The sequence below is a fragment of the Pseudomonas syringae group sp. 243L2 genome, assembly GCF_032587875.1.
In the GTDB taxonomy this organism is placed as follows: Bacteria; Pseudomonadota; Gammaproteobacteria; order Pseudomonadales; family Pseudomonadaceae; genus Aquipseudomonas; species Aquipseudomonas amygdali.
On sequence record NZ_JAWHPL010000021.1, the window covers coordinates 634387 to 692057 of the forward strand.

At 58.4% G+C, this 57671-nt stretch carries 53 protein-coding genes and 1 tRNA gene (2 of these 54 only partly in view); 28 read left to right on the plus strand and 26 right to left on the minus strand.

The genetic code is table 11. From position 1 onward, the window contains the following. From RYB66_RS15785 to RYB66_RS15815, 7 genes are all read right to left on the minus strand, one after another. Positions 1-579, minus strand: the 5' portion of a protein-coding gene (locus RYB66_RS15785) for a prepilin-type N-terminal cleavage/methylation domain-containing protein (RefSeq protein ID WP_002553960.1). It extends 54 nt beyond the left edge of the window; only the first 579 of its 633 coding nucleotides appear in the window; the start codon lies at positions 577-579; its stop codon lies beyond the left edge, outside the window. After that, positions 576-947: a type II secretion system protein gene (locus RYB66_RS15790; RefSeq protein ID WP_005745670.1), complete on the minus strand. Its 372-nt coding sequence runs from the start codon at positions 945-947 to the stop codon at positions 576-578. The genes RYB66_RS15785 and RYB66_RS15790 overlap by 4 nt, the downstream gene beginning before the upstream one ends. Beyond that, complete coding sequence (locus RYB66_RS15795) at positions 947-1381, minus strand: prepilin-type N-terminal cleavage/methylation domain-containing protein (RefSeq protein ID WP_002553962.1); 435 nt, start codon at positions 1379-1381, stop codon at positions 947-949. Before RYB66_RS15795 ends, RYB66_RS15790 begins: the two co-directional genes overlap by 1 nt. A gap of 8 nt (positions 1382-1389) precedes the next feature. Further along, the gene (gene gspG, locus RYB66_RS15800) at positions 1390-1821 is read right to left on the minus strand and encodes a type II secretion system major pseudopilin GspG (RefSeq protein ID WP_002553963.1); all 432 of its coding nucleotides are present in this window, start codon (positions 1819-1821) and stop codon (positions 1390-1392) included. 25 nt (positions 1822-1846) lie between these two features. Beyond that, positions 1847-3049: a type II secretion system inner membrane protein GspF gene (gspF, locus tag RYB66_RS15805; protein WP_002553964.1), complete on the minus strand. Its 1203-nt coding sequence runs from the start codon at positions 3047-3049 to the stop codon at positions 1847-1849. Beyond that, complete coding sequence (gspE, locus tag RYB66_RS15810; protein ID WP_004665672.1) at positions 3046-4770, minus strand: type II secretion system ATPase GspE; 1725 nt, start codon at positions 4768-4770, stop codon at positions 3046-3048. The genes gspF and gspE overlap by 4 nt, the downstream gene beginning before the upstream one ends. 83 nt (positions 4771-4853) lie before the next feature. After that, positions 4854-5081, minus strand: coding sequence for a hypothetical protein (locus RYB66_RS15815; RefSeq protein WP_005745674.1), 228 nt, complete (start codon positions 5079-5081; stop codon positions 4854-4856). 497 nt (positions 5082-5578) lie between these two features. Here RYB66_RS15815 and RYB66_RS15820 point away from each other — a divergent pair, with 497 nt between their 5' ends. Then, on the plus strand, positions 5579-8320 hold the full coding sequence (locus RYB66_RS15820; protein WP_117139416.1) for a beta-glucosidase: 2742 nt from the start codon (positions 5579-5581) through the stop codon (positions 8318-8320). Positions 8321-8358: 38 nt separating this feature from the next. Here the strand turns inward: RYB66_RS15820 and RYB66_RS15825 are convergent, their stop codons facing one another. The 3 genes from RYB66_RS15825 to RYB66_RS15835 all read right to left on the minus strand — a co-directional run bounded on the left by RYB66_RS15825 (position 8359) and on the right by RYB66_RS15835 (position 10793). After that, a complete protein-coding gene (locus RYB66_RS15825; protein WP_002553968.1) occupies positions 8359-9003 on the minus strand; it encodes a TetR/AcrR family transcriptional regulator in 645 nt (214 codons plus the stop codon). Between the two features lie 84 nt (positions 9004-9087). Continuing rightward, positions 9088-10248 (minus strand): MFS transporter, encoded by a 1161-nt coding sequence (locus RYB66_RS15830; RefSeq protein WP_117139417.1) that lies wholly within the window; start codon positions 10246-10248, stop codon positions 9088-9090. Positions 10249-10253: 5 nt separating this feature from the next. Next, positions 10254-10793: a GNAT family N-acetyltransferase gene (locus RYB66_RS15835; RefSeq protein ID WP_117139418.1), complete on the minus strand. Its 540-nt coding sequence runs from the start codon at positions 10791-10793 to the stop codon at positions 10254-10256. 103 nt (positions 10794-10896) lie between these two features. Here RYB66_RS15835 and RYB66_RS15840 point away from each other — a divergent pair, with 103 nt between their 5' ends. The 3 genes from RYB66_RS15840 (at position 10897) to solA (ending at position 15258) form a co-directional block, all read left to right on the plus strand. Beyond that, positions 10897-11793, plus strand: a complete 897-nt coding sequence (locus RYB66_RS15840) for a LysR family transcriptional regulator (RefSeq protein ID WP_117139425.1) — start codon at positions 10897-10899, stop codon at positions 11791-11793. A 273-nt stretch (positions 11794-12066) separates the two neighbouring features. After that, positions 12067-13650, plus strand: coding sequence for an aldehyde dehydrogenase (NADP(+)) (locus RYB66_RS15845; protein WP_316885434.1), 1584 nt, complete (start codon positions 12067-12069; stop codon positions 13648-13650). A gap of 432 nt (positions 13651-14082) precedes the next feature. Further along, entirely contained in the window at positions 14083-15258 is a 1176-nt protein-coding gene (gene solA / locus RYB66_RS15850) for an N-methyl-L-tryptophan oxidase (RefSeq protein WP_316885432.1), read from the plus strand. Positions 15259-15268: 10 nt separating this feature from the next. Here solA and RYB66_RS15855 read toward each other — a convergent pair whose 3' ends face one another. The 6 genes from RYB66_RS15855 to RYB66_RS15880 form a co-directional block, all read right to left on the minus strand. Beyond that, on the minus strand, positions 15269-16618 hold the full coding sequence (locus RYB66_RS15855; protein ID WP_005745684.1) for a TolC family outer membrane protein: 1350 nt from the start codon (positions 16616-16618) through the stop codon (positions 15269-15271). A gap of 1 nt (position 16619) precedes the next feature. After that, on the minus strand, positions 16620-17957 hold the full coding sequence (locus RYB66_RS15860) for an HlyD family type I secretion periplasmic adaptor subunit (protein WP_005745685.1): 1338 nt from the start codon (positions 17955-17957) through the stop codon (positions 16620-16622). Next, complete coding sequence (locus RYB66_RS15865; RefSeq protein ID WP_316885428.1) at positions 17954-19744, minus strand: type I secretion system permease/ATPase; 1791 nt, start codon at positions 19742-19744, stop codon at positions 17954-17956. Before RYB66_RS15865 ends, RYB66_RS15860 begins: the two co-directional genes overlap by 4 nt. Before the next feature lie 80 nt (positions 19745-19824). Further along, positions 19825-20208, minus strand: a complete 384-nt coding sequence (locus tag RYB66_RS15870; RefSeq protein ID WP_316885427.1) for a protease inhibitor Inh/omp19 family protein — start codon at positions 20206-20208, stop codon at positions 19825-19827. 58 nt (positions 20209-20266) lie between these two features. After that, positions 20267-21697, minus strand: coding sequence for a serralysin family metalloprotease (locus RYB66_RS15875; RefSeq protein ID WP_316894845.1), 1431 nt, complete (start codon positions 21695-21697; stop codon positions 20267-20269). Positions 21698-22183: 486 nt separating this feature from the next. Beyond that, positions 22184-22855 (minus strand): Bax inhibitor-1/YccA family protein, encoded by a 672-nt coding sequence (locus RYB66_RS15880; protein ID WP_002553978.1) that lies wholly within the window; start codon positions 22853-22855, stop codon positions 22184-22186. Between the two features lie 122 nt (positions 22856-22977). Here RYB66_RS15880 and RYB66_RS15885 point away from each other — a divergent pair. The 5 genes from RYB66_RS15885 to RYB66_RS15905 all read left to right on the plus strand — a co-directional run bounded on the left by RYB66_RS15885 (position 22978) and on the right by RYB66_RS15905 (position 30248). Beyond that, positions 22978-23065, plus strand: a tRNA-Ser gene (locus RYB66_RS15885). 151 nt (positions 23066-23216) lie between these two features. Beyond that, on the plus strand, positions 23217-25760 hold the full coding sequence (locus tag RYB66_RS15890; protein WP_117139420.1) for a TerB N-terminal domain-containing protein: 2544 nt from the start codon (positions 23217-23219) through the stop codon (positions 25758-25760). Further along, positions 25757-27052 (plus strand): ATP-binding protein, encoded by a 1296-nt coding sequence (locus tag RYB66_RS15895; RefSeq protein WP_316885415.1) that lies wholly within the window; start codon positions 25757-25759, stop codon positions 27050-27052. The genes RYB66_RS15890 and RYB66_RS15895 overlap by 4 nt, the downstream gene beginning before the upstream one ends. A 43-nt stretch (positions 27053-27095) precedes the next feature. Further along, positions 27096-29276, plus strand: coding sequence for a DEAD/DEAH box helicase (locus RYB66_RS15900; protein ID WP_117143879.1), 2181 nt, complete (start codon positions 27096-27098; stop codon positions 29274-29276). A 63-nt stretch (positions 29277-29339) separates the two neighbouring features. After that, on the plus strand, positions 29340-30248 hold the full coding sequence (locus RYB66_RS15905; RefSeq protein ID WP_004665681.1) for a LysR family transcriptional regulator: 909 nt from the start codon (positions 29340-29342) through the stop codon (positions 30246-30248). On the opposite strand, the gene RYB66_RS15910 is transcribed toward RYB66_RS15905, so the two are convergent. Both RYB66_RS15910 and RYB66_RS15915 read right to left on the minus strand, forming a co-directional pair. Then, positions 30234-31013 (minus strand): substrate-binding domain-containing protein, encoded by a 780-nt coding sequence (locus tag RYB66_RS15910; RefSeq protein ID WP_117140777.1) that lies wholly within the window; start codon positions 31011-31013, stop codon positions 30234-30236. The genes RYB66_RS15905 and RYB66_RS15910 overlap by 15 nt on opposite strands. A 14-nt stretch (positions 31014-31027) precedes the next feature. Continuing rightward, positions 31028-32329, minus strand: coding sequence for an MFS transporter (locus tag RYB66_RS15915; RefSeq protein WP_044345597.1), 1302 nt, complete (start codon positions 32327-32329; stop codon positions 31028-31030). 234 nt (positions 32330-32563) lie between these two features. On the opposite strand from RYB66_RS15915, the gene tusD reads away from it, so the two are divergent. The 6 genes from tusD (at position 32564) to RYB66_RS15945 (ending at position 36056) form a co-directional block, all read left to right on the plus strand. Continuing rightward, positions 32564-32956, plus strand: coding sequence for a sulfurtransferase complex subunit TusD (tusD, locus tag RYB66_RS15920; protein ID WP_002553985.1), 393 nt, complete (start codon positions 32564-32566; stop codon positions 32954-32956). Position 32957: 1 nt separating this feature from the next. After that, on the plus strand, positions 32958-33320 hold the full coding sequence (gene tusC, locus RYB66_RS15925) for a sulfurtransferase complex subunit TusC (RefSeq protein ID WP_117140779.1): 363 nt from the start codon (positions 32958-32960) through the stop codon (positions 33318-33320). Beyond that, positions 33320-33619 (plus strand): sulfurtransferase complex subunit TusB, encoded by a 300-nt coding sequence (gene tusB, locus RYB66_RS15930; protein WP_005745694.1) that lies wholly within the window; start codon positions 33320-33322, stop codon positions 33617-33619. The genes tusC and tusB overlap by 1 nt, the downstream gene beginning before the upstream one ends. Next, positions 33616-33951 (plus strand): TusE/DsrC/DsvC family sulfur relay protein, encoded by a 336-nt coding sequence (locus RYB66_RS15935; protein ID WP_016982226.1) that lies wholly within the window; start codon positions 33616-33618, stop codon positions 33949-33951. The genes tusB and RYB66_RS15935 overlap by 4 nt, the downstream gene beginning before the upstream one ends. Further along, on the plus strand, positions 33948-34949 hold the full coding sequence (locus RYB66_RS15940; protein WP_005755650.1) for a glycosyl transferase family protein: 1002 nt from the start codon (positions 33948-33950) through the stop codon (positions 34947-34949). The genes RYB66_RS15935 and RYB66_RS15940 overlap by 4 nt, the downstream gene beginning before the upstream one ends. A 108-nt stretch (positions 34950-35057) precedes the next feature. Beyond that, a complete protein-coding gene (locus RYB66_RS15945; RefSeq protein ID WP_016982229.1) occupies positions 35058-36056 on the plus strand; it encodes a glutathione S-transferase family protein in 999 nt (332 codons plus the stop codon). A 51-nt stretch (positions 36057-36107) separates the two neighbouring features. Here RYB66_RS15945 and cysG read toward each other — a convergent pair whose 3' ends face one another. The 6 genes from cysG to ftsK all read right to left on the minus strand — a co-directional run bounded on the left by cysG (position 36108) and on the right by ftsK (position 43620). Continuing rightward, entirely contained in the window at positions 36108-37502 is a 1395-nt protein-coding gene (cysG, locus tag RYB66_RS15950) for a siroheme synthase CysG (RefSeq protein ID WP_016982230.1), read from the minus strand. After that, positions 37503-38783: a serine--tRNA ligase gene (serS, locus tag RYB66_RS15955; RefSeq protein WP_002553992.1), complete on the minus strand. Its 1281-nt coding sequence runs from the start codon at positions 38781-38783 to the stop codon at positions 37503-37505. A gap of 16 nt (positions 38784-38799) precedes the next feature. Further along, on the minus strand, positions 38800-39174 hold the full coding sequence (crcB, locus tag RYB66_RS15960; RefSeq protein ID WP_002553993.1) for a fluoride efflux transporter CrcB: 375 nt from the start codon (positions 39172-39174) through the stop codon (positions 38800-38802). Next, positions 39174-40496, minus strand: coding sequence for a replication-associated recombination protein A (locus tag RYB66_RS15965; RefSeq protein ID WP_002553994.1), 1323 nt, complete (start codon positions 40494-40496; stop codon positions 39174-39176). Before RYB66_RS15965 ends, crcB begins: the two co-directional genes overlap by 1 nt. 18 nt (positions 40497-40514) lie before the next feature. Then, positions 40515-41138, minus strand: coding sequence for an outer membrane lipoprotein chaperone LolA (gene lolA / locus RYB66_RS15970; RefSeq protein ID WP_002553995.1), 624 nt, complete (start codon positions 41136-41138; stop codon positions 40515-40517). A 76-nt stretch (positions 41139-41214) separates the two neighbouring features. Further along, the gene (gene ftsK / locus RYB66_RS15975; RefSeq protein ID WP_117140781.1) at positions 41215-43620 is read right to left on the minus strand and encodes a DNA translocase FtsK; all 2406 of its coding nucleotides are present in this window, start codon (positions 43618-43620) and stop codon (positions 41215-41217) included. Between the two features lie 236 nt (positions 43621-43856). Between ftsK and RYB66_RS15980 the strand changes: the two genes are divergently transcribed. From RYB66_RS15980 to infA, 4 genes are all read left to right on the plus strand, one after another. Further along, on the plus strand, positions 43857-44048 hold the full coding sequence (locus tag RYB66_RS15980) for a hypothetical protein (RefSeq protein WP_005745701.1): 192 nt from the start codon (positions 43857-43859) through the stop codon (positions 44046-44048). A 40-nt stretch (positions 44049-44088) separates the two neighbouring features. After that, positions 44089-44778, plus strand: a complete 690-nt coding sequence (gene aat / locus RYB66_RS15985) for a leucyl/phenylalanyl-tRNA--protein transferase (RefSeq protein ID WP_005731880.1) — start codon at positions 44089-44091, stop codon at positions 44776-44778. A 48-nt stretch (positions 44779-44826) separates the two neighbouring features. Further along, complete coding sequence (locus tag RYB66_RS15990) at positions 44827-45534, plus strand: arginyltransferase (RefSeq protein ID WP_004659516.1); 708 nt, start codon at positions 44827-44829, stop codon at positions 45532-45534. 101 nt (positions 45535-45635) lie between these two features. Beyond that, positions 45636-45854 carry a translation initiation factor IF-1 gene (gene infA / locus RYB66_RS15995; RefSeq protein WP_002553999.1) on the plus strand — a complete coding sequence of 73 codons (219 nt, stop codon included), beginning with the start codon at positions 45636-45638 and terminating at the stop codon, positions 45852-45854. A gap of 116 nt (positions 45855-45970) precedes the next feature. On the opposite strand, the gene clpA is transcribed toward infA, so the two are convergent. Both clpA and clpS read right to left on the minus strand, forming a co-directional pair. After that, positions 45971-48244, minus strand: a complete 2274-nt coding sequence (gene clpA / locus RYB66_RS16000; protein ID WP_316885401.1) for an ATP-dependent Clp protease ATP-binding subunit ClpA — start codon at positions 48242-48244, stop codon at positions 45971-45973. A 30-nt stretch (positions 48245-48274) separates the two neighbouring features. Beyond that, positions 48275-48637: an ATP-dependent Clp protease adapter ClpS gene (gene clpS / locus RYB66_RS16005; protein WP_002554001.1), complete on the minus strand. Its 363-nt coding sequence runs from the start codon at positions 48635-48637 to the stop codon at positions 48275-48277. A 213-nt stretch (positions 48638-48850) separates the two neighbouring features. Between clpS and cspD the strand changes: the two genes are divergently transcribed. The 9 genes from cspD to RYB66_RS16050 all read left to right on the plus strand — a co-directional run. Continuing rightward, positions 48851-49135, plus strand: a complete 285-nt coding sequence (cspD, locus tag RYB66_RS16010; RefSeq protein ID WP_005731877.1) for a cold shock domain-containing protein CspD — start codon at positions 48851-48853, stop codon at positions 49133-49135. Positions 49136-49700: 565 nt separating this feature from the next. Next, complete coding sequence (locus RYB66_RS16015; RefSeq protein ID WP_005745703.1) at positions 49701-51932, plus strand: NADP-dependent isocitrate dehydrogenase; 2232 nt, start codon at positions 49701-49703, stop codon at positions 51930-51932. A 142-nt stretch (positions 51933-52074) separates the two neighbouring features. Next, the gene (locus RYB66_RS16020; RefSeq protein WP_005780025.1) at positions 52075-52521 is read left to right on the plus strand and encodes an NUDIX hydrolase; all 447 of its coding nucleotides are present in this window, start codon (positions 52075-52077) and stop codon (positions 52519-52521) included. Between the two features lie 60 nt (positions 52522-52581). Continuing rightward, positions 52582-53712, plus strand: a complete 1131-nt coding sequence (mnmA, locus tag RYB66_RS16025; RefSeq protein ID WP_016982233.1) for a tRNA 2-thiouridine(34) synthase MnmA — start codon at positions 52582-52584, stop codon at positions 53710-53712. Then, positions 53712-54332, plus strand: a complete 621-nt coding sequence (gene hflD, locus RYB66_RS16030; protein ID WP_002554006.1) for a high frequency lysogenization protein HflD — start codon at positions 53712-53714, stop codon at positions 54330-54332. Before mnmA ends, hflD begins: the two co-directional genes overlap by 1 nt. A 131-nt stretch (positions 54333-54463) precedes the next feature. Then, a complete protein-coding gene (gene purB / locus RYB66_RS16035) occupies positions 54464-55834 on the plus strand; it encodes an adenylosuccinate lyase (RefSeq protein WP_004659494.1) in 1371 nt (456 codons plus the stop codon). Between the two features lie 60 nt (positions 55835-55894). Then, complete coding sequence (locus tag RYB66_RS16040) at positions 55895-57061, plus strand: cupin domain-containing protein (RefSeq protein ID WP_002554007.1); 1167 nt, start codon at positions 55895-55897, stop codon at positions 57059-57061. Continuing rightward, complete coding sequence (locus tag RYB66_RS16045; protein ID WP_002554008.1) at positions 57054-57485, plus strand: GNAT family N-acetyltransferase; 432 nt, start codon at positions 57054-57056, stop codon at positions 57483-57485. The genes RYB66_RS16040 and RYB66_RS16045 overlap by 8 nt, the downstream gene beginning before the upstream one ends. A gap of 177 nt (positions 57486-57662) precedes the next feature. Further along, positions 57663-57671 carry the beginning of a secretin N-terminal domain-containing protein gene (locus RYB66_RS16050; protein ID WP_005745710.1) on the plus strand. 735 nt of this gene lie beyond the right edge of the window, so 9 of the gene's 744 nt are visible here — the first part of the coding sequence; the start codon lies at positions 57663-57665; the stop codon falls past the right edge of the window.

Here is a 57671-nt window from a genome sequence, read left to right on the forward strand (position 1 = left end):
AACCCACTTCACCGCCCCGCTGGTCTTCAGGTCGATCCTTACAGCACCGGGCAAACGATTCGGCCAGGGCCATTCGGCCATCCAGCCTGTCGGCTTGCCCTTGGGAGTCAGCCCGCGATAACTGAACGTCAGTGACTCGACGTTTTGCAACAACACCTGAGGCTCACCCCACGGTTTCAGGGCAATGCCGTTTGCACCAGACTGGACCTGAGCAAAAGACACTTGCAAAGACCGATGGCCTTGCGGCCCTCCAAGTTCCAGGCTGTGCACCTGTATGCCACCGCCCAGCTCACCGGGCAACGTGGCGACAAAGCGCAACTGCTGCGCCGAGCCTTCAAAAAAACCGCTGTTGACGTCGTCTTCGGCAGACGTATCCAGCGGCAGGGCCTGACCAATCGAGCTACGCAGAAACGCCTGCGCGGCGCGGACTTCGTCCAGGTTCACGGTGTAACGTTCGGCCTTGAGCACCGCACGGTTGGCACCCAGCAGCGCCCCCGCAACCAACACCAGCAGCACGCCCAACAGACTGATCACCAACAGTACTTCCAGCAGCGTGAAACCACGTTGGGTACGGGTCATGATCCGGCCCCGCTGACAGCGCCGCGCAGTTTAAGCGTACTGAACTGCGCTTTGCGCTGGTGCTCGCTGAGCATCAGGTCGAGGCGAAACATCCGTGCCTCACCATTGGCACCCGACAGTTGACGGATATCCAGGGTCCAGTCGATGCCTGCGAGTGTTCCCTGACGCGTACCGTTTTCCAGTAGGCCAGCGCTTTCCTGATCCATAATCGTGCGTGCTGCATGGCTGATCCGGTCACTGCGCGACACCTGTTGCAGGGAGCGGGCGCTCTGCCCGAATGCAACCAGTAGAACGCCGCTGCACACTGCCATGACGGTCAATGCAGCAAGCATCTCCAGCAGGGTGAACCCCGACTGCGATGTTTTCATTAAAGCGACCGTACCTGAACGCTACCGGTCAGCCAGCCAATATCAATACGCCAGCGCCGGTCGCCGTCGGCGACAACCACGTTGCCGCCACTGGAACCGCCATCCGGGTAGAACTCCACGGACGAGCCGAGATCCGACGCGGTCTGCATGGTCACATGCAGATTTTCAGGCCAGTGCACCTCACGCTTGCCGGGCGCCTTGAAAGTCGCCTTGCGCAGATTGAACTCGGTGCGCGCAGGCTGACCGGTAACAATCGCGCGCACTCTGGTTGCCCTTAGCGCCTCGACCATGTCGCCGACCGCGCGTCGCTCACTGGCGGTACTCAAACCCTGTTGCAGACCGAAACCCACCAGACCGACGGCAATGCTCATCAACACCAGCACTACCAGCATTTCCATGAGGGTAAAACCCCGGCTTGCGACAGGCGTTCTCATGCTGAACGTTACTCCCAGTTGCCCAGGTCGGCGCTGTACCCTTCGCCGCCCGGCTGACCGTCCTGGCCGTAGAAAATCAGGTCGAAACTGCCGTGCTGGCCCGGGAAGCGGTAGCCGAACGCGTGGCCGAACGGGTCTTTAAGGTCCGAAGGCTTGGCGTAAGGGCCATTCCAGTTCGAGGCGTTGCCCGGTCTCTCGGTCAATTGCTGCAAAGTCTTGGGTGGCGAACCGACGTCCAGCGCATAGCTTTCGATCTTCATGCCCAGGCTGGCCAACTGAGCCTTGCCTGCGCCGTATTTGCCCTTGTCGACGTTGCCGCCCACCTGACGCACGACGATGGTCGCAACGATGCCCAGCAATACAATAACGGCGAGCATTTCCAGCAAAGTGAAACCGCCCTGTCGGCGTGCGGGTTTGAAGCGTGTGCGGCTAAAAGTCATCGGAGTGGTTTCCTCTTTCATGGATTCAGATATTGCTGGTCAGGCTCATCAGCGGCAGCATGATCGCCAGCATGATCACCGCGACCATGCCCGCCATCACCACCGTCAGCGCCGGTACGAGCGCGGCCAGCATGCGGTCGATACCGCGCTTGGCCTCGACGTCGAACACATCGGCGACCTTCATCAGCATGGTGTCCAGTTCGCCCGCCTGTTCGCCGACCTCGATCATTTGCAGCGCCAGATCCGGCAGCAGCGGTTGCGCGCCGAACGCACTGGCCAGCGTGCCGCCGCCCTTCACCGACTCGGCAGCCTGCTCCACCTGCGCCTGCAAGGCGCGGTTGGTGCAGACCTGGCGAGCGATCACCAGCGCCTGCAACAACGCCACTCCATTGGTCAACAGCGTGCCAAGCGTTCGAGTCAGACGCGCTGCTTCGATGCGTTGCAGCAAGGGACCGATTACCCGAATGCCGAGTATGCGGCGGTCGCGGCGTTCACGGCGCTGTGGGTCGCGCATGCGAATGGCCATGCCCCAGATCAGCGCGATCAGGCTCGCCAGAACAGCCAGGCCGTAGTTGCTCAAAAATTGTCCGAGGTTGAGAATGACCTCGGTGATCAACGGAATCGGCACGCCGAGATCCTTGAAGATCGGTACGAACTGCGGCACTACATAGGCCAGCAACAGGGCCAGCGAGCCCAGTACGCCGACCACTAGAAAGGCCGGATAGATCAGCGCGTTGATGACCTCGCCACGCAGCAGTTGGCTACGTTCAAGGTAATCACTCAATTGACGCAGCGTGCTTTCCAGCGCGCCCCCGGCTTCACCGGCGCGGACCATGCTTATATAAAGTGGCGAAAACTGTGTGCCCTCTTCTTCCAGCGCAACGGACAATGGCTTGCCGGCCTTGACCTGTTCGCGGATGCGCTCGATCAATGCCTTGGTCTGCGGTTGTCCAGGCTGTTTGAGCAGAATTCCAAGAGATCGTTCCAACGGCTGTCCGGCACCGAGCAACGTTGCGAGCTGCTGCGTGAAACTGACCAGCGCTGCCCCATTGAGCAAGCCGCTGCCCAGTGCGCGGCGCAACCCGCCCATACCGGCCGCGTCAATCTGCAAGACCATCAGGCCACGTTTTTGCAGCGCGGCGATTGCAGCATCCTGGTCGCGGGCTTCCAGCGTGCCGTTCTGCGGCGCACCTTGAGCATCCAGTGCGCGGTACTTGAACAGGCTCATGTGCCTTCACCTCGGGTGACGCGCAGCACTTCCTCCAGCGAGGTCACCCCGGCCACGGCCTGGCGCAGGCCCTCTTCATGCAGCGTGCGCAAGCCGCCACGTCGGGCAGCCTCTTCCAGCGTCGAAGCGTCGGCGTGGCGCATCAACAGACTGCGCAGCTCTTCGTTCATAACCAGCAACTCGGTGATTGCACTGCGCCCCCGGTAACCGCCGCCAGGTGCATCGGCACGCGGGCGATACAGGCGAATCGGGCGTTCGTCAGTGAAGCGCTCCAGCCCGTGCTCGGCAATCAACTCCGGCGGCGCATCGAAGGCTTCACGCGTTGCCGGATCAAGACGGCGGACCAGACGCTGGGCCAGAATGCCGTTGACCGTCGAGGCGATCAGGTAGCTTTCGACGCCCATGTCCAGCAGACGGGTAATACTCGCCGCCGCACTATTGGTGTGCAGGGTCGAGAGCACCAGGTGACCGGTCAACGAGGACTGAATGGCGATGCGGCAGGTTTCCAGGTCGCGCATCTCACCGATCATGATGACATCCGGGTCCTGACGCACGATGGAGCGCAGTGCCCCGGCGAAGTCCAGGCCGATGGAAGGCTTGACCTGAATCTGATTGATGCCCTCGAGCTGATACTCGACCGGGTCTTCGACGGTGATGATCTTGCGCTCGGCGGTATTGAGCCGTGAGAGCGCAGTATAAAGAGTGGTGGTCTTGCCGGAGCCGGTCGGCCCGGTGACCAGCAGAATGCCGTGCGGACGCTCCAGCACGTCGAGAAATTCATCCAGCCGCTCGCCGTCGAAACCCAGGCTGGGGAAATCGAAATTGATGGTCTGCCGGTCCAGCAAACGCATGACCACCGATTCGCCGAAGCTGGTGGGCACCGTAGACACCCGCAGGTCCAGCTCCTTGCCCTGGATGCGCAGCATGATCCGGCCATCCTGCGGCAAACGACGCTCGGCGATGTCCAGCCGCGCCATGATCTTCACCCGGGAAATAACCGCCGCCGAAGAACTGGACGGTGGCGCTTCGGCCTCATGCAACACGCCGTCGATGCGATAGCGCACTTTTAACTGGCTCTCGAACGGCTCGATATGAATGTCTGACGCACGCTGTTCGACCGCGCGTTGCAGAATCAGGTTGACCAGACGAATGACCGGCGCTTCGGAGGCCAGATCCTTAAGGTGCTCGATGTCTTCCAGCGAGCCGCCCTCCTCATCCAGGTTCTCGATCAGGGTGCCCATTGCCGAGCGACCCTGTCCGTAATAACGCTCAATAAGGGTTTCGACTTCATTGCGCGGCCCGATGGACAGCCGCACCGGCACTTCGCAGGCATAAGCGATGGCCTGGAACGGGTACAGCGTACCGGGGTTGGCGCTGAGCACTTGCAGCCCTTGATCGCTCCAGCCTACGGGCACGACTTGATAGTGGCGCATGAAGCGCTCGGTCAAAGGCGGCAAGGGGTCGAGCAGCGGCGGCACAGCGTCAGCAAGTAGCAGCGGTGCCTGCAACAGGGCTGCCCATGCGCGGGCCAGTTCAAATTCGGAAACCAGACCCAGACGAGTCAACAGCCCGAGCAGCTCGGTGCCTTCAGACTCTTGCTGCAAACGTTGCGCCCGCTCCAGATCGGCCATTTTCAGACCCGCGTGCTCGGTCAGCCAGGCGCAAACCTGCGCGGCATCCGGAATGAGGAGGCGGGAAACATCGACGGGAACTGGCGGCATGAATGAGGGCATTTTGCTACTTCGGAGGGACATGTTACAGCACTCTCCGACTGGAAAGTGCTGTGCTCAAAGGCTTCAAACGATCAATTTGACTGCTTTTGAGGGGTTGCGTTCTGCGGGCGACCACCTTTTGTCGTTTCGGTCTTCTGGTTTTGCGCCTTCTGCGCTGCCTTGGCGTCCTGGGTCTGAGTCATGACCGTCGAATCGCTTGCACCGGATGTTGCATCGTCATCGGTCGCTTCAGCGGCAACTACTGCACCACTAAGGGCCAGACCCAGAACAACGCCCGCACTGATTACAGAGAATTTCATCGTAGTTAACTCCACAGAAAAAAGAAGTGAATTCTGCAAAAGGCAGAAATCGGATAAAGACCGGGCAAGAAATAGCGTACAGCACGCATCGCAACTTGCGAGCTGTCTTTCTTCGTCCTGAAAAATCTTAAACCCATCGACCAGTAGGTTTAACAAGAGTTCCTAAATTGTAAAGAAAAAATACGAAATGAAAGAAAAATACGCTTTTATTTGACATTTATGCCTTGTTTTAGGGTTAATTGTAACGGTTTTGAGATTCAAAGTGCCACCATGTGATAGCGATTTGATGGCGCTTGAGAAGTAGAAAAGATAATAAATAAAACATCGAAACAGTAATTAAACAGCCATAAGTCGCTCCCCTGTTAAGAGGGGAAAAAACGCGACAGCGGGCAACTTTTGCCCGGAGAAAAGAGTAAGCCGCAAAGGCAAATGACGACGAGTTAGTCCTTCGCACGTGCGCAGGCAACCAGTTAATTGAAACGTAGTTGGAGAGCAATATGAACAAGCGAAAGATGATAGGCGCGCACTCGGCGCTGGCCTTGCTGGCATTGGCAGTATCCCAGGTGCACGCCGCTGACCCTACTGTGCAACAAGGTCGCGAGGACCGCGCTGAAAAAGCCGCGCAGAAGACCCTGGCGAAGATGACCATGGAAGAAAAGCTGGCCTACATCGGCGGCACCGGCGGCTGGGATGTCAAGCCGCTGACCAACTACGGCGTTCCGCAGATTCACGGTGCCGACGGCGGCGTGGGCGTGCGCTACACCAGCGAAGGCAACGATCAGGGCGTGGTCTATCCGTCCGGCCCTAACCTGGCAGCCACCTTCAACCCGCGTCGTGCCATCGACCTCGGCCGTGCGCTGGGCTATGACACTGCCGTCGGCGGCTACCAGTTCATCACTGGCCCCGGCGTCAACCTGTACCGCATGCCTTACGGCGGCCGCGCGTTCGAATACCTCTCCGGTGAAGACCCGTTCCTGGGTGCCAGCCTGGCACCGGGCGTCATCAACGGTATCCAGTCTCGTGGTGTATGGGCCAACGCCAAGCACTACGCGGCCAACGACCAGGAAAGCAACCGCTTCAACCTGGACCAGAAGATGCCAGAGCGCGTCCTGCGCGAAATGTCGCTGCCTGCATTCGAGTCGTCCTCGAAGAACGGCAACGTTGCGATGATGATGTGCGCCTTTCAGAAAGTGAACGGTGATTTCGCTTGCGAAAGCGAGCACCTGATCGCGCAGATCCTGAAAAAGGAATGGGGCTTCAAGGGCTTCGTACAGAGCGACTACAACGCTGTCGTGCACGGCTTCGAAGCCGCCCGCGCCGGGGCCGATCTGGACATGATGGGCTACCAGATGAACAGCTCCGTGCTGAAGCCTCATCTGGACGCCGGTGACCTGAGCGCTGCGACCATCGACGACAAGGTCCGCCGCATCCTCAAGCAGATCTACCTGTACAAGTTCGACAGCAAGACGCCGCTGACCACGCACAACATGAACAGCTCGACCAGCAACAAGGTTGCTCTGAATGCTGCGCGTGAAGGCATCGTGCTGCTGAAAAACCAGGGCGATCTGTTGCCGCTGGACAAGCAGAAGGTCAAGAAAATCGCCGTTGTCGGCACCCTGGCCAAGTACTCGCCACCGACCGGTTTCGGCAGCGCCAACGTCATGGCCAGCCATTACGTCAGCGAATTGAGCGGTCTGCAACAAATCGCGCCCAACGCCAAAGTCGACTTCATCGAAGGCCTGTCGCTGGACCCAAGCACCAGTGCCTGGACCACCACCGACGCAACTGGCAATGAAGTCCAGGGCATGAAAGTCGAGTACTTCAGCAACACCAACTGGTCTGGTGATGCAGCGGTCACCCGTACCGAGAAGCATGTTGACCTGGACTGGGCCAACGACAAGAACCTGCCGTTCGAAAGCAACACTTCGACGTCCGATCCGTACACCAGCAAAGGTTCGACCGCTGGCGAACTGAATGGCGATACATCGTCGACTTCGATTCGCTACACCGGCAAGGTCACCCCGACCCAGAGCGGCGAGCAGGTGTTCAAGGTTCGTGCCGACGGCGCCGTGCGTCTGTGGGTCAACGGCAAGAAAATCATCGACAACGGTGACGGCAAGCCATTGCCGGGCAACAGCATCCCGCCGACCATTCCAGAATTCGCCAAGATCAATCTGGAAGCTGGCCAGTCTTACGATGTGAAGCTCGAGTACTCGCGTCGCGCCGGTTACCTGTCGACCATGGGTGGCCTGGTAGGTGTGCAGCTGAGTTCGGCTTCGCTGAACGCTCCTCAGGACCTGTCCGGCTACGATGCGGTCGTGGTTGCAGTGGGTAACAGCAACGAATACGAAGGCGAAGGTTTCGACCACAGCTTCGATCTGCCTGAGTTCCAGAACGAGCTGATCCAGAACATCGCCAAGGTCAACCCGAACACCGTGGTGACCATGTATGGCGGTACGGGTCTGAAGATGAGCGACTGGATCGAACAGGTTCCGGTAGCGCTGCATGCCTTCTACCCGGGTCAGAACGGTGGTCAGGCCCTGGCCGAGATTCTGTTCGGCAAGGTCAACCCATCGGGCAAGCTGCCGATCAGTATCGAACGCAACATCGAAGATAACCCGGCTTACGCTTCCTTCCCGAAATTCGACAATCAGAACACTCTGACCGACATGGATTACAAGGATGACCTGATGCTGGGTTATCGCGGTTACGAGAAGAAAGGCATCAAGCCGCTCTACCCGTTCGGTTACGGCCTGTCGTACACCACGTTCGGTTACAGCAACATCAAAGTGACGCCGGGCGTTGCGGTGGGCAATACGCCGATCAAGGTGTCCTTCGATCTGACCAACACCGGCAAGGTTGGCGGTTCTGAAGTCGCTCAGCTGTACGTGGGCCAGCAGAACCCGAAAGTCGAGCGTCCGATCAAGGAACTCAAAGGCTACAAGAAAGTGTTTCTCAAGCCGGGCGAAAGCAAGCGCGTGACCATTGAGCTCAATGACCGCTCGCTGGCCTACTTCGACGTGAAAACCAATCAGTGGGTGGTCGATGCCGACACCTTCAACCTGTCGCTCGGTGGTTCGTCGCAGGACATCCGCCTGAACGCCAAGCTGGTCAACTCGTTCCGTCAGGAACTGTCGACCACCACCAGCAACCCGCTGCCACGCTCCGCTCTGAACTCGGTTCTGGTCGAGAAACCACCGGTCAAGACCGGCGGTGTATTCAAGCAGACCGTCGAGTAAGCGTTAGCTGACTGAAGGGTAAACGGACAAATAAAGGCTCAGGGACGAGCCCTTACCGCTGCATCGACCTGCGCAATGTAGGTATCGAAACACTCGACCAGGTCCACCTGATCGGGAAAGCGTAGCCACTGAATCTGCAAGCCATCCATCATCGCCAGAATCTGCCGGATGATCTTGTCCAGATCCACATCCGCACGCACCTCCCCGCGCTCCACCAAACCTGCAAACTGTCCCATCAAGTGCGCGTGAATACGCTCGTAGCGCGTCTGGAACCATTCAAAGGCTGGCTGGTTTTCCAGCAGACTTTCAGCATTGAGAATCGAAAAGGCACGCACCACGCCGGGCGCCGTGGCGTTTGAACGGTTGATTGCGCGCAGGCCGCCAAGCAGGCCGGTCAACGTGTTGTCTGTGCGCACCTCGGCAGCAATTCGGCTATTGACCTCATCGCGTCGGTCCAGCACGCCCATCAACAGCGAAATCTTGCTGGGAAAATGGTGCAGCAGCCCGGCGACGGAAATACCGACGATGGCCGCTACCTTAGCCACCGAAGCGCCGGTATAGCCCTCAAGGGAAAACACTTGCAAGGCCGCATCAAGCAGCTCTTTGCGGCGCTTTTCACCCTTTGGCGCGCGCCGCTGCCGGGTGACTGCCGTGCCCGTTTCCGTGGGGTCATGCAGAGTCATATCAGGCTCCTTCTTGAACAGCCGCGTACCCTAACCATTCAGGCGACTACTGGCAACGCTATTGAACCGGATTGTTGGACAATTTCATTTTGCGCGGCCATTTAGATTCAATGCAATTGCCACTGTAATCAACACCAGGCTGATCGCCAGCGACAACCACAGCAGGCCGCTGCCGCCCTGCGCTTCACGCACCCACGCAAAAAACCACGGAGCGCCAGCTGACAGCAGAAAGGCAGGAGCCAGCAATCGGCCCTGCAGGTGTACGTAATGCGAATGTGCAAACAGCTCAAAGGGTAGATTCGCCCTCAGCAATGTGGCCAGCCCGTTCATCGCGCCATAACCGAACAGGAACATGCAGGCCAGCAGGGTATGGCCCTGACTGAGCAGCCCCAGGGTAAAACACAGCACCATTCCGGCAGCGACCCAGACATTCAGGCGTAGTGCAGGCATCGACTGCGCCAACAAAGCCTGCGCCAGACGCGCGCAGGTCTGACCGATGCCCCACAGCGCTGCCAGCACGACCGGCACGCCCAAACCAGCCAGCAACGCGGGTAAATGGGCAGACAAGCCGGCTGACAGGAACGCGATCAGGGACATGCTCAGGGCGTAGCCGAACTGAGGTATCCAGGCCGTGGTGTCAGCGGGCGCAGGCGCGGCTGACCCGGCGTTCAAGACTGGCAACCGGGAGTCCGGCAGGCCGCTGACCAATAACCCGCTGAGCAATGCCAGGCAGCCGTAGACAGCAACCGCACTACGCCAGCCCAACGCATTCAACAAGCCGTGGCCCAGCGGCCAGAATACCGCCGAAGCCAGCCCGCCCAACAAGGTAATCTGCACCATCAGCGCCCGAGAGCGTGCACCGAACAGCGCTGCCAATGCAGCAAACAGCGCATCGTAAAGTGAAAGACGCATGCCGACGCCCAGCACTGCCCAGCCAAAAAACCACGACTGAGGTGTCTCGCACACAGCCAGCATGCAGCAGCCAAGCGCGTTGAGCCCGGCCCCGTATTGCAATACCTGCCGTGCACCGAGACGCTGGAGCAAACGCGCACTGAAGATCGAAACCAGGCCCATGATCAACAGTGCGACTGACAGCCCGGAAAAGACCTGCTGGCCGCTCCAGCCCAGATCATCGGCAATCGCATTGCCGAAAGCCCCCGGCAGATAAAACGTCACACCCCAACTGATCAGTTGCGCGAGCCCCAGTTTGACTACCGCCAGCCTGGACAGATCAGCGCGGTCCACGTCAGTCAGGCCCGCTCGGAAGGTGCACTGCCCGAGCCGTCGCCGAGCATGCGCTGCATCAGCACGGTGTCCACCCAGCGACCGTGCTTGAAGCCGACTGACTCGAATACCCCGACACGGCGAAAACCCAGGCGCTCGTGCAGACGCAGCGACGCGATATTCTCGCTATTGCCGATCACCGCGACCATCTGCCGCCAGCCGCCCTGATCGCAGCGCTGTACCAGCTCGCCAAGCAATGCCAGACCGATGCCCCGCCCGCCCATACCGTCCCGTATATAAACCGAGTCTTCTACGGTAAAGCGGTAGGCAGGACGCGGACGATAGGGTGTGGCGTAGCCATAGCCAACCACCTCTCCGGCGAGCTCGGCCACCAGATATGGCAGGCCGTTGACGAGCACCTGCGCACGGCGCTGCAGCAGCTCGGCGACACTCGGCGGATCGAGTTCGAAACTGGAAATGCCATGCAGCACATGATCGGCGTAGATCGCCTGTACGGCAGGCATGTCTTGATCACACGCATCACGCAGGATAAAGGTCGGGGTCATATCGGGCTCTGGGCAAATGTCGTTGAATGAGTGCAATCATGCCGCTCACCAAACCGTTAAAAAAGCTATGATTTATCATTCACAGCATAAGAAATACTTTGCCATGCGCCGACTCAACCTGAATCACTTGCACACCTTCTCGCTGGTCATAGCGCACGGCAGCTTCTCCGCAGCGGCCGAGCGACTGCACCTGACCCAGCCAGCGGTAAGCCTGCAAATTCGGCAGCTGGAGGACCAGTTGAACCTGAAATTGATCGAGCGCGTAGGCAAGCGGCTCAAGCCCACCTCGGCGGGCACTACGCTGCTGGAGCATATTGCGCGCATTGATGCGGTGGTCGAAGACGCCCTGCTGGAGTTGTCCAGTCACGCCAGCGGCGTTGCCGGAAAGGTTGCGATCGGTACCGGCGCGACCGCCTGCATTCATCTGCTGCCGCCCATGTTGCAGGCACTGCGCCGTCGCTTTGCACAACTGGATGTGCGGGTCAGCACCGGCAACACGGACGGCATTCTCAAGGCTGTGGAAGAAAACCGTCTGGATCTCGCACTGGTGACGCTGCCCGCCTCGGGTCGCAGTCTGCATATCACCCCGCTGCTTGAGGATGAGTTCGTGGCGATTTTCGCCAGCAGCCAGCAGCCGATTGCCGCTGAAATGACCCCGGAGCACCTCTGCGAACTACCGCTGGTGGTTTTCGAAGCAGGCAGCAGTACGCGGCTGCTGATCAATGAATGGTTCTTGCAGGCCGGGATCCGGATAAAACCGGTCATGGAACTGGGGAGCATCGAGGCCATCAAGGAAATGGTCGCTGCGGGCCTGGGCTACAGCATCGTGCCGCGCATGGCGGTTGCTGCAGTCCATCACCGCCGCGGTTTGCAGGTGCTGCATCTGGTGCCGGGGTTGAGCCGTACGCTGGGAATTGCATTGCGCCAGGACAAACCGGTCAGCAAGGCGTTGCGCCAGGTGCTGGATGCATTGCACAACCTCAACGCCACACCACCTTAAAAGGTCACAAAAGCGCGCCACGATAGAAGCCTGATCGCGCCCATGCGCTATAAAGAGCAGCGGCGCTTGACTTGGCAAATCAGGCCGACAGTTGCATCAGCAGCGAATCAGGTTGTACGATGACTGCCCACTGGTTTTAGAAAAAATGATCGCTGGCCTGCTTTTACACGCCACATCACTGACAATCTGTAAAGCAACTCGGCAACCCATAAGGAGCGCCGGTCCGGATACCTTCCATACCGACCTCCAACCTCAAAACAACAGGAGATACCGATGCCTAACATTCTCGGCCAGAATTTCATCGCTGGCGGCCGCAGCGCTCTTGGCCAAAGCCTGCAAAAAAGTCTGGATGCCACAACAGGCGAAGAACTGCCTTACAGCTTCCATCAGGCTACCGACGGCGAAATCGACGCTGCCGCCCTCGCCGCCAAGGCTGCCTTTCCAGAATTCCGTCAACTGAGCCCGGCCCGTCGCGCCGACTTCCTCGACGCCATTGCCGATGAACTGGATCAGTTGGGTGATGATTTCGTCGCCATCGTCTGCCAGGAAACCGCTCTGCCCCAGGCACGTATTCAGGGTGAGCGCGGTCGTACCAGCGGCCAGATGCGCCTGTTTGCCAAGGTTCTGCGTCGCGGTGATTTCGTCGGTGCACGCATTGACCTGGCCCTGCCGGATCGCAAACCGTTGCCACGCGTCGACCTGCGCCAGTACCGCATCGGTGTGGGCCCGGTTGCCGTGTTCGGCGCGAGCAACTTCCCGCTGGCGTTTTCCACTGCTGGCGGTGACACCGCTGCTGCACTGGCTGCCGGTTGCCCGGTGGTGTTCAAGGCGCACAGTGGCCACATGGCGACTGCCGATCTGGTGGCCAGCGCTATCATCCGCGCCGCAGAACGCACCCAAATGCCGAAAGGCGTATTCAACATGATCTTCGGTAACGGCGTGGGTGAAGGTCTGGTCAAACACCCGGCTATCCAGGCCGTCGGTTTCACCGGCTCGCTGAACGGCGGCAACGCTCTTTGCAAAATGGCCGCCGAGCGTCCACAGCCGATTCCGGTGTTTGCCGAGATGTCCAGCATCAACCCGGTAGTGTTGCTGCCAGGTGCCCTGCAGGCACGCGGCGAAACCGTGGCCAAAGAGCTCGCCGGTTCAGTGGTGATGGGTGCCGGTCAGTTCTGCACCAACCCTGGTGTGGTCATCGGCCTGCGCTCCCCGGCGTTTTCGACGTTCGTCGAACAACTGACCGAACAGATGGGCAGTCAGGCACCGCAGACCATGCTCAACGCAGGCGGTCTGCGCAGCTACAGCAAAGGCGTCGAGCATTTGCTGTCGCATCCGGGCGTGACGCACCTGGCTGGCAAGCCGCAGGAAGGCAAACAGGCGCAGGCTCAGTTGTTCAAGGCTGACGTCAGTCTGCTGTTGAACGGCGACCAGTTGTTGCAGGAAGAAGTCTTCGGACCGACCACGCTGATAATCGAGGTCGCTGACGATGCGCAGTTGAAAGACGCGCTGCTGGCCTTGCGTGGTCAGCTGACTGCGACCGTGATCGGCGAGCCTGCGGACCTGAGCCAGTACAGCTGGCTGCAACCGATACTCGAAGAGAAAGTCGGGCGCATTCTGTTCAACGGCTACCCGACCGGTGTCGAGGTCTGTGAAGCCATGGTTCACGGCGGTCCATATCCGGCAACCTCGGACGCACGCGGTACTTCGGTAGGCACTCTGGCCATCGACCGTTTCCTGCGTCCGGTCTGCTATCAGAACCTGGCCGACAGCCAGTTGCCGGCTGCATTGCAGAATGCCAACCCGCTGGGTCTGCGTCGTCTGGTCAACGGTGAATGGAGCGATCAGCCTCTCGTGTAACAACCATCGCTTGACTCGTAAAAAAAGCAGCGCGACCTGATGAGGGTCGCGCTTTTTTTTGAAAAATATTTCTTTTTTGTGCTTTAAATCGCTTATAGCGGACCTGTTTTCCAGCCTGGTGGCAGCACCATGGAAGTGCAAAACATGAGCTGTTCATAAAATAACCACACAGCTGTAAGCCACGTGTAACAAGGGTTTCAAAAAGTTACCCACAGACATACCCACGATTTCCGTGGACAACTTTTCATCAATTTCGGACCTTAAAAACCCTGAGCAGCGCAAGCGTAAATTTTTACAGGTTCCCCACACCCTCATGTGTGATGGCACTGGCAATGGCCCTTGGGGCTCCGTGACATAACCTTATGCACGTTTGGCGGTTGATTCGGCAGGCTGTCCGGCGTGAAATAAGAGATTTATCGAGGCATTCCGATTATGCAGCAGCGTTGTGAAGTGGCCGTGCTCGGTCTGGGTGCCATGGGTGCAGCCACTGTCTATCAACTGGCGAAGGCCGGAGTCGATGTAATTGGCGTCGATCGCTACGCCCCTCCGCACACACAAGGCTCCAGCCACGGCGATACCCGCATCACACGACTGTCGGTTGGCGAGGGCCCGCAATACCTGCCGCTGGTACGCAGTGCGCACAGCATCTGGCGCGAACTTGAGGCGCTGAGCGGCGAGTCGCTGTTCGAGCAGTGCGGAGTGCTGGTGATGACCTCCAGCCCTGCGTACGATCCTGAGGACAGTAACGACTTCACCCACCAGACCATCGCCCTGGCCCGCACCTATGGCGTGACGCACGAAGTGCTGTCGGCGGCGGCCATTCGCGAGCGCTTTCCCCAGTTCACCCCTGTTCTGGACACCGCCGTTGGCTACTTTGAGCCTGAAGGCGGATTTGTCCGGCCAGAGCGCTGCATCGAGGTACAGCTGCGGCTGGCGAGGCAACACGGCGCAAGGTTGCTGACCCATGAGACGGTTACGCACTTACAGGCACAGGGTGATCAGGTGCGCATTACCACTGACAAGGGCTCGATCATCGCTGACAAAGTCGTGGTCAGTGCGGGCATGTGGTCAGCCGAATTGCTCGGCGCACCGTTCAGCGACCTGCTGCGGGTGTGTCGGCAAAAGCTGTTCTGGTTCGAATTGCAGGAGAATGCCGCTTTTGCACCACGTTCGCCGAGCTTCATTCTGACTCACGGGCCCGGGGAGGATGATGTCAACTATGGCTTCCCGCCCCTGCCCGGTGAAAACAGTATGAAGGTCGCTACCGAGCAATACATTGAAGCATCCGCTGCCGACCAGCTGGATCGCACTGTTACGGCAAGCGAGGAGCAGGAAATGTTCCAGACCCAGGTGCAGGGCAAGATTGCGGGACTGACGCCGAACGTGGTCAAGTCTTCGGTCTGCGCCTACACCGTCACGCCGGACTGCCACTTCATCATCGATGAACACCCCCATCTGAAGAACGTGACAGTGGTTTCGGCCTGCTCCGGTCACGGCTTCAAACACTCAGCCGGGCTCGGGCTGGCCCTTGCGCAACGCTGTATTCACGGCACCAGCGATGTAGACCTTTCAGCCTTCTCGCTGGCGCGTTTCACTGCGCAGAACTGACCAACGACACTCAGCGCGCCACAACGAAGGCCTCGTCAATACGCGCCAGATCGGTGTCGCGCAACGTACCGGCGTAGTAATGCAGTTTGATCCAGGCCATCAAGTAATCGTAACGGGCTTTCGCCAGATCACGCCGGGTGCTGTAGAGCTGCTGTTCGGCGTTGAGTGCGTCCAGGCTGATGCGCTCGCCGCCGAGAATGCTCTGACGTGTCGACTCGACCAGTGCCTGCGCAGAGACCAGTGCTTTCTGATAAGCGCGCAACTTGCTCACCCCTGACGCACAGGCGTTGAACTGGCGACGCAGCTCGATCAGGGTTTCGCGGGTCTTGCCCTCCAGCTCGTATTCCGCCTGCTCGCGCTTGCTGTTGGCCTGACGCACCGAGGCGCTGGTGCCGCCTCCGGCGTACAGCGGCAGACTGAGCTCGATACCTATCGTGTTGGTGTCGTAACGCTGATTGTAAGTGTTGCCGCTGTCCGATTCGTTCTGACGGATACTCGCGTAAGCATTCACCGTCGGCAGATGCCCGGCGCGGTTGCGCTCCACCTCGTATCGCGCCACTTCCAGCGACTGGCGTTGCGAGGCCAGGATCGGGCTGTTGGCCATGGCCAGCGCATGCCACTCGGTAAAGCTGGACGGTGCCAGCACCAGCGCCTGAAAACTGTCTCTCAACGGCTCCAACTGCGCAACATCGATACTCGACTCGCCCAGCAACGCGGCCAGTTCGCGCAAGGCCGCGTCCTGCTCGTCGCTGGCTTCTATCTGCTCGGCAATCGCCAGCTCGTTGCGCGATTCCGCTTCAAGAATGTCGGTGCGGGTACCCTCGCCTTGCTGGAACATTTGCCGGTTCTGTGCAAACTGGCGTTCGAACGCCTGCTGTTTGGCGCGGGCTATATTGATCTGGTCCTGCGCGAACAGTGCCTGGGTATAAAGGGTCAGAACCCGCACCAGCAATTCCTGACTCTTGCTGCGAAAGGTCTCGTCGGCAAACAACGCCTGAGCCAGGCCTTTGCGATAATTGGCGTAGGCTTCGTAATCGATCAGCGGCTGCTGAATCGTCAGGCTTGAACCAAAGCTGTTGTAGTGGCGATGGTCAGTGGTGTCTTCACGGCCGCCTTTGAGGGTGGCCTTGGAGTCGTTGCGCCCTTTGTTGTAGCTGTATGAAACACGCGGCAGCAAGCCTGCACGACCAATCACCCGGTTTTCCAGGCCCGCATCGCGCTCCTTGAGCGCGCCCAGGTAAGTCGGGTCGTTGCGAAGCGCCAGCTCATAGACCTGAAACGGGCCCATCGCATGACTCAATGAAGCAGTGCCCAGCAGGATGGCCGTCAGCAAAGCGGCTTTCAGGGGATGACGAGACATCCTATTCCTCCGTCAACGCGGAGCCGGCACGGTCCAGCAAAGGTTTGAACAGATAATTGAGCAGCGAGCGTTCACCCGTGCGCACAAACATTTCAGCGGGCATGCCCGGCTTGATCACCAGCCCGTTGAGTTTTTCCAGTGCCGCATCGCCCACCGAAGTGCGCAGCACGTAATAGGGCTGGCCGGTTTTCTCATCCTGCATCTGATCGGCGGAAATCAGGTTTACCTCACCGGAAACCCGCGGCGTGCGACTTTGATTGAACGCAGTGAAGAGGATATCGACCGGCAAATGGCTGGCGACCTTGTCGATCAACTGCACCGGCAGACGCCCTTCGACTTCAAGACGTGTGCCCTGCGGTACGATTTCCAGCAGGGTTTCACCGGCACGCACCACTGCGCCTTCGGTGTGCACGCCCAGGTTGACGGCGATGCCATCAGCAGGGGCAAGAATTGCACTGTGCTGCAGACTGAAACCTGCCGAAGCCAGTTGTTGCTCAAGGGTAAGCGCCTTGACCTGGGCATCGGCCCACTGGCTGCGCACTTCTTTCTGATACTCCTCGCGCTGCTGCTGAAGACGCAACCGCGACTCGACGATCCCCTGCTCTATCCGCCCGGTTTCGCCTGCGTTCTGCGCCAGGCTCTGCTGCACTTGAGAAAGCTGGCGTTGAAACTCCAGCAGACGGTTGCCCGGAATGAAACCGTTCTGCGCCAAGGGTTCCAGGTTACTCAGTTGCTTGCGTAGCGAGTCAGCCTGAGCCAGCAGGTCCGATCGAGCGCGGCGCATACCGGCGAGTTGCAGCCCGGCACCTTCGATACTCGCCTGCAAACCTGATTGCTCTCGAGCCAGGGCCTGTCGCCGACTGCTGAACAGTTGCCGCTGGCCCTCAAGCACCAGCGCCAGACGCGGGTCGGGGTTCTGCCCCTGCCCGGCGGCAATCAGTTCTGCGGGAAAGTGCACCTCATCCAGGTTGTCGCGCTCGCTCTGCCAGCGGGCCAGGCTGGCCCAGGCCATTCGATACTGGGCACGCAGCGATTGCACGTCGGCCTCGACCTGAGTCTGATCAAGGCGAAACAGCGGCTCGCCCTCCTTTACCGACTGGCCTTCGCTGACGAGAATTTTGCTGACAACGCCGCCATCCAGCGACTGCACGGCCTTGCGCTTGCCCGACACCACGACGGTGCCTTGCACGGCAATGCCCTGATCCAGCGGGGCGAGACTGGCCCACAGAAAGAAGCTGCCCGCCCCTGCCAGCATGAGAATCCAGCCTGCGCGAACGAAGAACTGCACGCCGCGCTCCTTGCCCGGCACGGCGTAATGAGTGTCAATGGGGCTGTTCATACGTCGGACTGCCTGTTCTGCGTGCCGTACTGACGGCTCATGGAAAGCCCGGCGGGTGCCGAACGAAGTTGCGCTTGTGAGGGTGCAGCGGGTTGCCCCGACAGGGCTTGCAAGACCTGCGCGGTAGGGCCAAAAGCCTGCATGCGCCCCTCACTCAGTACCAGCAGCCGATCAGTCTGGGTCAGTGACGGGGTACGGTGAGTGACCAGTACGACGGTACATCCGCGAGCCTTGAGCTGACCGATTGCCTCAGTCAGGGCAGCTTCGCCTGCAGTGTCGAGGTTGGAGTTGGGCTCATCGAGGACCACCAGCTTCGGCTCGCCATACAGGGCGCGAGCAAGTGCTACCCGCTGTTTCTGACCGCCGGACAACCCGCCGCCGTCATCACTCAGAACCGTGTCGTAGCCCTGCGGCAGACGCAGGATCAGCTCATGAACCCCAGCGAGTTGCGCAGCCGCGACCACGGCACTCGCCTCGCCGCTGCCATCGCCATCACGAAAGCGCGCAATGTTTTGCGCAACGCTGCCGCCGAACAACTCAATGTCCTGCGGCAGATAACCGATGTGCGGCCCCAGTGCCTCGCGGTCCCAGCGATGCATGTCAGCACCGTCAAGCCGAACTGCCCCGCCCAGCACGGGCCAGACGCCGACCAGCACACGAGCGAGGGTCGACTTCCCGGAGCCGGATGCACCCAGCACACCGAGCACTTCCCCGGCCTGCAGTTGAAAGCTGACGTGTTGAACCGTAGGCGAGGTTTTGCCAGGAGGCGCGGCACTGACCTGCTCCACGCTGACCTGCCCGCGGGGCGTCGGCAACGCCATGCGCTGCGCGGGTTCAGCGTAGGTTTTGAGCAATTGATCAAGACGGCCGTACGCCAGACGCGCAGAACTCCATTGCTTCCAGACCGCGATCAACTGATCTATGGGGCTCAGCACCCGGCCCATCAGTATCGAACCGGCAATCATCATGCCCGTAGTCATTTCGCCGCGAATCACCAACAGAGCCCCCAGGCCCAAAACCAGCGATTGCAGGCACAGACGCAGGGCCTTGCTGATCGAACTGATTACCGCGCCTATGTCGCTGGCACGGTTTTGCAAGGCCAGAAAGCGCCCATGCACATCAAACCAGCGACGCCGCAGCGCTTCGAGCATGCCCATAGCCTGAATGGCCTCGGCTTGCTGCAAATGGCGGGAAGCAAGCTGCGATGACTGCTGAGAATAGCCACTGGCTTCGGCCAGCGGTTTGCGGGTCAGCCACTCGTTCAGACACGCCAGCGCCACCAACAAAACGGCGCCGATACTGGCTAGCAGGCCTAGCCAGGGGTCGAAGAGGAAAATCACCGCCAGGTAGATCGGAAACCAGGGCGCATCGAAAAATGCAAACAAGGCAGGCCCCGTCAGAAACTGGCGGATGAACGTCAAATCGCCCAAAGCCTGGCCAGCCTGACGCTGCCCGGCGTGCAGGTTGCTTTCGAACGCCGCCTGATACACCCGCAGGTTGAACCGTCGCTCCAGCTCGCTGCCGATGCGAATCACGACAAAGCTGCGAATCATCTCCAGCAAGCCGATGAAGGCGAAAAACCCGACCACCATCAGGGTTAACATGGCCAGCGTGGTCTGGTTCTGCGATGTTAGTACGCGGTCATAGACCTGCAACATGTAAATCGACGGGGCGAGCATCAACAGATTGATCAGGGCAGTGAAGCAACCCACGCCGATCAGAGCGCTCTTGTAATCCGCCAACGCCTTGTACAGCGGCGGTTGGTTGCCTTGGGGCGACGTACTCATGGTTCTTCCTTGAAAGCCGCGCTTGCGGCCGGGGGACATCCGGGGATGCATTTTTTCCGGGGAATATGATCGCGCAGCGTCTATGGGGCCACGCGTTCCAGCATCAGCACCTCACCATCCGGTAAACGCGCCTGATAATGCTGCTCTCCCATATGGTTGAAGTGGATCAGTCGATTGCCCTCTTTGCCGGTCAACGCCAGGCCATCAGGTGTAGGGAACCAGCCGACTGGCACTTCGTGCAGCCATTTTGCGGCGCAAGCGGGATCGCCCCCCAATTGCGGCATATCGGTATTGAGCTGCAGTTCGCAGGCTTGATCGGCCCGCGCCTTGATAAATAATCGCCACTTGCCGCTCAGTTCGGCGGGACTGGGAAGTTTCAGACTCATGGCCATGCTTGCTCCAGAAATACTCACCAGCAGCGCAAGAGCAGCTGGAGCGAATTGAAAAAAACGGTTGAGTTTCATAGGGACGAACGTTCTCGATCGTGGGCGGATCAACCGACCCGCCCACGAGTATTACCGATTAAACAATGATGTCAGCAGCGACTGCCTGACCGACAGTGCCGACCAGGAAATCGCTCACACCCTGACCTGTGAAGTCGATCGCCAGGCTACCCAGATTGCTGCTCTGGTTGTAGCTGAGGATCGCTTCGCCGACATGGCCGCTGAACGCGTTGACGAACTGCAGAGCGCTCAGCGTGGAAATGGCCGATACATCGATTTTGTCCTGACCGCTGACAAAGTCACGAATCGTATCCTGCGCTGCACGGTTGGAATCGGAACTGGCACCAAACACAAAAATGTCTGCACCAGCACCACCGGTCAGGCTGTCGGCACCGCCACCACCGTAGATGATGTCGTTGCCGGCACCACCTTTAAGGTCGTTGGCAGCGGCATTGCCGATCAACAGGTCGTTGCCCGAACCGCCCACCGCGTTTTCAACCACCACGCCTTTGGCAATTGAAACGTTACCCACCATGCCACCCACGTCCGAGAACGAGGCCGCATTGAGGTTTATCTTCTGGTTCTGGGTGAAACCCGAGAAGTCGAGGGTATCCTTGCCCCCGCCGTCCCACACCGAGAACACCACCTTGGAAGAGGCAGAAGTGGCGCTGTAGAAATCACGCCCGGCGGTGGAGTTGAAACCGTAGACCGTATCACCGGCACGGGTGCTCATGTTCGCGCCATAGAGCTGTTGAACAGCCGCAATATCGTCCAGCAACGGTGCCGAGGAGTACGCGGCAACGCCGCCCTTGACGAAGTTCTGGTCGGTGTTGGACTCACTCCAGTAACTCATGACGCTGTAGCCACGCGTATCTTCTGCGTAGCTGGCATCCTTGTAGGTCGGGTTGCCTTCGCCAGCGTTGTAGTCGCCAGGGTGAGACAGGCCCAGGGTGTGGCCAATTTCATGGGTCAGGGTCTGACGACCGTAATTGCCATTGTCCGGTGTCGTGTTGACCTTGTAGCTGTTATCGACAAGGTACCAGGACTGACCGTCAGTACGGCTGTTGCCGCTGGGCAGATAGGCAAAAGCCGCTCCGCCAGCGCTGCCGTTACTGTAGTTGCCAAAGGTCATGTGCCCGTCGCCGCCGGAAGCCGCCTGGGTAAAGCTGACTTTGGCAACGTCTGCCCAGGATTGCATCGACAATACGGCCTGTGCTTTCTGCTGTGCGTTGAACGCACTGAAAGTCCCCAGCGAATTGTCGAACCCGGCAGGTTTGGCGGTCAGGAAGGTGTATGTGAGGTTGATAGTGCCGTTGCCATCGCGATCAGTCCACGCAGCGTTGTCGCGAAGGATGTAATCGGCGGCCTGATCGACCGAGTACGAAGGCTTGCCATTGATCGTGAGGTTACCGCCACGGTCATACTGGTGAGCGAACGTATTGATCTGGTCGAAAGAGGTGCTGGTAGCAGCAGAGAGTTGAATTGCAGCATTTTCTTTGACTTTCGTCATGACACTTCCTTGTTTGCTGATTAACAGGTTAGGTACGGCGGGACTCCCCCTGTAGCGAGAGAGTCCAGTCACTCGCCTTGTGGTGCGTAATGCATTGAAGCGTAACAAAGCTGACACATTTAGAAATCTTGTGTCCAGCTCTGTTCCATGATGTCAATTAGCCCAAAACGAGGAAGTGCCCACAGGCCTTGGGGAATCGTCCGATATTATTTTTTGTGATGATCAAAAGCTGATAAGTGCTTGAGCAGACGAGGACAATCTTGATAAAGATGACTGATCGGTCAGGTGTCCTACGATGCGTAATTTGACTGGACGGACAGTCTCTGGCCAATCCGGCTTGCCCTTCCCAGGCTGCCGGAAAGGCATATCGCCATCATCTGAGATCCTGACACTTCTTAAATCCCGGAAACGCAAAAGCCCCGAAAGATCGGGGCTTTTGTTTAACGCGTTTGAAGCGCAACGGCCTGAGTACTCAGGCCGAAGTCATCAGTCGTCGCGGCTCATGATGCCGAAAATCTGCAGCAGGCTTATAAACAGGTTGTAGATCGATACATACAGGCTGACCGTCGCCATGATGTAATTGCGCTCACCACCCTGAATAATCGCGCTGGTCTGGAACAGAATGCAGACCGAAGAGAACAGCACGAAGCCTGCGCTGATCGCCAGTTGCAAACCGCTGATCTGGAAGAACATGCTGGCCACTACTGCGCCAAGCAGAACGAAGAAGCCTGCGGTGATGAAGCCACCCAGGAAGCTCATGTCCTTGCGGGTGATCAACACGTAAGCCGACAGACCGCCGAAAACCAGTGCGGTCATCGCGAAAGCGGAGCTGACGACTTCAGCGCCACCGGCCATGCCCAGATAACGATTGAGGATCGGGCCTAGCAGGAAACCCATGAAACCTGTCAGGGCGAAGGTCGAAACCAGGCCCCAGACCGAATCACGCAATTTATTGGTCAGGAAAAACAGACCATAGAAGCCGATCAGTACCACGAAAATGTTCGGATAGCCGACGCGCATCTGCTGAGCGACAAATGCCATGACACCGCTGAAAGCCAGCGTCAGAGCGAGAAGACCGTAAGTGTTGCGCAGGACACGACTAACCTCTAGCTGGTCGGCCTGCATGCCGGTTTTAAGGCTGTAATCCTGTTCGCGCATGGCGAAACTCCTTCCTGTTGAAATGTTGAGTTGCAAAGATCATAACAGAGGCGCTGCAACTGGCTAGTCACAGAGTTTGACAGCTTGTTTCATTCCGGTATTATGGCGCCCGCAACGATAGTGGAGGTATGGCCGAGTGGTTTAAGGCAGCAGTCTTGAAAACTGCCGACTGTAACAGGTCCTAGAGTTCGAATCTCTATGCCTCCGCCATATTTGGTAGCGCAAAGCCCTGATTATTCAGGGCTTTGTCGTTTCTGGGGTTTGGCTAATGCAATCGCAAGCTCATCCGCCCACGCTTGGCCCGCGCTGACAAAATGTGGATACTGCCAGTTTGCCAGCCGATGAACCATGGAAGATCCCAATGGCACCCAGCCGAACGCTTGTCCATCCTGTTGGAGGCACGCAACCCCACGCGGGCGAGATTCGGCATGCTGCCGAGTCTGACAGTCACGGCTCAGTGTCAGACACCTTTGAAATACGCCTTATCGATGAAGAGCTCGAACGCCTCGCGATCGGTCGATATGCCCGCTTCAGTCGAGCGTCAGGCAATCTCGCGGGCGGCACTCAGCCTTATCCCGACCGTATCCATACAACGGCTTCCGATGAGGACTTCTCCGACCTGGCCATAGGGCGCTATGCGCGCTTCAGCAGACCGTCTCCCAACCTTGTTGGCGGTACACAACCGCAGGCGGACATAGCGTCGGAACAGGCGCCCTCGGCCTTCGCTCCGCAAATGCGCCATCCAGAGCGCGAGTCTGAGTTCTTTACCATCCGGCAGGACTCTCCCGGCACCAACTCTTTCAGCATTCCCAAGGCACCTGATCGTCCGGCGAAGGCCAGATGGCTGCGTCCAGGGGAGCCGTTCAACGTGGCCGATATCACCTTGCCCGGCGGCATGATCTACACAGGAACGCAAAACCCGGAATTCAGGCTATCCGAACCTTCTTTCATAGACGCTGCCTTGCCGGTGGCCGGTTCCGATGCGCCTCCCGCTGCACGGTCGGCATACTATTGGTCGACCTATAAAGACCTCGAACCTGCGGCACGCCGGGGCTATCTGCAGTGGCTGGCAGGGGGACGTTGCGATCCTGAAGCAAGCAGCGGTTACCTGTTCATGTTTTTCCACGGCCTTGAACGGCGTTTACTGATCGACAGCCTTTCTGATCCCGACGCACGAAAAGAAATTCCCGCGTTAAGAGAGGAAATCGAGCGTTTGCGGACTGTTTATCATCGGGATTTTTCGTTTTGCAACCAGGCTTCGCGGCTTCTCGAATACCTGAGCATGCCTGTCATTTCAGGGCAGATGTATTTGCGCGAGCCACCAATGGAGTCGGCCGACTACTATGAAATGCCCATCGTGCTGCGAGTGGCGCTAGGTCAGATGGCCATCGACAAACACCCGCTGAATGCATCCTGGGCCTTGTCTTGGGCGCTGACGGATCCGAATATCTCGCGTGGCAAACCTGTTGGCAGATGCACAGATCTGTTTCAGCGGCTGTTCAGGGCCGAATATGAAGAACAGTTTCCCGATGGCCTGAAGCTGCTGAGAAACAAGACCAGACTATGGGTCGCCTATCGCCCATCGTCCGCCTACCTCGATGTACCGGAAATACCGGTGGGCGACCTGCCAGACGTCAGCATTACGTCCGCCACTCGCAAGAAAATTCAACTCCTCGTGCAGAGCTGTGCTTCAGTACTTGCTCCATTCAGTCGGTACATGGGCCGCAATGCCGATGATCTCGATAAGCATGAGTCATTGGAGGCGCTGCTATTGCTGCCCGTGTCGCTATGGCCCGAATACGCCAGACATGAACTGCGACAGCTTCAATCGGAGGTCAGGACTGCTACGAAGCTGACGACGCTTGATCAACTGGCCATACGTTTCAAGTCTGACGGTGCCCAGGCACGCAACCAGATCGTCGCGCTGACAAAAGTGCTTGAAGGTATGCACATAGGTATGGAGCCGGATGTGCTGGCAGGCAATCGTGCGCCCAAACCTGAGGACAGCATCGTTCTGTTTGTGACCGAGCCAGATCCAGGCATGTCGAGGGTGACAGTGGATTACAATGCGGCTGTTGTCACTCTGGATCTCGCCAGCAGTGTTGCAACGGTTGATAGAGGCACAAGCCAGCGTGCAGTTGCACTGCTCGAACAGCATATCGACTCATGGGGTCATCTGCGTATCTCGCATCGAACACGTCTCAAGGCATATCTGTTGATGCAAATGCAGCAGCCGCCCAACCTGGCAAGCCTGAAAAAGAAGCTGAGCTCGCTAAATCAGGACGAAAAGCAGGCCATCGTCGGTTGCCTGACTCACCTGGCCCACGCTGACGGAGCGGTTACGCCTGAGAAAGTCAGACTGCTTGAGCGGATATACAGGGCACTTGGACTCGATCCTCACACCCTTTACAGCAACCTTCATGGTGCTGCGGCCGGTTCGCAGACAGGCCCGGTATCGACAGCGCTGTCAGCCACTACAGCAACAGGGCCCGACAAGAAGCCAGGCTCCGGAATCGTGCTGGACATGGGCAGGGTTGCCCAATTGCGACGTGAAACGGCAGAGGCGTCGGCGCTGCTGGCTGATGTTTTTCGCGACGATCAGGAGGACGAGCAGCAGGATGACAAGCAGATAGCCAAAGACGATGCATCACAAGACACTCCAGACACTGACGCCCATCTTCATGGGCTTGATGCGGGCCACTCTGCGTTTCTGCGCCTGCTGGTTTCGCGCAACCAATGGAGTCGACGAGAGCTGGAAATCGCAACGGCAGAGATGGCGTTGATGCTCGACGGCGCGCTGGAGCAAATCAACGATATGGCATTCGAATTGTTCGACATGCCGGTTTCCGAGGGCGATGACCCTATCGAAATCAATCCGGATATTTTAAGCGAGCTTGCCCTATGAACAAGATACGAGCCAAGGATCGCGATGCGGTCATTCAATCACTGCGCGCGGGTGTCGTTCCTCGTGTCGGGCAGCACTTGATCCAGGTCGGACGGGCGGGTGAGCTGGCAGCTCTTATCAAGGATGTAGACCGGCTGGCCGAAGGCGGTTCTGCCTTTCGCATCGTGGTCGGCGAGTATGGCGCGGGCAAGACTTTCTTCCTCAACCTGGTCAGAGGCATTGCGATGGAACGCAAGCTGGTGACGATGCACGCCGATCTGAACCCCGATCGACGCCTGCACGCCTCGGGCGGTCAGGCCCGCTCCCTGTACGCCGAGCTTGCCAAGAACATGTCTACACGCACCAAGCCGGACGGTGGCGCACTTCAGGGCATTGTCGAAAAGTTTATTTCCCAGGCCAGAACCCACGCGAGTAGCAAAGGCGTAGACAGCGAGACGGTCATACGCCAGAACCTCGCCGAGCTTACGGAAATGGTCAACGGCTATGACTTTGCCGAAGTCATAGCCGCTTACTGCCGAGGCTTTAACGAAGGGAACGAACAGCTGAAAGCCGATGCAATCCGCTGGCTTCGGGGAGAATTCACAACCAGGACGGACGCTCGCGCGGCCTTGGGAGTCAGAAGCATCGTTGACGACGCGTCCGTTTACGATCAGCTCAAACTGCTTTCCCGATTTGTGCGTCTGGCAGGCTTCGGCGGGCTTATGGTGTGCCTGGACGAATTGGTCAACCTCTACAAGCTTGCCAACACGCAGGCTCGCAATGCGAACTATGAACAGATCCTGCGCATCCTCAATGACTCCCTGCAAGGATCGACTGACGGGCTGGGCTTTGTTCTGGGCGGCACGCCGGAATTTCTGATGGACACTCGCCGCGGCCTCTACAGCTACCCGGCCCTGCAATCGCGCCTTGCAGAAAACACCTTTGCCAAGACAGGCTACGTTGATCTTTCCGGCCCTGTCATTCGGCTGACCAGCCTGACCCCGGAGGACTTCTATGTCCTGCTGCTGAACCTGCGTAACGTTTATGCATACGGCGACGCGAAACAATACCTGCTTCCGGAAGAGGCGATCCCGGCCTTTATCGAGCACTGCGGTCAGCGTCTGGGTGAGGCTTACTTTAGAACGCCACGCACCACCATTACCGCGTTTATCAACCTGTTGGCGGTTCTGGAGCAAAACCCTGAGGCCAACTGGAGAAACCTTCTGGGCGCCATTGACATTGCCAGGGATGACGGCGGCAAAAGTGATTTCACTGTAGAGGCCGATGATGAACTCACAAGCTTCAAGCTCTGACTCATCCGCATTCCAACGGCTTCACCCCAATGTACAGCAATGGGTGTGGTCGCAAGGCTGGACATCGCTAAGGGATGCTCAGGAATGGGCCATCCCTGCGCTGATCGACGCTGATCGCGACGTTATAATTGCGGCCTCCACCGCAGCGGGCAAGACCGAGGCGGCATTTCTGCCCATTCTGACCCATTTGCTCAACAATACCGATGCGCCGGGCGCTGTGCTCTATATCAGCCCGCTCAAAGCCTTGATCAATGATCAGTGGGACAGGTTGACACGTCTTTGCGAGCGTCTGGAGATCCCGGTTGTCGGCTGGCACGGGGATGTTTCGGCAAGCAGAAAGCATCGTTTTCTGAAATCGCCCAGCGGTGTACTGCTCATAACCCCCGAGTCGCTGGAAGCCCTGTTCGTGAACCGGGGCTCGGCGCTTGCAGGCCTCTTTCAGCCCCTTCGCTACATCGTCATCGACGAATTACATGCTTTCATCGGCAGCGAGCGGGGCAAACAATTGCAGTCCCTGATGCATCGCGTGGAAACGGTCGTCGGCAAAAAGCTGCCACGCGTAGGGCTGTCCGCAACCCTGGGCGAGATGGCGCTCGCGCGCGAGTTCCTGCGTCCGGGGCAAGGCCAGCGCATGGACGAAATCATTTCTCAAACGTCGGGCCAGGACCTTCAGGTTCAGGTACGTGGTTACACCATGCTGCCGATGAAGAAACTGGCGGCAAACCTGCAGATGGTCGTCACAAAAGACGACGACAACGATCAGGATGAAGAGCAGGAAGAGGATGTCTCCGGGACCAGACACGCTATAGCCGCGCATATGTACAAGGTGTTACGTGGCAGTAACAATCTGATCTTTCCCAATAGCCGCGACAAAGTTGAATGGTACGCCGACCGGCTGCGGCATTTGTGCGAAAACGACGGTTTGCCGAACGAGTTCCTGCCTCACCACGGAAGCTTGTCCCGAGACTTGCGTGAAGATACGGAGCGAGCACTAAAGGCCGGCAGCCCGCCCGCCTCGGCCGTCTGCACCACGACCCTCGAACTTGGCATCGATATCGGTAACATCAAGGCGGTCGCGCAGATCGGACCTCCGCCATCAGTGGCGAGCCTGCGCCAGCGACTAGGCCGCTCCGGGCGTCGCGCAGGTGAGCCCGCCACACTTCGCGCCTACTGCCAGGAAGACACCCTGACACCTGATTCAGACCTCTCGGATCAGCTCCGGCAAAACCTGGTGCAGACAATCGCCATGATTCGATTGTTGATCGAAAAGTGGTTCGAACCTCCAAGAGCAAACGGCCTGCACGCCTCTACGCTGGTCCAGCAATGCCTGTCTACGATTGCGCAGCAAGGTGGTGCACATGCTTCACAGCTCTGGAATGAGCTGATCGCGAGCGGAACATTCGCGGCCGTTGATAAAAACGACTTCATGGCCCTTCTCAAGGCTCTGGGTGAAAAGAAACTGATCGTCCAGGACAGCTCTGGCCTGCTATTGCCTGGCGAGATCGGCGAAAAGCTGGTCAACCACTACGAGTTCTACAGCGCGTTCAGCAGCGACGAAGAATTCAGGCTGCTTCTCGATGGCAAGCCGCTAGGTTCCATTCCTGTCAGCCGCCCGCTGACCCTCGGGCAACGCATCATCTTCGCAGGCAAACGCTGGCAGGTCATGGATGTGGACCTGGAAAAGAAAGTCATTACTGTCAAACGCGCCCGTGGCGGCGAACCTCCGGTATTCGACGGACTGGGCGCAAAGATCCATGACCGGGTGCGTAAAGAAATGCGCGCGGTACTGACGGAGGTCACCCCCTGCCCGTTCCTCGATGCCAATGCACAAGTCCTACTGGCGGAAGCGCGCCAGACATTTCACCGGCTGGGACTAGCTGACCAGTGTCTGACGGGATCGACCTCAAACAGCTATCTGCTGACCTGGGCGGGCGACTACACCAATGATGCGCTGTGCTTGCTGCTTAACCAGGCTGGGGTCATGTGCACAGCTTCGGGACTAGTACTCGAAATCAGCGCCTCTCAGGAAAGCGTGCTGACAGCACTGGGCAGGATTGCGGAACTGGACGCAACCGACGTGGAACCACTGCTGAAAGATGTGAAGAATCTGATACGGGAGAAGTGGGACTGGGCCCTGCCAAATTCGTTGCTGATCAAATCATTTGCCTCCAGCCAGCTTGATATACCGAACGCGATTGCGCTTGCGAAGACCTTGACGGCCTGACTGCCCTGCCCGCGCAACCTGATATATTGATGTCCATACCGAATCAATAATCCTGGTCATGCAATGCCCATCAATTTCGACCTCAACGACCTCCAGGCATTTCGTGCCGTGGTCGAGAATGGCAGCTTCCGCAAGGCCGCTGAAACCGTACAGATCACCCAGCCTGCACTCAGCCGCCGTATAGAAAAGCTTGAGTCTGCGCTGAACGTGAAGCTGTTCGAACGGACCACCCGCAGGGTCAGCCTGACCACGGTGGGCCGTGCATTTCTGCCTCAGGTCGAGCGAATACTGGATGACCTCGATATCGCATTGATGACCATCGATGGCGTCGGTTCCACCCGGATGGGTAGCGTCACCATTGCTTGCGTGCCGTCAGCCGCCTACTACTTCATGCCGCAGGTCATCAGCGAGTTTCATAAGCTGTTTCCAAAAATCAGAATCCGCGTCATGGATGCCAGCGCCAACGAGGTCAACAGCGCAGTTGCCCTTGGCGAGGCAGATTTCGGGGTGAGTTTCAGCGGCAATCTGGCACCGGAGGTCGACTTCGAATTGCTTCTTCAGGAACGCTACGTGATGGCCTGCCGCCGGGATCACCCGCTTGCGACCTGCGCCAGCGTGAGCTGGGAGGAAATGTACCGCCACGACTACATCGCTCTGGACATAACGTCAGGTAACCGTCTGGTACTGGATCAGGCACTGGCGCTCTCACGCCCGAACAAGGAGAGTATCTGCGAAACGCGGCATGTCACCACCATGATCGGCCTTGTGGAGGCCGGCCTCGGCGTGGCGGCGGTGCCCTCGATTGCCATGCCGATGACCGCTCACCCGTTTCTGGTGAGCGTGCCATTGGTTGCACCTGAAGTGGTTCGCAACGTAGGGCTGATCAAACGTCGCGGGAGGACATTGACGCCTGCAGCCCTTGAACTGGAACGACTGGTCAGGAAGATGCCGCTACGTTCAGCGGGGAACTGAATCCAGCCCGGTAGACTGCACCGTGGCCTGCGCTTTTGGGGACGCCAGGTAATCGAGCAATGCCTTCGCCTGCTTCGGGTGCTCGGCATTGACCGGAATGCCAGCGGCGTAGCGGGTAACCGACTGAACGTCTTCCGGAATCTTCGCCACGAATGTCACGCCGGGAACCGGCAACAGTTCGGCCACCTGTTGAAAGCCCACTTCGTAGTCGCCCTTGGCAACCACTGAAGCAACCGGGATGCGCTCGATCATCTTGCCCTTCGGCGCGAGTTCCTTCTCGATACCGAGCTTTTTGAAAAGCTCTTTTTCGATGTACACACCACTGGCGCTGTCGGAGTAAGCAACCGACTTCGCCTTGAGCAGCGTGTCTTTCAACTCGCTGTCGGTACCGATTGCAGGCTTGGCGGCGCCCTGTTTCACGACCATACCAATACGCGAATCCGCCAGCTCGACACGTGATGCCGGGTCTACCTTGCCTTGCTTGATCAGATCATCCAGCGCATAGCCGACCATGATCACCACATCGGCATGCTCGCCACGAGCCAGGCGGTTTGGAATGGCCTCGGGGGCCTTGCCCATCGACGGGCCAAGGATGGTGTCCAGTGTATCCCCGGAAGACGTCGCGTATTGCGGCCCCAGCAGTTTATATGCAGCAGTAAAGCCGCCTGATGTCATGACCTTGAGCTCTTCAGCCTGAGCGGCAACGCTGACTGCCATACAGCCCAGAAAAAGCACCGCCAATTGATGTTTATGCAACAGTTTCATAGTTTTTTCCTTTATTAAACAGCCAGTTGCGGGCGAACCGAAAGGTGCCGGTAGAGCACCAGGGTCGCGCCAAGCGCGCAAGCTGCAGCGAACGTCATCCAGTAAGCAGGTGCAGCCTTGTCACCGGTCAGATGGATCAACCAGGTCGAGATTGCCGGGGTGAAACCGCCGAAAACTGCTGTCGCCAGGCTATAGGCCAGAGAAAAACCGGCCACCCGCACCTCTACCGGCATGATTTCAGTCAGCGCCGGAATCATCGCGCCGTTATACAAACCGTAGAGAAACGAGAACCACAACAGCACTTCCAGCATATGAGCAAAGCTTGGCGCCTGAGCGAGAAAGGACAGCGCCGGATAAGCGCTGATGATGGTCAGCAGCGTCATCGCTACCAGCAGCGGCTTGCGTCCGAAACGGTCGCTCAACATGCCGCCGACCGGCAGCCAGATAAAGTTGGAGACACCGACCAGCAACGTCACCAGCAGCGCATCGGAGGTACTCAGATTGAGTACGGTTTTGCCGAATGTCGGTGCATAAATGGTGATCAGGTAAAACGTGGTGGTAGTCATCGCCACCATCAGCATGCCGGCAATCACCACGCGCCAGTTTTGCAGCAGCGTCGCGAACACCTGTCGCATGGTCGGACGGTGAGCGCGCGTGGCGAACTCTTCGGTTTCCTGCAGGCTGCGGCGTAGCAGGAAAATGAACGGGATGATCAGGCAGCCGATGGCGAACGGAATTCTCCAGCCCCAGTCGGCGACAGCAGCAGGTGTCATCCATTGGTTCAAGCCGTAACCCAGCGCGGCGGCGACAACGATTGCCACCTGCTGGCTGCCTGACTGCCAACTGGTGTAGAAGCCCTTGCGGCCGGGTGTCGCCATCTCTGCCAGATACACCGACACGCCGCCCAATTCCGCGCCTGCGGAAAAGCCTTGCAGCAAGCGACCGACCAGCACCAATGCCGGTGCCCACAAGCCGATGCTCGCGTAACCGGGCACCAGGACAATCAGTAACGTGCCACTGGCCATGATCGACAGAGTCACGATCAAGCCTTTGCGCCGGCCCACGTCATCGATGTAAGCGCCCAGAATAACGGCACCCAACGGGCGCATCAGGAAGCCCGCACCGAAGACCGCGAAGGTCATCATCAGCGAAGCAAACTCACTGCTGGCCGGGAAAAATGCGGAGGCGATCTGGGTGGCGTAAAAGCCAAACAGGAAGAAGTCGAATTGCTCGAGGAAGTTGCCTGAAGTGACGCGAAATACTGCTCCGGCCTTCGACCGGGTGTTGCCTGTTCCTGATGGGGATGAGCTGTGCATCAGTGTTCTCCAGCGATCTTATTAGAGTGTTGTAAGCGCTTATGGGGAAGGAGTCTGCCGGACACACTTTGAAACGATAAGTGCTATGTTTTCATCGATTGATGCCCGATTAACATCAATCGACACTCAGACGGTTGCGCCCTGACCCAGCGCTTACAGGTCGAACCGCGCCAAACTCACACGTCGGCCCTTGAATTCTTTATCATTGCGGATGTTTTGTTGGCAGAGCCGATCATGAAATTCGCCATCTCACTTTTTTCCGCCGCCCATGCGCCCTCCTCGCGAAGAGCCTTGCTGTTCGCCAAAGCCGTACTCGCAGGCGGACATGAGATCGTCCGGTTGTTTTTTTATCAGGACGGCGTACACAGCGCGTCGGCCAATGTCGTGACGCCTCAGGATGAGCAGGATATGGCCCTGCAATGGCGTGACTTCATCGCCGAACACCACCTGGATGGCGTGGTATGCATCGCCGCCGCGCTGCGTCGTGGCGTGCTTGATGCCCAAGAGGCCGAGCGTTATCAGCGGCCAGCGGCGAATCTGCGGGAGCCTTGGGAATTGTCTGGGCTGGGGCAGTTGCACGATGCCGTGCAATCGGCTGATCGTTTGATCTGCTTTGGAGGGCCGTGACATGCCCAGATCATTATTGGTAGTCAGCCGCCAGTCGCCGTGGTCCGGTCCCGGTGCCCGTGAAGCGCTGGACATCGTGCTGGCGGGTGGTGCATTCGATCTGTCGGTCGGACTGCTGTTTCTGGATGACGGGGTTTTCCAGTTGTCGCCGAAGCAGTTGCCCGCCGCCCTGCAACAGAAAGACCTGACCGCAAACCTCAAGGCCCTGTCGATGTTCGGCGTTGAAGACCTGTATGCCTGCGGGCAAAGCCTGACCGAGCGCGGCATCCCTGCCAGCGCATTGAGCGAAGAAATCAGTCAGTTGTACACACGCTCCGAACTGTCGGCACTTTTTGACCGCTACGACGAGGTGATTACGATCTGATGGCTACTTTGCACGTTCTCTCCCATTCGCCTTTTGCCGACACCCGACTGGACAGCTGCCTGCGCCTGCTGGGCCGTGACGACGGCGTATTGCTCTGTGGCGACGCTACTTATGCACTGACGCCGTCATGCGCACCATTGAAATCCCTACAGCCCCTGGTCGATTCATTGCAGTTATTTGTGCTTGATGAAGACATCAAGGCACGCAATCTGCCACTGCCCACCGGAGTAAACAGCATCGACTACCCTGCCTTCGTGGAACTGTCCTTACGCTTCGACAAGGTCAATACCTGGCTATGAAACAGTTGACGATTGACGGGCACAGCATCGAACTGGACAAGGATGGCTTTCTGCAGGACCTCAACGACTGGTCGCTGGACGTCGCACACGCCCTGTCCGCCGAGGAAGGTATCGCCCTGAGTGCCGAGCACGTAGAAATCCTCCAGTTGCTGCGGGATTTCTACGCCGAGTTTCAGCTTTCGCCGGCCACTCGGCCGCTGATCAAATACACCGCACTGAAGCTGGGTACGGAAAAAGGCAACAGCATGCACCTCAACCGCCTGTTCAACGGCACTCCCGCCAAACTCGCCGCCAAGCTGGCGGGCCTGCCTAAACCGACCAATTGCATATGAACGATTACACCGCGCTTGTTACCGAAACACCTGAAGAACATCCCTTTGCGACATTTGTGCGCATCCTGGGCAAAGGCAAACGCGGTGCGCGCAACCTGACGCGCGAAGAAGCGCGAGAGGCCATGGGTATGTTGCTCGATGAAAAAGTCGAGGACACCCAGCTCGGGGCTTTTCTGATGCTGCTGCGCCATAAGGAAGAAAGCCCCGAGGAACTGGCGGGGTTTACCGAAGCCGTGCGCGAACGCCTCAATGCTCCGGCGATTCAGGTCGATATCGACTGGCCGACCTACGCGGGGAAAAAGCGTCATCTGCCGTGGTACTTGCTGGCGGCCAAGTGTCTGGCGCAAAACGGCGTGAAGATCCTCCTGCACGGCGGCGGTGCCCATACTGCGGGACGCCTGTACACCGAACAATTGCTCGGCCTGCTGAATATTCCCCTGTGCCGCAACTGGTCGGCAGTCGAAACCTCGCTTGAGCAAGGCAATATAGCGTTCATTCCGCTAGGGGACTGGGCACCACAGCTGCAACGCATGATTGATCTACGCAACACGCTGGGCCTGCGCTCCCCCATTCATTCTCTGGCACGCATTCTCAACCCGCTTCAGGCCCGTTGCGGCCTGCAAAGCATCTTTCATCCGGGCTATCAGAGCGTGCATCGCGATGCCAGCAGCCTGCTGGGCGACAACGCCATTGTGGTCAAGGGTGACGGTGGCGAAATCGAGATCAACCCGGACACTATCAGCCATTTGTACGGCACCACTGGCGGCCAGCCTTGGGACGAGGAGTGGCCAGCGCTTTCGCCGCGCCGTCACGTAAAACCAGCGACACTCGACCCGCAGCAACTGTTGGCCTTGTGGCGCGGGGAAATCGAAGACAGCTACCCGCAACTGGCGTTGATATCGACCATCGCGCTTGCCCTGCGCGGCCTGGGTGTCGCTCGCGACGAAGCGTTCGAGCAAGCCCGAGTGTTCTGGGATCGCCGCGACAAGAACCTCTGACCTATCGGCTGTGACGATCACCAGCCCCCATAATCTTGCGCTTTTTCGGTCGAACCGATGCGCCCTGGCTGACCTCCAAGCTCTATAACCTGGAAATGGGAGTCAGACATGGGCCTTCTGGTCGAAGGACACTGGCAAGACCAGTGGTACGAAAGCAGCAAAGATGGCGCCTTTCAGCGAGAAAACGCGCAACGACGCAACTGGGTCACAGCCGATGGACAAGCGGGGCCATCCGGTGAGGGCGGTTTTGCTGCACAGGCCGGCCGCTACCACTTGTATGTCTCACTGGCATGCCCGTGGGCACACCGCACGCTGATCGTACGCAAGCTCAAAGGCCTGGAAAGTCTGATCGGTGTTTCAGTGGTCAGTTGGCTGATGCTGGAAAATGGCTGGACTTTTGATCAGCAGAAAGGCTCCAGCGGCGATGCGCTGGATGATTTCCAGTTCTTTCACCAACGCTATACGGCCGATGATCCCAGCTATACCGGACGCGTTACTGTCCCTGTGCTGTGGGACAAACAGCGGAAATGCATCGTCAGCAATGAGTCTGCGGAAATCATTCGCATGTTCAATGACGCATTCGACGAACTGACCGGCAACACGCTGGATTTTTATCCGCAAGCCTTGCGGGCGAGCATCGACGAGCTCAACGAGCAGATTTATCCGAACGTCAACAACGGTGTCTACAGGGCCGGGTTCGCCACCTCACAGGGGGCATACGAAGATGCATTCAATGATGTGTTTGCCGAACTGGACGTGCTGGAAAACCTGCTCGGGGAAAAGCGCTACCTGACAGGGAAGCACCTGACCGAAGCCGACATACGCCTGTTCACCACCATCGTGCGCTTCGATGCGGTGTATTACAGCCACTTCAAGTGCAACCTGCGGCGCATCGCGGATTACCCGAACCTCAGCAATTGGCTACGTGAGTTGTACCAATGGCCAGGTATCGCGGAGACCGTGAACTTCGAGCACATCAAGGGCCACTACTACGCGAGCCATCGCACCATCAACCCGACCGGCATCATACCCAAGGGGCCAGCGCTTGATCTGCAGGCAGGTCACGACCGGCAGCGGCTGTCCGGTGAGGGTGTCTGGAGCAATTGACAGATTGGCAAAAAAGGATGGATAGCCCGAACGGGCTATCCGCAATCGGCTTCAGACAGTCGCCTGAGCCCCTTCGAACCATGCCAGTTTTTCACGCAACTTGACCACTTCGCCGATGATTACCAGCGTTGGCGCATGCACCTCATGCTCGGCAACCAGTTGCGGCAGATTGGCCAGAGTGCCGGTAAACACACGCTGATTGACCGTCGTGCCCTGCTGGACCAGCGCAGCAGGCGTATCGGCAGAGCGACCATGCCTGATCAGCTCTTCACAGATGACCGGCAAACCGATCAGCCCCATGTAAAACACCAGCGTCTGAGCAGGCGCAACCAGCTCTGACCAAGGCAGGTCTGTTGTACCATCTTTCAAGTGACCGGTAATGAAACGCACAGACTGTGCATGATCACGGTGCGTCAGCGGTATACCGGCATACGCCGCACAACCGCTGGCGGCGGTAATACCTGGAACCACCTGAAACGGAATGCCATGCGCAGCCAGTTCTTCGATTTCCTCGCCGCCACGGCCGAAGATAAACGGATCGCCGCCTTTGAGGCGCACTACCCGCTTGCCTTGCTTGGCCAGTGCAACCAACTGCTGGTTGATCTGCTCCTGCGGAACAGCATGCTCTGCACGACGCTTGCCGACATAGACACGCTCGGCATCGCGACGGCACAGGTCAAGAATCGTCGGCGCGACAAGGCGGTCATACAGCACCACATCCGCTTGCTGCATCAGGCGCAAGGCACGGAAGGTCAGCAAGTCAGGATCACCGGGGCCAGCACCGACCAGATACACCTCGCCGGTCTCCGGCGGCGGCTCGCCAGCGATCTTGGCGATCAGCAGACGCTCGGCCTCGGCCCCCTGCCCGGCCAACTGGCGGTCGGCAATGGCACCCTGAAAAACATCTTCCCAGAACGCTCGGCGTTGCTGCACATTCGGAAACAGACCTTTGACCTGATTGCGAAAGCGCGCAGCCAGCCCGGCGAGCTGCCCGTAGGTGGAGGGAATCCAGGTTTCCAGCTTGGCACGGATCAGACGTGCCAGCACCGGCGCATCGCCGCCACTGGACACAGCGATCACCAATGGCGAGCGGTCGACAATCGCCGGAAAGATAACCGTACACAACGCCGGGGCATCCACCACATTGACCGGAACGCAGCGCAGCCGGGCGTCATGGGAAACCTGGGCGTTGAGCGGCTCGTCATCGGTCGCGGCAATAATCAGCACACAACCATCAAGGTCGCTTTCGCTGTAGCCACGCAGGATCATCTCACCGCCGCTCTGGACGACCAGCTCGCTCAGTTGGGCCTCGATTTCTGGCGCAACCACGCGCAGCACTGCGCCAGCGTCGGCAATCAGGCGTGATTTGCGCAGGGCAATTTCACCACCGCCGACCACCAGCACCCGGCTGCCACGCAGGTTATGGAACAGCGGCAGAAATTCCATTTAACCGATGACCTCAAGGCCGCCCATGTAAGGCTTGAGCACCTCGGGCACACGAATCGACCCATCCGCCTGCTGGTAGTTTTCCAGCACCGCGACCAGTGTACGACCCACCGCCAGCCCCGACCCGTTGAGGGTGTGGACCAGTTCCGGCTTACCGGTTTCCGGATTGCGCCAGCGGGCCTGCATGCGGCGCGCCTGGAAATCACCGCAGTTGGAGCACGAAGAGATTTCGCGGTACTTGTCCTGGCTTGGAATCCACACTTCCAGGTCGTAGGTCTTCACGGCACTGAAACCCATGTCGCCGGTGCACAGCGCCAGCGTACGGTACGGCAGTTCCAGCAACTGCAGAACGCGCTCGGCGTTGCCGGTCAGCGATTCAAGCGCAGCCATGGAGTCCTCAGGCGCAACAATCTGAACCATCTCGACCTTGTCGAACTGGTGTTGGCGGATCATGCCCCGCGTGTCACGACCCGACGCGCCCGCTTCGCTGCGGAAGCAAGGGGTATGGGCAACAAACTTGAGAGGCAGCTGTTTGGCATCAAGAATTTCACCCGACACGATGTTGGTCAACGATACTTCCGCGGTCGGAATCAGGTACAGATCAGCTTCGCCTTCGCGGGTGATCTTGAACAGGTCTTCCTCGAACTTGGGCAACTGGCCCGTACCCTGCAACGCAGGTGCCTGCACCAGGTAAGGCGTGTAGGTCTCTTCGTAACCGTGTTCGTTGATATGCAGATTGATCATGAACTGCGCCAGCGCACGGTGCAGGCGCGCGATTGGGCCACGCAGCAACGCAAAACGCGCACCGGACAGCTTGGCAGCGGTCTCGAAATCCAGCCAGCCGAACTTCTCGCCCAGAGCGACGTGATCCTTGACCTCGAAATCGAAGGCAGTCGGCGTACCCCAGCGACGCACTTCGACGTTGCCTTCTTCGTCAGCACCGACCGGCACCGATTCGTGAGGCAGGTTCGGAATGCTCAGCACCAGCGCATCCAGCTCGGCCTGAATGCCGTCCAGCTCGACCTTGCCTTCGCTCAGCTCGTTGCCCATGCGCTCGACGTCAGCCATCAACGGCGCAATGTCTTCGCCGCGCTGCTTGGCCTGACCGATGGACTTGGAACGTGCATTGCGCTCGGCCTGCAGCTGTTCGGTGCGGGTCTGCACCACCTTGCGCTGGGCTTCCAGCGATTCAATGCGCGCCACATCCAGTGTAAAGCCACGGGAAGCCAGGCGATCCGCTACGTCCTGAAGTTGAGTACGTAACAGTTTGGAATCGAGCATATCGTTCTCTCGTCTATCAAAGTCTGGTCAGGGACAGGCCAACCCAGGTTGCGAGCAGCCCGCCGAATACGCTGATACCGGCATAACCAAGGGCCAGCGGTACTTGCCCGCTTTCCAGCAGGCGCAGCGTATCCAGTGAAAAGGATGAAAAGGTCGTCAGACCGCCTACAAAGCCGACAATCAAGCCGGCACGAATTTCGATGGGCACTTCCGGGCGCAGCAAAAACAATCCATACAGTACGCCGATTATCAGGCACCCTACGATGTTGACCGCAAGCGTTGCTGCGTAAAAATGTCGTGGCCAGTTGGCGCTTACCCAGGTACCCGCTGCAAAACGCAATAATGTACCAGCGATCCCGGCAATCGACACCGCAAGAATGGTCTGAATCATCACTTTCTCCGCTGGCGGGGACTGGCATCGTCCAATGCGCTCAGATGCCTGAGCTTCTCACCGATCTTGAGTTCCAGACCGCGTGGCACAGGCTGGTAATACTGCCGTGGTTCCAGCTCGTCCGGAAAGTAGTCCTCACCCGCCGCATAGGCTTCAGGCTCGTCATGGGCGTATCGGTATTCTTCGCCATAACCGAGCTGCTTCATCAGCTTGGTCGGCGCATTGCGCAAATGCAGCGGAACCTCCAGCGAACCATGCTCGCCGGCTTCGCGCATTGCTGCCTTGAAGGCCATGTAGACCGCGTTGCTTTTTGGCGCACAGGCCAGATAGACGATGGCCTGCGCTACCGCCAGTTCGCCCTCGGGGCTGCCCAGACGCTCCTGCACGTCCCAGGCCGACATGCACAGCGGCAAGGCGCGCGGATCTGCATTGCCGATATCTTCACTGGCCATGCGCACCACGCGACGCGCCAGATACAGCGGATCGCAGCCGCCGTCGATCATCCGGGCAAACCAGTACAGGGCTGCGTCGGGGTCAGAACCACGTATTGATTTGTGCAAGGCCGATATCTGGTCATAGAACGCCTCGCCGCCCTTGTCGAAGCGGCGTCGGCTGTCACCCAGCAGGCTCTGCAGCAGCTCGACGTCGATCTCGCTGCCGTCTTCGGCAAGATCGGACGCGTTTTCCAGAAGATTGAGCATGCGCCGACCATCGCCATCAGCGGCGGCCATGAGAATCGTGAAGCCTTCATCGCTCAGGGTCAGTTGGCGCTTGCCCAACCCGCGCTCCTCGGTCAGAGCACGATGGACCAGTTTGCGCAGCGCCGCCTCGTCCAGGCTTTTGAGCACATAGACACGGGCACGGGACAACAAGGCATTATTGAGTTCGAACGAAGGATTTTCGGTAGTAGCGCCGATAAAAATCAGCGTGCCATCCTCGACATAAGGCAGGAACGCATCCTGTTGCGACTTGTTGAAGCGGTGCACTTCGTCGACGAACAGAATCGTGCGTTTGCCATATTGCCCGGCCTGCTGTTTGGCGACTTCCACTGCCTGACGAATTTCCTTGACCCCCGCCAGCACGGCGGAAACAGTCTCGAAATGCGCGTCCGACACCTTGGCCAGCAGCCTCGCCAGGGTAGTCTTGCCCACACCGGGCGGGCCCCAGAAAATCATCGAATGCAGCGCACCCTGCTCCAGCGCCTCACGCAGAGGCTTGCCGTGGGCAAGCACGTGCTCCTGACCGACGTATTCATCCAGATTGGTAGCACGCAAACGTGCAGCCAGAGGCTGAGCTATCGGTTCGCGGCTGAACAGATCCATGATCAGGAATTAACCCTTTTACTCTTGAATGACATCAGCACCCTTGGGAATCTGGAACTGAAACTTGCTGGCCGCAACAGGCTCGTTGGCCTTGACGCCGGTGAACAGGATATTGGTGCGCTGGCCCACGCTGTCGATCAGTTGCATGTCGTTGATGATGCCGTTACGAAATGACAAACGCAGGCTGTCGAACAGGGTGTCCTTGGTCTTGGGCTTGAGCACGAAGTCGATCACACCACCCGCCTCTTTCGCCGTGATATCGAAGCTTTCGCTGATCTTCGACACGTCACCGGACAGCAACAAGGCTGGGGTCTGGGTCAGGCGCTGATCGAGTTTCTTGATGGTGACCTGCTCCAGATCAGGGTCCCACAACGACACTTTCTTGCCGTCGGAAACCATCAACTGCTCCTGTGGCGCATCGGTGTGCCAGTTGAACAGGCCTGGACGCTGCAACGTCATTTCGCCGGTAGTCTCTTGCAATTGCGTGCCGCCACCGTCCAGTGTCAATTGCGAGAAGCGTGCGGTCAGGGTCTGGGATTTCTCCAGCAACTGGGTCAGGCGTGCCACGTCCTTGCTGTCGGCATGGGCGGACATCACGGAGAAGGTCAGTGCGGTGGCCAACAGCATGCGGATAAGACGCATGGGATTCCTCTTTGAAGTCGATGATGATGCGGCAGCGTGACTTGCACGCTGCCGCCGCAGTTCGGGGTGATAAAAATCAGTCGCGCACCGGTCCTGGAGCCAGAACTTCACGCGATCCGTTGGTATTCATGGAGGTCACGACGCCAGCCATTTCCATCGCTTCGATCATGCGCGCTGCGCGGTTATAGCCGATCTTCAGCTTGCGCTGCACGGCGGAAATCGATGCGCGGCGGCTTTCGAGTACAAACTTGACCGCCTCATCGTAAAGCGCGTCGCTTTCGCTGTCTTCACTGCCTTCGCCGCCACCGCCATCAAAGCCGCTGCCGGGCTCTTCCACACCGGCGAGAATATCGTCGTTGTAGTCAGGCGAACCACGCAGTTTCCAGGCCTCTACCACGCGATGCACTTCCTCGTCGGAAACAAACGCGCCGTGCACGCGAATCGGCAGGCTGGTGCCCGGCGGCATGTATAGCATGTCGCCATGGCCCAACAGTTGTTCGGCACCGCCCTGATCGATGATGGTCCGGGAATCGATCTTGCTCGACACCTGAAACGCCATGCGCGTCGGGATGTTGGCCTTGATCAGACCGGTAATCACATCCACCGAAGGACGCTGTGTCGCGAGGATCAGGTGGATACCTGCCGCACGAGCCTTCTGGGCGATACGGGCGATCAGCTCTTCGACCTTCTTGCCGACGATCATCATCATGTCGGCGAATTCATCCACCACTACCACGATGGTCGGCAGCTTGCTCAGCAACGGCGCTTCGTCATGAATGCTTTCCCGCTTGTACAGCGGATCGGCAAGTGGCTCCCCGGCATCCTGCGCATCCTTGACCTTCTGGTTGAAGCCCGAAAGGTTACGCACACCCATTTTCGCCATCAGCTTGTAACGGCGTTCCATCTCGGCAACGCTCCAGCGCAAGGCGTTGGCAGCGTCCTTCATGTCGGTAACGACCGGACACAACAGGTGCGGAATACCTTCGTAGATGGACAGCTCAAGCATTTTCGGATCGATCATGATCAGCTTGGCGTCTTCCGGGCCGGACTTGAACAGGATCGACAGGATCATGGCGTTGACACCAACCGACTTACCGGAACCGGTCGTACCGGCCACCAGCAAGTGGGGCATCTTGGCCAGGTCGGTAATCACCGGCTTGCCGCCGATGTCGTGGCCCAGCGCCAGGGTGACCGGCGACTTGGCATTATCGTATTCAGGGGTCGACAGCACCTCGGAGAAGCGCACGATCTGGCGGTCTTCGTTGGGGATCTCGATACCGACGGTGGTCTTGCCCGGGATCACCTCGACCACGCGCACGCTGGTGACCGCCAGTGAGCGGGCAAGGTCCTTGGCGAGGTTGGCAATGCGACTGACCTTGACGCCAGCGGCCGGCTGAATCTCGTAACGGGTAATGACCGGGCCGGGATGGATGGAGTCAACCGAGACCTCGACACCAAATTCCTTGAGCTTGATTTCCAGCAGATGACCGACCGCCGCCAGGGACTCTGGCGAGTAGTTGAGCTGCTTCTTTTCTGCCGGATCAAGGATGGAGATGGGCGGCAAGGTGCCTTCGACTGCGCTGTCAACGAACAGCGGGGCCTGTTTTTCCTTCATGACCCTCTTGCTCGGTTCTGCAGGCTTTGAAGGGGCTGGCGCAATAACCGCAGGCACGTGCTTTTCACGCTCGGTCATGTGTTTGCTCAGCGACACTTCGCGCTCCATCAGGCGCTCTTTGGCCTTGGCCTGCTCGCGACGGTCAGGGGCAACGGGCGCGACCACATCGTTGACGCGCATGTCGACTTCACGCAACTGCGCGACCATCTGCTTGCGCTCGGCACGGGCGGTCCACCAGCGGTTCGCCGCCCCCTGGAACAATTCGAACAGGTCAAGGGTGATCTTGCCGGTGACGTCCATGACCTTGAACCACGACAGGTCGGTAAACACTGTCAGACCGAATAGAAACAGGGCGATGAACAGCAAAGTGCTGCCCTGGATGTTCAGGGCTTTCTTGGCCAGATCGCCCAGCACTTCGCCCAGCACGCCGCCAGCAGAGCCCGGGAAGCCTGCCGAAAAGTGAAAATGAATGTGCGCCAGCGCCGCGCCCGCCAGTATCAGGAATACCAGCCCGATCAGACGCCAGGAGAAGAGCCAGCCGCTCCACTGCCAGGGTTCGTGACGATGACGAAACACCTGCCAGGCCTTGATTGCCAGCAGCAGCGGGAAAATATAGGCGAAATAGCCCAGGATCATGAACAGGATATCGGCACAGAAGGCACCGGCAAGCCCCGCAGCGTTCTGCACCTGCGCGGCGTTACTGCTGGTGTGGCTCCAGCCGGGATCACTCTGATCGTAGGTCAACAATGCCATTATCAGGTACAGGCACAGGGCGCCAAAGGCGATCAGGGCCCCTTCCTTGAGCCGGTAGTGCAATTGCTGCCGCCAAAGCGGAACAGCGCTGGGTGCTGGGGTGGATTTCTTCAAAACGCTTTAATTCCTGCGCTGTAGCGCGAACATCTCGTTGATTGACCAGAAACGGCTGTCGGACGGCGCTGAATGCTCCCGCATGAACAGGGATAGCAGACATCGGGAAGCCCGTTCGGCAGACGTTTGAATGATAACGCCCAAAGCAGGCATTGTACGGCTTTACGGGCGCTTGGGTCTGTACGAAAACGCGTCAGACCGACTTCAGACAGTTCCGCAATGCGGGACATGCTTTCATGTTCGCTGATGATGTTCAATTTGAGCACGCATTCCGTTTTGTGACAAAGGCTTATGACGTGTTTCTATCAACCGCCCACAACTTCAAGGGCTACACCATCATCGCCGCGCTCTTGCCCTACCGTATGTGCCAGGTACGCGCCATAATGACAACCGCTTGTGACCACGCCTGCCGCACAGAGTTGCACTGACAGGCCGGTGCGCCCTCCCCTTCCGCAAAGTTGTGATGCCATGCTGACCTGGTTGAACCGCAATAGCCTGGATTTCCCGCCACTGGAGAAAGCCCTCCGCGAGCCCAACGGATTACTTGCCGCCGGTGGAGACCTGTCAGCCGATCGCCTGATCAATGCCTACCGGCACGGCTGCTTTCCGTGGTTTCAGGACGGCCAGCCGATTCTCTGGTGGTCTCCCGATCCGCGTACCGTACTGTTTCCCGAAGAACTGCATGTTTCGCGCAGCCTCGGCAAAATGTTGCGCCAGTCTCGCTACCACGTGACCTTTGACCGGGATTTTGCGAGCGTGATCAAGGCCTGCGCTGCGCCGAGAAGTTACGCCAATGAAACCTGGATCACCGGCTCGATGCAGGATGCCTATCTTGAGTTGCACCGACGCGGCCATGCGCACAGCGTCGAGGTCTGGGATCAGGATGAACTGGTCGGCGGGCTGTATGGCCTGGCAATGGGCCAGCTGTTCTTCGGTGAGTCCATGTTCAGCCGTGCAGACAACGCCTCCAAAGTCGGATTCGCCACACTGGTGCAGCACCTGACTGACTGGGGTTTTGTATTGATCGATTGCCAGATGCCGACCCAACACCTTCACAGCTTCGGCGCACGCTCGATTCCTCGGCAGACTTTTGCCGACTATCTGTCCCGGCATCTTGATCAGCCAAGCGGTGCCGACTGGTCATCTAGGCGAGTTTGACAGGCTGGCATACACTCACAGGTAAGGATTTACCATTAGGCGACGACCATGACAGAGCTGGCGAGGCTGAAGTTTTATGCCACTCAACCGCACACCTGCAGTTACCTGCCTGAAGAGCAGGCGACGACCCTGTTTCTGGACCCCAGCCAGCCAATGGATGTGCAGGTCTACGCCGACCTCTCGGACATGGGCTTTCGCCGTAGCGGCGATCATCTTTACCGCCCCCACTGCCAGAACTGCAGCGCTTGCGTGCCCGCACGCATCCCCGTGAACCTGTTTGTACCCGACAGACAGCAAAAAAGGATTTTGAAACGTAATGCCGATGTACAGGTGCAAAGCGCCAGACCGGCTTTCACCGAGGAATATTTCGATCTTTATCAACGTTACATAGAGCAACGGCATGCTGACGGCGACATGTTTCCACCCAGCCGCGAGCAGTTTTCGACATTTCTGGTTCGCGACCTGCCCTTTTCGCGTTTTTACGAATTTCGCGTCGACCAACGACTGCTGGCAGTTGCGGTCACCGACCTTTTGCCCAACGGCCTTTCCGCGGTCTACACGTTCTACGAACCTGATGAAGAGCGCCGCAGTCTGGGCCGTTACGCGATTTTGTGGCAGATCGCCGAAGCCGCCAGACTTCAACTGCAGGCGGTGTACCTGGGTTACTGGATCAAAAACTGCAAAAAGATGAATTACAAGACCCAATATCGGCCCATTGAGCTACTTACCAATCAAAGATGGGTCACTCTGTATTGAACCCCTTGGCTTAAACTGGTTTTTTCGGGCACAATGCACGCCGCTTTTGCCTGGCGCCACTTGCACCGGGCCACTCATTTGTATACCGAGGGCTTTACTGCATGTCGAAAGAAGACAGCTTCGAAATGGAAGGCACTGTCGTCGACACCCTGCCCAACACCATGTTCCGCGTGGAGTTGGAAAACGGGCACGTCGTAACCGCGCATATCTCCGGCAAGATGCGCAAGAATTACATCCGTATTCTGACCGGTGACAAAGTGCGTGTAGAACTGACGCCCTATGACCTGAGCAAAGGGCGCATCACCTACCGCGCTCGTTAAACAGGCATTGACGAAAACGCCCGGCATAAGCCGGGCGTTTTTGTTTGCCTGTTTCATACAACCAGAGGCCTCGGCCTGCCCCGCATCCATTCACGATGCGGAGCGAGGCTTGGGCGTCAGGCCATTTCTGCTGTGGTTTCGAAGTCGAAGGTAATCTCGCCATCCTTGATATCGATGTGAACCACACCGCCGTGCTCTGACAATTCGCCGAACAGGATCTCTTCGGCCAGTGGCCGCTTGATCTTGTCCTGAATCAGGCGAGCCATCGGTCTGGCACCCATCGCCGCATCGTAACCACCCTGCGCCAGCCAGTTTCTCGCCGCCTCGGACACTTCGAGCAGTACGCGCTTGTCTTCCAGCTGGGCCTGAAGCTCGGTAAGGAACTTGTCGACCACGCTCTTGATGACTTCGTGGCTGAGACGGCCAAACTGAATGATGGTGTCCAGACGGTTGCGGAACTCCGGCGTGAAGCTCTTCTTGATCACTTCCATCGCATCAGACGAGTGGTCCTGATGCGTGAAACCGATCGAAGCACGCGCGGCGGACTCAGCCCCGGCATTGGTGGTCATGATCACGATCACATTGCGGAAATCTGCCTTGCGTCCATTGTTATCGGTCAGCGTACCGTGGTCCATCACCTGCAAAAGCAGGTTGAAGACTTCCGGGTGAGCCTTTTCGATTTCATCGAGCAGCAGCACGCAATGCGGTTGACGAGTGATGGCTTCGGTCAAAAGACCGCCCTGATCGAAACCGACGTAGCCCGGAGGCGCGCCGATCAGACGGGAAACGGTATGCCGCTCCATGTACTCGGACATGTCGAAACGAATCAGCTCGACACCCAACGCCTTGGCCAACTGGCGAGCGGCTTCGGTCTTGCCGACACCGGTAGGGCCTGCGAACAGGAACGAACCGACCGGCTTGTCAGGCGACTTGAGGCCTGCACGCGAAAGCTTGATCGCCGTCGACAACGAGTCAATGGCTGCATCCTGACCAAACACGGTGAGCTTCAGATCGCGCTCCAGGTTACGCAGCAGCTCCTTGTCCGAGCTGTTGACGTGTTTTGGCGGAATACGCGCGATCTTGGCGACGATGTCTTCGACCTGAGGCACATCGATGCGCTTGACGCGCTGCTCGACAGGCTGCAGACGCTGGTAGGCACCGGCTTCATCAATAACATCGATCGCCTTGTCGGGCATATGACGGTCATTGATGTAACGCGACGCAAGCTCAGCTGCGGCGCGCAGCGCTTCGTCACTGTACTCGATGCTGTGATGCTGCTCGAAACGGCTTTTCAGGCCACGAAGGATGCCGATGGTGTCTTCGACCGAAGGCTCGGACACATCGACTTTCTGGAAGCGACGCGCCAAGGCGCGGTCTTTTTCGAAAATCCCGCGAAACTCCTGAAAGGTCGTAGAGCCGATGCAACGGATCTCGCCAGACGACAGCAACGGTTTTAGCAGGTTAGAGGCATCCATCACCCCGCCTGATGCCGCACCAGCACCAATGATGGTGTGGATCTCGTCAATGAACAGGATCGCCTGAGGACGCTTGCGCAGCTCATTGAGCAACGCTTTGAAACGCTTCTCGAAATCGCCGCGGTATTTGGTCCCGGCCAGCAGGGCACCCAGATCAAGCGAGTAGACAACGCTGCTGGCGAGTAAATCAGGGACCTGATTGTCCACGATACGCTTGGCCAGGCCTTCGGCAATAGCCGTTTTACCAACCCCAGCCTCACCGACCAGCAACGGGTTGTTCTTGCGACGACGAGCCAGAATCTGAGCTACGCGCTCGACTTCGCTTTCGCGACCGACCAGCGGATCGATGCGCCCCTGGCGCGCCAATTCGTTCAGATTGCTGGCATAGGCATCCAGAGGATTGCCTGAGGAAGATGCTTCACCGCCCTCGTCGTCCTGCATATCCTGTTCACCTTCAGAAGAGTGTTCGCCATGCCCCGGAACCTTGGAGATACCGTGGGCGATATAGTTGACGACATCAATCCGGGCCACGCTCTGCTGCTTGAGCAGAAACACGGCCTGGCTTTCCTGCTCACTGAAAATTGCAACCAGCACGTTGGCGCCGGTTACTTCGCGCTTGCCGGAGCTCTGCACGTGGAAAACTGCCCGTTGCAGCACACGCTGGAACCCGAGCGTCGGTTGTGTCTCGCGATCCTCGTCATGAACGGGGATCAGCGGAGTGGTGGAGTCGATGAACTCCTGCAGATCATGCTTGAGTTTATCGAGGTTTGCACCGCAGGCACGCAGAACAGTGGCTGCAGCCTCATTATCCAATAGAGCCAGCAGGAGGTGCTCGACCGTCATGAACTCATGACGCTTCGAACGTGCCTCCTTGAAGGCAAGATTGAGGGTGACTTCGAGCTCACGGTTTAACATAGCTTCACCTCATACCCAAGTGGTCGGCGTTTAACCGTCCTTCTCGATCTCACAGAGTAGCGGATGCTGGCTCTCCCTGGCGTATTGATTGACCTGCATTGCCTTGGTCTCGGCGATGTCGCGGGTAAACAATCCGCAGACTGCCCGTCCCTCTGTATGGACGGCCAGCATGACTTTGGTGGCCAGCTCACGATTCAGGTTAAAAAACACCTCGAGTACTTCTACGACGAAATCCATCGGGGTGTAGTCATCGTTGAATAAAACCACCTTGTACATCGGTGGCGCCTGCAGGGTCGGCTTGGCGTCCTGCACCGCGATGCCTGCCGCGTCGTCCTCGTGCGACTGCGGACTGTCCTGATTGAATGTTAGTCGAATCTTGCTAAATGCATGCATGGAAAGAAATGTTCGTTTGAGGGCGGATTGAGCTGTCAGTCGCAGTTTGGACGCTTTTCAAACAGACCGCCACATGACCTTGACTATCAGCTAAACGGTGTTACAAACAATAGAGCCCACATTGGGTAAAAAGGGTCCGCGCAGTCAACCAAAATTTTTGGGGAGGCGGATTGAAGTGGATGATACTCCTGACGGAGTCCTTTGCAGAGGGATATGGCGATGCTTAACGGAAAAGTCAAGTGGTTCAACAATGCAAAAGGTTATGGATTCATAATCGAAGACGGCAAGCCGGATGACGACTTGTTCGCCCATTTTTCGACCATCCAGATGGAAGGTTACAAGACCCTCAAAGCCGGCCAGCCGGTCAGTTTTGAAATCATTCAGGGGCCAAAAGGGCTGCATGCCGTGAATATCGCGCCATTGCTGGCTAAAGCAGGTGAGCCCGTGAAGGAAACCCATGCTGCGTCTGAGCATGAACCTGAACATGCACACGCTTGAAGTCCTCCATGGAAACAGCCTGACAGCAGATCAATGGCCTTTCGCGCCAGTTGACTGAGTAATCAGAAACACGCAATGAGCCTGTACCGGATCTTAAGAAACCGCAGCTTTGGTAGCTTGAACCGATGCGACTCCACAGGGTATCGAATTAGCGGTTATTGCACCGCGGATGCCCCTACCGTGACAGAGCCATCAGCGCCCCACTCCTCCGCCAGATCCCGCCTCTTGACGCCTGATTGACACCTCGTAGACATCCCGGTCGTTCGACCAACGGCGGATGTTCATTATTCGATAGCACGCATAGCATTAATGCCTCGCGCCAATGGTTTGATATACTCGCGCCGTGACCGAAGAGTCATAAAGGCTGACCCGTCTGAAATCAGACCCTCAACCTTCCTATGCGTCGGGTCGCTACCTGGCCTGACAGCTTGACGCTCGACTGATGCACCCAACATCACCGCGAATGAACCTCGACCTGGGCCCATGGCCGAACCGTGGGCAAGAGTGCATACCCTGCGCGTATCGAGATTTTGTGCATGCTCAGCAAAACAGAGAGTTAATACGAATGTCCAACCGCTCGAAGATCATCTACACCTTCACCGACGAAGCTCCGGCCCTCGCCACCTATTCGCTGCTGCCTATTATCGAAGCTTTCACAGCCTCCTCCGATATCGACGTGGAAACGCGCGACATCTCCCTGGCGGGCCGTGTTCTTTCAAGCTTCCCGGAGTCGCTTGGCGCCGATCAACAAGTGCCGGATCATCTCGCCGAGCTGGGCAAACTGGCCACTACGCCAGAAGCCAACATCATCAAGCTGCCTAACATCAGTGCCTCGGTCCCTCAATTGAAGGCGACCATCAAGGAGCTTCAGGATCAGGGCTACAAGATTCCCGACTACCCTGAAAACCCTGTCACTGACGCGGAAAAAGAAACCCGCGCACGCTACGACAAGACCAAGGGCAGCGCCGTGAACCCGGTGCTGCGCGAAGGCAACTCCGATCGTCGCGCACCGTTGTCGGTCAAGAACTACGCTCGCAAGCACCCACACAAGATGGGCGCCTGGTCTGCCGACTCCAAGGCCCACGTTGCGCACATGAGCAACGGCGACTTCTACGGCAGCGAAAAAGCAGCCCAGATCGCAGCCGACAACACCGTTAAAATCGAACTGATCGCTCAGGATGGCACCACCACCGTTCTGAAGGAAAAAACCGCCGTCAAGGCTGGCGAAGTCGTTGACTGCTCGGTAATGAGCGCCAAAGCTCTGCGCGGCTTCATTGCCGCCGAGATCGAAGACGCCCGCAAGCAAGGCGTTCTGTTCTCGGTGCATCTGAAAGCCACCATGATGAAGATCTCCGACCCGATCATGTTCGGCCAGATCGTTGATGAGTTCTACAAGGATGCATTGACCAAGCACGCTGACACGCTGAAGCAGATCGGCTTCAGCCTGAACAACGGCATCGGTGACCTGTACGAGCGCATCACCAGCCTGCCTGCTGAAAAACAGGCCGAAATCAAGGCTGACATCGAAGCGGTCTACGCCACTCGCCCACAACTGGCGATGGTCAACTCCGACAAGGGCATCACCAACCTGCACGTGCCGAGCGACGTAATTGTCGACGCATCGATGCCAGCGATGATCCGTGACTCCGGCAAGATGTGGGGCACAGATGGTCAACTGCACGATGCCAAGGCAGTGATCCCGGATCGCTGCTACGCCACCATCTATCAAGCGGTCATCGAAGACTGCAAGAAAAATGGCGCATTCGACCCGACCACTATGGGCAGCGTACCGAACGTTGGCCTGATGGCTCAAAAAGCCGAAGAATATGGCTCCCACGACAAGACTTTCCACATCCAGACCAACGGCGTGGTTCGTGTAACCGACAGCCAGGGCAACCTGCTGATGGAACAGAACGTCGAAGCGGGCGATATCTGGCGCATGTGTCAGGCCAAGGACGCGCCGATCCAGGATTGGGTAAAACTGGCCGTCAACCGCGCTCGCGCCAGCAACACACCGGCTATCTTCTGGCTGGATTCGTCTCGCGCCCATGACAGCGTGATGATCGAGAAAGTCCGCAAGTACCTGGGCGACCACGACACGTCGGGCCTGGATATCCAGATCCTGTCACCTGTCGACGCGATGAAGCTGACCCTGGAACGCACTCGCGCCGGCAAGGACACGATCTCGGTAACGGGCAACGTGCTTCGCGATTACCTGACCGACCTGTTCCCGATTATGGAACTGGGCACAAGTGCGAAAATGCTGTCGATCGTTCCGCTGATGAACGGCGGCGGTCTGTTCGAAACCGGCGCTGGCGGTTCGGCTCCCAAGCATGTGCAGCAGTTTGTTGAAGAAAACTTCCTGCGCTGGGATTCGCTGGGCGAGTTTCTGGCTCTGGCGGCGTCCCTGGAACATCTGGGCAATGCCTACAACAACCCGAAAGCGCTGGTTCTGTCCAAGACCCTCGACCAGGCCACTGGCGAGTTCCTGGACCGCAACAAGTCGCCTTCGCGCAAGGTCGGCGGCATCGACAACCGCGGCAGCCATTTCTACCTGACCCTGTTCTGGGCTCAGGCACTGGCTGCTCAAAACGACGATGCAGACCTCAAGGCACAGTTCACGCCTTTGGCCAAAACCCTGACTGACAACGAAGAAAAAATCGTTGCCGAGCTGAACGCTGTTCAGGGCAAGCCGGTAGAAATTGGCGGCTACTACTTCCCTAACCCGGAAGTCACCAGCAAGGCCATGCGCCCAAGCGCCACGCTCAACGCAGCTATCGATGCGTTGAAAGCGTAAGCGGCATGAGACCGGTGCGACGCATTACTGCGTCGCCCAGCCAAAAGCCCCGGCCCGCGTGTCGGGGCTTTTGCATTAAAGCCAAAGACAGACCGGCAGGCCACATACTGAACATTCTTATCTGGCAGCAGAGGATCAATCCATGACCTGGCAAGCCCACGTTTCCGTCGCCACCATCGTCGAAGATCAGGGACGCTTCCTGTTCGTCGAAGAAATGAAAGGCGGACGCGCCGTACTCAACCAACCCGCCGGGCACCTCGACCCGAACGAGAGCCTGCAACGTGCGGCAGTGCGGGAGACTCTTGAAGAAACCGGCTGGGATGTCGAACTGACCAGCGTGGTGGGCATTTACCTGTACACCGCGCCGAGCAACGGCGTGACCTACCAGCGGATATGTTTCGCCGCCAAGGCCATACGCCATAACCCTGAATATCAGCTGGACGAAGGCATCATTGGCGCCGTCTGGCTGACTCGCGAGGAACTGCTGGCCCAACAGGAACGCTGGCGCAGCGAGCTGGTACTGCGCTGCCTGGACGATTACCTCAATGCCGAACATTTCAGTCTCGACCTGCTGCGCGACAAGGCGTGAGACTCGACGCCCTCAGCCTGATAGAATCGCGTCCTTTTACAGGTCAGCCGTTGAATCCCCATGCGTGATCCAGCCCCCTCGAACTCAGAAATGAAGCGCGTCATAGTCGGCATGTCCGGCGGCGTGGACTCTTCCGTTTCCGCCGTACTGCTCATGGAGCAGGGTTATCAGGTGGAAGGCTTGTTCATGAAGAACTGGGAAGAAGACGACGGAACGGAATATTGCACCGCCCGCGAAGACCTGGCAGATGCCCAGGCCGTGTGTGACAAGATCGGCATCAAACTGCACACGGCCAACTTCGCTGCCGAGTACTGGGACAATGTCTTCGAACATTTCCTTGAAGAGTACAAGGCCGGGCGCACCCCCAACCCGGACATCCTTTGCAACCGGGAAATCAAGTTCAAGGCGTTTCTCGACTATGCGCTGATGCTGGGTGCCGACCTGATCGCCACTGGTCACTACGTGCGCCGTCGCGATACCGATGGCCGCACCGAACTGCTCAAGGGCCTGGACCCGAACAAGGATCAAAGCTACTTCCTGCATGCCGTCGGTGGCGAACAGATCGCCCGGACGCTGTTTCCGGTGGGCGAGCTGGAAAAACCGGAAGTACGTGCCATTGCTGAGAAACACGGCCTGGCGACGGCTAAAAAGAAGGACTCCACCGGAATCTGCTTCATTGGCGAGCGCCGTTTCACCGACTTCCTGCGTCAGTACCTGCCCGCCCAGCCCGGAGAGATCAAGACCACCGAAGGTGAAGTCATCGGTCGTCACAGCGGCCTGATGTATCACACCATCGGCCAGCGCCAGGGCCTTGGGATTGGCGGCCTCAAGGACGCCAGCGATGATCCGTGGTACGTGCTGGTCAAGGATCTGGACAACAACGAACTGATCGTTGGCCAGGGCAACGACCACCCGTGGCTGTTCTCCCGCGCACTGGTGTCTTCGGAAATCTACTGGGTCAACCCGATTGATCTGAGCAGCCCGCGCAAACTCACGGCCAAAGTCCGTTATCGTCAGGGCGACCAGCCATGCACACTGGAAAAGACCGCCGACGGCTACCGAGCCACATTCGATGATCCGCAGCGGGCCGTCACACCCGGACAGTCCGTGGTGTTCTACGATGGCGAAATATGTCTGGGCGGCGGCGTGATCGAAATTGCCGAACCCTGGACCAGCAAGGACAAGCGTTGATGACCCCGATTCAGGAACAACTGATCGCTCTGGGTGGCGTATTTCAGGCCGCCGTACTGGTCGACCGGATCGCCAAGACCGGACAGGTCAGCGAAGCCGCGCTGAGCTGCATGCTCGGCAGCCTGCTGGTGGTTGACCCGAAGGATACGCTGGACGTCTACGGCGGCGATGACCTCAACCTGCACGAAGGCTATCGCGCCATGGCCAGCGCTCTGGAACGCGATCCTGCAACACTGCAGCGCGAACCGCTGCGTTACGCCCTGTCGATGCTCGGCCTGGAGCGACAGCTGGCCAAGCGCGACGACTTGCTCGAAATCATCGGCAGGCGCATCCCGGTGATTCAGTCTCAGGTCGAACATTTCGGCATCGCTCACGAAAACGTGATCGCTGCGACCGGCGCCCTTTATGAAGACACCCTGAGCACCCTGCGCCAACGCATTCAGGTCCAGGGCGACATGCGCAACCTGCAGCAACCGAACAACGCGTCGAAGATTCGCGCCATCCTGCTGGCAGGCATTCGCTCCGCACGCCTGTGGCGACAAGTTGGCGGTCATCGCTGGCAACTGGTGTTCAGCCGTCGCAAGCTATTGAAAGAACTCTACCCATTGCTGCACGGCTGATCCGCCACGCACCAATGACCTTCACCACCACAGGCACGGCGCTGTCTACGCTGGTCAGCGGGCTCCGGTCCGAGTGACTTTTCATGTATGATATGCGCCCTTTTCGTTGCCCGACTGTCCGAGAGCATCCCATGCAGCTTTCTTCGCTCACTGCGGTTTCCCCTGTTGATGGCCGCTACGCCGGCAAAACCCAGGCCTTGCGCCCTATTTTCAGCGAATACGGCCTGATCCGTTTCCGTGTGATGGTTGAAGTTCGCTGGCTCCAGCGTCTGGCGGCCCACCCGCAGATTACCGAAGTCCCGGCGTTCTCTGCGCAAGCCAACGCCATCCTCGACACCCTGGCTGAAGACTTCTCGGTTGAGCACGCCGAGCGCGTGAAAGAGATCGAGCGCACCACCAACCACGACGTCAAAGCCGTTGAGTATCTGCTCAAGGAGCAGGCTGCCAAGCTGCCGGAGCTGGACAAGGTCAGCGAGTTCATCCACTTTGCCTGCACCAGCGAGGACATCAACAACCTGTCTCACGCCCTGATGCTGCGTGAAGGCCGTGACACTGTGATGCTGCCGCTGATGCGCCAGATTGCCGATGCTATCCGTGAACTGGCGATCCGCTTCGCCGACGTGCCGATGCTCTCGCGTACCCACGGTCAGCCAGCGTCCCCGACCACGCTGGGCAAGGAATTGGCCAACGTGGTTTACCGTCTGGAACGCCAGATCAACCAGATCGCCGCAGTGCCCTTGCTGGGCAAGATCAACGGTGCGGTCGGCAACTACAATGCCCACCTCTCCGCTTATGCCGATATCGACTGGGAAGCCAACGCACGCGCGTTCATCGAAGACGAGCTGGGGCTGGGCTTCAACCCGTACACCACCCAAATCGAACCGCATGACTACATCGCCGAGCTGTTTGATGCGATTGCGCGTTTCAACACTATCCTGATCGACTTCGACCGCGATATCTGGGGCTATATATCCCTGGGCTACTTCAAGCAGCGCACCATTGCTGGCGAAATCGGCTCGTCGACCATGCCACACAAGGTCAACCCGATCGACTTCGAAAACTCCGAAGGCAATCTGGGCATCGCCAACGCGCTGTTCCAGCATCTGGCGAGCAAACTGCCTGTCTCTCGCTGGCAGCGCGACCTGACTGACTCCACCGTACTGCGCAACCTGGGCGTCGGTTTCGCCCACAGCGTTATTGCTTACGAAGCCAGCCTCAAGGGCATCAGCAAGCTGGAACTGAACGAGCAGCGCATTGCTGCCGATCTGGACGCGTGCTGGGAAGTTCTGGCAGAGCCGATTCAGACCGTCATGCGTCGTTACAACATCGAAAACCCGTACGAAAAACTGAAAGAACTGACACGCGGCAAGGGCATCGGCCCGGAAGCGCTGCAGACTTTCATCGACGGTCTGGACATGCCTGCCGAAGCAAAGGCCGAGCTGAAAAAGCTCACGCCAGCCAACTACATCGGTAACGCAGCGGCTCAGGCCAAGCGCATCTGACACGCAAAAAAATTGCACACGCCCGGCTGTGCCGGGCGTTTTCATTTCAAGGGCTTACACATGAATCCTGATATTCCTCTGCAACTTCTGGGCGGCATCAGTGCACGCGTTTTTCTGCGTGACTACTGGCAGAAAAAACCACTGCTGATCCGCCAGGCTCTGCCGGACTTTCAAAGCCCGATCGATGCGGACGAGCTGGCTGGCCTTGCTCTAGAGGAAGAAGTCGAGTCCCGCCTGGTCCTCGAACACGGCGAGCGTCCCTGGGAGCTGCGTCGCGGTCCCTTTGCGGAGGATGAATTCAGCAAGCTGCCCGAACGCGACTGGACCCTGCTGGTGCAGGCCGTGGACCAGTTCGTTCCAGAAGTCAGCGAACTGCTGGAAAACTTCCGCTTCCTGCCCAGCTGGCGCATTGACGATGTGATGATCAGCTACGCCGCCCCAGGTGGCAGCGTCGGCCCGCATTTCGATAACTATGACGTGTTCCTGCTTCAGGGCCACGGCAAGCGTCATTGGCAGATCGGCCAAATGTGCGATGCAGAAAGCCCGCTGCTGCAGCATGCCGACCTGCGCATCCTTGCCGAATTCGAAAAAACCGAAGAGTGGACGCTGGAACCGGGCGACATGCTTTACCTGCCGCCACGCCTGGCTCACTGCGGCGTTGCCGTCGACGACTGCCTGACCTACTCGGTCGGTTTCCGCGCGCCAAGCGCTGCCGAGGTCCTGACTCATTTCACCGATTTCCTCAGCCAGTTCATCCCGGATGAAGAGCGCTATACCGACGCGGACGCGCAACCGGTCAGCGATCCGCATCAGATCCAGCACGATGCGCTGGACCGACTCAAAGCGCTGCTGACCGAACACATGAGTGACGAGCGCCTGCTGCTGACCTGGTTCGGCCAGTTCATGACCGAACCGCGCTACCCTGAACTGGTGACCGGCCCGGAACTGGAGGAAGACGACTTGCTCGACAGCCTCGAACAGGGCGCGGTGCTGATTCGCAACCCGAGTGCAAGACTGGCCTGGTCTGAAGTCGACGACGATCTGCTACTGTTTGCCAGTGGTCAGAGCCGCCTGTTGCCGGGCAGTCTGCGCGAATTGCTTAAACTGATCTGTGCTGCCGACGCATTGCACAGTGAAAACCTCGGCCAATGGTTGGCCGATGACGATGGACGCAATCTGCTTTGCGAACTCGTAAAACAAGGAAGTCTGGGATTTGCCGATGAATAAAGTCACCGTAGCTGTCGCACAATGGCAGAAAAACAACGCCGACATCCGGCGCATACGCGATTCGGTATTCATCGCCGAGCAATCGGTGCCACCGGAGCTGGAGTGGGACGCTGAAGATGCGACTGCCGTGCATTTTCTCGCCTATGAAGGGGAATACGCAGTAGGCACCGCTCGCCTGCTGCCCGACGGTGAAATCGGTCGGCTGTCGGTTCTCAAGGACTGGCGCGGCATGAAAGTCGGTGAAGCGTTGCTCGGTGCGGTGATCCACGAGGCCGAACAACGTGGACTGGAGCCGCTGAAGCTCAGCGCTCAAGTGCAGGCCGTCGAGTTTTACCAGCGCTTCGGGTTTGCCGTGGTCAGTGACGAGTTTCTCGAAGCCGGTTTACCGCACGTCGAGATGCGCCGCGAGACACCTGAAACCTGATTATGTAGGCACGTTTCAAAGCACTACATGATGATCGCCCTGCCCTTTTTCGCTAGACGCTTTTCAGGTCGAGACGAAAAATGCCAGGGCGTTTTTGTGTCGCCCCATTCAGCTTGCCCGGCTATAGCCGATACACTGGCAAACTCATGCTTTACGCGCTTATCGCGGAGAATGATCATGTCAGTC

What these genes read in the sequence shown, in the direction of transcription:
- RYB66_RS15790 (WP_005745670.1), bottom strand. Translation starts at nt 947, where the DNA reads ATGAAAACATCGCAGTCGGGGTTCACCCTGCTGGAGATGCTTGCTGCA.
- RYB66_RS15795 (WP_002553962.1), bottom strand. Translation starts at nt 1,381, where the DNA reads ATGAGAACGCCTGTCGCAAGCCGGGGTTTTACCCTCATGGAAATGCTG.
- gspG (WP_002553963.1), bottom strand. Translation starts at nt 1,821, where the DNA reads ATGACTTTTAGCCGCACACGCTTCAAACCCGCACGCCGACAGGGCGGT.
- gspF (WP_002553964.1), bottom strand. Translation starts at nt 3,049, where the DNA reads ATGAGCCTGTTCAAGTACCGCGCACTGGATGCTCAAGGTGCGCCGCAG.
- gspE (WP_004665672.1), bottom strand. Translation starts at nt 4,770, where the DNA reads ATGCCGCCAGTTCCCGTCGATGTTTCCCGCCTCCTCATTCCGGATGCC.
- RYB66_RS15815 (WP_005745674.1), bottom strand. Translation starts at nt 5,081, where the DNA reads ATGAAATTCTCTGTAATCAGTGCGGGCGTTGTTCTGGGTCTGGCCCTT.
- RYB66_RS15820 (WP_117139416.1), top strand. Translation starts at nt 5,579, where the DNA reads ATGAACAAGCGAAAGATGATAGGCGCGCACTCGGCGCTGGCCTTGCTG.
- RYB66_RS15825 (WP_002553968.1), bottom strand. Translation starts at nt 9,003, where the DNA reads ATGACTCTGCATGACCCCACGGAAACGGGCACGGCAGTCACCCGGCAG.
- RYB66_RS15835 (WP_117139418.1), bottom strand. Translation starts at nt 10,793, where the DNA reads ATGACCCCGACCTTTATCCTGCGTGATGCGTGTGATCAAGACATGCCT.
- RYB66_RS15840 (WP_117139425.1), top strand. Translation starts at nt 10,897, where the DNA reads ATGCGCCGACTCAACCTGAATCACTTGCACACCTTCTCGCTGGTCATA.
- RYB66_RS15845 (WP_316885434.1), top strand. Translation starts at nt 12,067, where the DNA reads ATGCCTAACATTCTCGGCCAGAATTTCATCGCTGGCGGCCGCAGCGCT.
- solA (WP_316885432.1), top strand. Translation starts at nt 14,083, where the DNA reads ATGCAGCAGCGTTGTGAAGTGGCCGTGCTCGGTCTGGGTGCCATGGGT.
- RYB66_RS15855 (WP_005745684.1), bottom strand. Translation starts at nt 16,618, where the DNA reads ATGTCTCGTCATCCCCTGAAAGCCGCTTTGCTGACGGCCATCCTGCTG.
- RYB66_RS15860 (WP_005745685.1), bottom strand. Translation starts at nt 17,957, where the DNA reads ATGAACAGCCCCATTGACACTCATTACGCCGTGCCGGGCAAGGAGCGC.
- RYB66_RS15865 (WP_316885428.1), bottom strand. Translation starts at nt 19,744, where the DNA reads ATGAGTACGTCGCCCCAAGGCAACCAACCGCCGCTGTACAAGGCGTTG.
- RYB66_RS15870 (WP_316885427.1), bottom strand. Translation starts at nt 20,208, where the DNA reads ATGAAACTCAACCGTTTTTTTCAATTCGCTCCAGCTGCTCTTGCGCTG.
- RYB66_RS15875 (WP_316894845.1), bottom strand. Translation starts at nt 21,697, where the DNA reads ATGACGAAAGTCAAAGAAAATGCTGCAATTCAACTCTCTGCTGCTACC.
- RYB66_RS15880 (WP_002553978.1), bottom strand. Translation starts at nt 22,855, where the DNA reads ATGCGCGAACAGGATTACAGCCTTAAAACCGGCATGCAGGCCGACCAG.
- RYB66_RS15890 (WP_117139420.1), top strand. Translation starts at nt 23,217, where the DNA reads ATGGCACCCAGCCGAACGCTTGTCCATCCTGTTGGAGGCACGCAACCC.
- RYB66_RS15895 (WP_316885415.1), top strand. Translation starts at nt 25,757, where the DNA reads ATGAACAAGATACGAGCCAAGGATCGCGATGCGGTCATTCAATCACTG.
- RYB66_RS15905 (WP_004665681.1), top strand. Translation starts at nt 29,340, where the DNA reads ATGCCCATCAATTTCGACCTCAACGACCTCCAGGCATTTCGTGCCGTG.
- RYB66_RS15910 (WP_117140777.1), bottom strand. Translation starts at nt 31,013, where the DNA reads ATGAAACTGTTGCATAAACATCAATTGGCGGTGCTTTTTCTGGGCTGT.
- RYB66_RS15915 (WP_044345597.1), bottom strand. Translation starts at nt 32,329, where the DNA reads ATGCACAGCTCATCCCCATCAGGAACAGGCAACACCCGGTCGAAGGCC.
- tusD (WP_002553985.1), top strand. Translation starts at nt 32,564, where the DNA reads ATGAAATTCGCCATCTCACTTTTTTCCGCCGCCCATGCGCCCTCCTCG.
- tusC (WP_117140779.1), top strand. Translation starts at nt 32,958, where the DNA reads ATGCCCAGATCATTATTGGTAGTCAGCCGCCAGTCGCCGTGGTCCGGT.
- tusB (WP_005745694.1), top strand. Translation starts at nt 33,320, where the DNA reads ATGGCTACTTTGCACGTTCTCTCCCATTCGCCTTTTGCCGACACCCGA.
- RYB66_RS15935 (WP_016982226.1), top strand. Translation starts at nt 33,616, where the DNA reads ATGAAACAGTTGACGATTGACGGGCACAGCATCGAACTGGACAAGGAT.
- RYB66_RS15940 (WP_005755650.1), top strand. Translation starts at nt 33,948, where the DNA reads ATGAACGATTACACCGCGCTTGTTACCGAAACACCTGAAGAACATCCC.
- RYB66_RS15945 (WP_016982229.1), top strand. Translation starts at nt 35,058, where the DNA reads ATGGGCCTTCTGGTCGAAGGACACTGGCAAGACCAGTGGTACGAAAGC.
- cysG (WP_016982230.1), bottom strand. Translation starts at nt 37,502, where the DNA reads ATGGAATTTCTGCCGCTGTTCCATAACCTGCGTGGCAGCCGGGTGCTG.
- serS (WP_002553992.1), bottom strand. Translation starts at nt 38,783, where the DNA reads ATGCTCGATTCCAAACTGTTACGTACTCAACTTCAGGACGTAGCGGAT.
- crcB (WP_002553993.1), bottom strand. Translation starts at nt 39,174, where the DNA reads ATGATTCAGACCATTCTTGCGGTGTCGATTGCCGGGATCGCTGGTACA.
- RYB66_RS15965 (WP_002553994.1), bottom strand. Translation starts at nt 40,496, where the DNA reads ATGGATCTGTTCAGCCGCGAACCGATAGCTCAGCCTCTGGCTGCACGT.
- lolA (WP_002553995.1), bottom strand. Translation starts at nt 41,138, where the DNA reads ATGCGTCTTATCCGCATGCTGTTGGCCACCGCACTGACCTTCTCCGTG.
- RYB66_RS15980 (WP_005745701.1), top strand. Translation starts at nt 43,857, where the DNA reads ATGTTCGCTGATGATGTTCAATTTGAGCACGCATTCCGTTTTGTGACA.
- aat (WP_005731880.1), top strand. Translation starts at nt 44,089, where the DNA reads ATGCTGACCTGGTTGAACCGCAATAGCCTGGATTTCCCGCCACTGGAG.
- RYB66_RS15990 (WP_004659516.1), top strand. Translation starts at nt 44,827, where the DNA reads ATGACAGAGCTGGCGAGGCTGAAGTTTTATGCCACTCAACCGCACACC.
- infA (WP_002553999.1), top strand. Translation starts at nt 45,636, where the DNA reads ATGTCGAAAGAAGACAGCTTCGAAATGGAAGGCACTGTCGTCGACACC.
- clpA (WP_316885401.1), bottom strand. Translation starts at nt 48,244, where the DNA reads ATGTTAAACCGTGAGCTCGAAGTCACCCTCAATCTTGCCTTCAAGGAG.
- clpS (WP_002554001.1), bottom strand. Translation starts at nt 48,637, where the DNA reads ATGCATGCATTTAGCAAGATTCGACTAACATTCAATCAGGACAGTCCG.
- cspD (WP_005731877.1), top strand. Translation starts at nt 48,851, where the DNA reads ATGGCGATGCTTAACGGAAAAGTCAAGTGGTTCAACAATGCAAAAGGT.
- RYB66_RS16015 (WP_005745703.1), top strand. Translation starts at nt 49,701, where the DNA reads ATGTCCAACCGCTCGAAGATCATCTACACCTTCACCGACGAAGCTCCG.
- RYB66_RS16020 (WP_005780025.1), top strand. Translation starts at nt 52,075, where the DNA reads ATGACCTGGCAAGCCCACGTTTCCGTCGCCACCATCGTCGAAGATCAG.
- mnmA (WP_016982233.1), top strand. Translation starts at nt 52,582, where the DNA reads ATGCGTGATCCAGCCCCCTCGAACTCAGAAATGAAGCGCGTCATAGTC.
- hflD (WP_002554006.1), top strand. Translation starts at nt 53,712, where the DNA reads ATGACCCCGATTCAGGAACAACTGATCGCTCTGGGTGGCGTATTTCAG.
- purB (WP_004659494.1), top strand. Translation starts at nt 54,464, where the DNA reads ATGCAGCTTTCTTCGCTCACTGCGGTTTCCCCTGTTGATGGCCGCTAC.
- RYB66_RS16040 (WP_002554007.1), top strand. Translation starts at nt 55,895, where the DNA reads ATGAATCCTGATATTCCTCTGCAACTTCTGGGCGGCATCAGTGCACGC.
- RYB66_RS16045 (WP_002554008.1), top strand. Translation starts at nt 57,054, where the DNA reads ATGAATAAAGTCACCGTAGCTGTCGCACAATGGCAGAAAAACAACGCC.